The sequence below is a fragment of the Aureimonas sp. AU4 genome (assembly GCF_001463765.1).
In the GTDB taxonomy this organism is placed as follows: Bacteria; Pseudomonadota; Alphaproteobacteria; order Rhizobiales; family Rhizobiaceae; genus Aureimonas.
On record NZ_BBWK01000004.1, the window covers coordinates 1 to 55,822 of the forward strand.

The following is a 55,822-nucleotide window of genomic DNA, read 5'->3' on the forward strand; positions in this document are numbered from 1 at the left end:
GGGTCGGGTATCGGAACCGCCGCGATCCAGCTCGCGAAGCGGCACGGCGCGACCGTGATCACGACCGTCGGCTCCGACGAGAAGATCGAACCCGCACGCGCCCTCGGCGCCGATCATGTCATCAACTACCGCTCGGACCGATTCGAGGGCGCCGTACGCAAGCTGACCCGGAAGCGCGGCGTCGACGTCGTGTTCGAGCATGTCGGCGCCGATACGTTCGCCGGATCAATGCTCTGCATGCGGCGTGGCGGCCGGCTGGTCACCTGCGGTTCGACCTCGGGCGTCTCGACGCAAGTCAACCTCATGATGCTGTTCCAGCAGCAGCTCCGCCTCATCGGCTCGTTCGGCTGCCGGATGGAGAACATGGCCGACGCCATGGAGAAGATGGCGCGCGGCCTCGTTCGCCCGGTGGTCGACACCGAGGTCGGCTTCGACGAGATCGGCGTCGCGCTGGCCCGCATGGAGGGGCGGCAGGTCTTCGGCAAGATCCTGCTTCGCCTCGACCGGGAGGAGCTTCGGGCCGCCGCATGAACCAGCGGCTCGCGCGGGCCTGGAAGCTCCAGAAGAAGGCCCGTAACTACCTCGTCGCCCAGATCCTGTTCGCGATCCTCGCGCTTCTTCGCCGTTTTCCGGCAGAGCGCGGGCTGGCGTTTGCCGACCGTCTCGCGCGATGGATCGGCCCGTGGACGCCGCGCCATCGCCTCGCGGTCGAGAACCTGCGCGCGGCCTATCCGGAGAAGTCCGAGGAGTGGGTCCGCGAGACTGCCGTCGCGAACTGGGGTCAGATGGGCCGCGTCGCGGCCGAATACGTCTTTCTCGACGCCCTGTTCGATTTCGACCCGAGCCAGCCGCCCGGCACCGGCCGCGTCGAGGTGGACGGCATCGAGATCTTCGAGCAGTTGCGCGACAGCACCCGCCCGACCATCTTCTTCACGGCCCATGCGGGATGCTTCGAACTTCTTCCCATCTGTGCCGCGACGTTCGGGCTCGAAGTGACCGCCCTCTTTCGGCAACCCAACAACCGATACATCGCGCGCGAGGTTCAGCGCACGCGCAGAACGCACAGTGGGAAGCTCGTTCCCTCGAAGGCCGGCGCCGCCTGGGCCCTGGCCGGCGTGCTCCAGCGCGGCGGCCATGTCGGCATGCTGGTCGACCAGAAGTTCGCGAAGGGCCGGCTGGGAACGTTCTTCGGGCGCCCCTGTCGCACGAACCCTCTCCTCGCCAAGCTGGCCCGGCAGTTCGATTGCGACGTTCACCCCGCCCGGTCGATTAGGCTTCCGAACGGCCGCTATCGCCTCGAACTCCAGCCGAAGCTGGACCTGCCGCGCTCCGAAAACGGCGACATCGACATCGACGCCACCTGCCAGCTTCTGAACGACGTTGTGGAAGGCTGGGTTCGCGAGCATCCCGAGCAGTGGATGTGGTTCCACCGGCGGTGGCAGGTCGAGCCGAAGGCACGTCCGGCGGACTGACTTGTTAACGGTCCCATGCCTATGGTCGGCGCGAGGGGCCATATGCGATGAAACTCAAAGCAATTCGCTCGTACATGATGACGACGATGGGCGGCGCGATCGTCCTCGCGACCGTCGGCTGCGCGAGCGTCTTTCTAGCTCAACGATCCGTCGACAAGCTCATGGAAGCGGACGCGGAACGGGCCGCCACCCGGTTCGCCAGCTACCTGACGGGCAACCAGAGCGCATTGGACGCGCTTCTCACGGGCCTCTCGCGCGAGGTCGACATCGAGACCTCGGTGCGCGACATCTCCGCCGCCTCGGGCATTGCGAACTTCACCATCTTCGACGAGCAGGGCAGCGAGGTCTATTCGCCGCGATCCATCCGCTACGAATGGCTCCTGCGCAACCGCCCTGGCGGAACCGTGACGGGCGACCGGCTGGCCGCGGACTACGTCAATCGCGAGGGCGCCTGGGTTGCGCTCGAGAAGCGGGCGAGCGGCGACTACGTCGTCATCCTGCCGCTTGAACAGGATGGCCGACGCGTCGGCTTCCTCGGCCTCATGCCCGACAGCGGCAGCGCCTACGGCACCTATGCGCGAGTGCTCGGGGTCGCCGCCGCCGTACTCGTCGGCATCTTGATCACCGCGACCGGCATCCCCGCCCTCATCTACATCCAGCGCAAGCGGCGCATCGAGCAGGCCGACGAGCGCATCCAGTTCCTCGCGAACCACGATGCGCTGACCGGGCTCCTCAACCGCAAGCGAATGCAGGAAGAAGCCGATCGCATCCTCGCGACCGCTCGGGCAACGCGTGAACGGTTGACGGTCTTCTTCGTCGATCTTCAGAATCTCGGCGATACGAACAACGCGCTCGGCCAGCCGATCGGGGACGAACTGCTCCGCACGCTCGCCAACCGTCTCAAGACGATGCCCGACGTCGGCGATCTCGCCGCGCGCATCGGGCCGGACGACTTCGTGGTACTGCAGCGGCGCACGACCACGATCGCCGAGATCGAGGCCCTGGCGGTTCGTCTCAAGAATGCGCTGGAGCAGGATATCGTCATCGACGGCCACTGCCTGCAGCCGCGCATCTGCATCGGCGTCGCCTCGACCCCGGATCACGGCCGAACCTTCGACGAGATCGTGCGCCATGCCGAACTGGCGCTCACCGTTCACAAGAGCCACAAGCTCGGCAACTACGTCCTCTTCGATCCCGGCATGGACGAAGAGGCGCACCGGCGCCGGACGGTCGAGCGGATGGTGCGCGCGGCGCTCGCGCAAGACGGCTTCGAACTCTTCTACCAGCCGATCGTCTCGGCCAAGCAGGGCACCGCTCTCGGTTTCGAGGCGTTGATCCGCCTGCCCGACGGCGAGGGCGGCTACATCCCGCCTTCCGTCTTCATTCCGATCGCAGAGGCGCGGGGCCTCATCAAGGACATCGGAAACTGGGTCCTGCGCGAGGCGACCCGCCAGATCGCGCTTTGGCCCGAGCCCCTCTTCGTCTCGGTCAACCTTTCGGCCGTCCAGTTCGCCGAGGACGACCTTTTGCCCGTGATCACCGATGCGCTTGCCGACGCCGGCATTGCCGGCCACCGGCTGGAGATCGAGGTCGTCGAATCGCTACTCCTTGATCGGCGCGACAGCGTCCTGCGCCAGTTGCAGGAGATCAAGGCGCTGGGCATCTCGATCGCCATGGACGACTTCGGGACCGGTTACTCGTCGCTCGGCTACCTCTGGCGCTTCCCGTTCGACAAACTGAAGATCGACCAGTCGTTCATGGTCGCCTTGAACGAAGGCGAGCCCAATATCGAACGTATCCTCGAGACAATCATCGCCATGGGCCATCACATGGGCATGAAGGTCACCACGGAAGGCGTGGAGACACCCGAACAGGCCGAGATACTGTCGATGCTGGATTGCGACCAGTTGCAGGGCTACCACTTCGGAAAGCCGATGCCCGCCGATCGTGTCGCGGAGACCATGCTTCGCCACTTCGCGCGCAACGCGCAGCCCGAGTTGGTCGCCGACGATCAGTTCGCCACCGCTGTCTAGACCGCGACGTTCACGAAACGGAAACCATGACGTACGAGTTCTTTATTCGAATTCGGTGAAAATCGAACTCATCGCCCGCCGCGCCGTTGTCCTGCAGCGATTCGAGGGAGACGTCCGATGCGCGTTCTGATTGTCGAAGACGAACCGCTCATCGCGATGGATCTCGAGGACATCGTCACGGAAACGGCCAGCGTCGACTGTGTCTGGGCCCGCACCTTGACCGAAGGGTTGGCCCTTTCCGAAACCGTCGTCGATTTCGCGCTTCTCGACCTGGACTTGTATGGCGTGACGTCGCTTCCACTCGCGGACCGCCTTACCGACCGCCGCATTCCCTTCTGCTTCGTCACGGGCAATCGCCACGCCCTGCCCGCGCGCTTCCGCTCCGTGCGCCGCGTCAGCAAACCGTTCCATCGTGCGGAAATCGCTCAGCTTGTCGCTGCCGCAGGCTGAAGCGTTCCGGGAAGGAATTCGGCATCGCCACGTTTCCGGAGACGGGAAACGGCAGCCCGCACTTCGCGATCGAGGAGCCAGAACGAAATAAGGCGGCTGGGTGACCAGCCGCCTTTCAGACTTTGGCTTATGCGGTTGCGTTAGCGACGGGGAGCGATGTCTTGTGCCGCCTGCCCAGTTGCCTGAACCGTGTTGCCGACGTCGCGACCGACACCGCGAACGGTGTTGGCGCAAGCGGAAAGAGCCATGACGGCCGCGAGGGCAGCGACGACGGCGGGCATACGACGGATCATGACCAGAAACTCCGAAAGGTCGAGAATGCGGTCGAAGAATGGCAAGATGCCGCATTTGGTTCCGTTGGGGTCGATGAAAATCGATCGCCCCCGATCGATCATGGTGGACAGAACATGCGGGGAGACGTGAGACCGCATGCTGCGGCAAACGATTTCGTGTTCTTTTGTTCGCTACCTTCCATAGCTATGTGTGACGCAACCGGGGTGTGACCTCGGATCTGCGCCCCGAGCCCGATCGATGCGATCCCGTGAATGGGAAGGACGCCGCATGAAACTGAAGGACGCCATCTGGCCGGTGATCGGTGGCCTCGCCGTCATCGTTTCGTGCTGGCTCCTCTATCGCGAGGTTCGCGGACTCTCGCTGGAGGATATCTGGGCGAGCTTCACGGCCATTTCGGCGACGCAGTGGACCGGCTCGATTCTCTCGGCCGCCCTCGCCTACGTCATGCTGGCCTATTACGACCGGCTCGCGCTGCGGCACATCGGACGCCGGATCTCGATGCCGTTCGTGGCGGCGACGTCGTTCACGACCTACGCCCTGTCGCACAATATCGGCGCCTCCGTCTTTTCGGGTGCCGTGGTTCGCTACCGCGCCTATTCGTCGAAGGGTCTGCGCGGTTCCGAGATCGCCCTTCTGATCGCCTTCTGCTCCTTCACCTTCGGGCTCGGGGTGCTGATCGTCACGGCCGGCTCGCTTTTGATCAAGCCGTCGATCGTCCGACGCTATTTCGACTTGCCGCAGATGGTGCCGGTGGCCGTTGCGCTCGCGATCGTCGCGGCCCTCGCCCTCTACGTCTACGGAAGCCTGCGGGGCCTGCCGCCCCGCCATATCGGCAAGTTCCAGCTCCAGTATCCCAAGCGCGACGTCGTCCTGCGGCAGCTCATCGCCGCGCCCCTCGAGATCGTCGCCGCGGCCGCGATCATCTACTTCGCCCTCCCGGCGGCTGGAAATCCCGGGTTCGTCACGGTGCTCGCGATCTTCGTGATCTCCTTCTCGCTCGCGCTGATCTCGCATGCGCCAGGCGGTCTCGGCGTTCTCGAAGTGACCTTCCTTGCAGGTCTGTCGGACATGGCCGAAACGGACGTTCTGGCAGCCCTCCTCGTGTTCCGCATCCTCTACCTGCTGGTTCCCTTCGCCTTTGCGATCGTGATGGTTCTCGTGTTCGAGCAGGGCGCGATGCGACGTCGCGGCGCCGAGACGCGTTCCGCCTCGCGCTCGAAGATCTGACGGTCAGCGGTCATAGCGCCGCTGCCACATCGATTCCCCGATCATGCAGTCGGATGCACCGGGTGCGGCGATGCGAACGATGTCCATCGTCTCGGCGGATCTGCGCTCCGGCCAGAGGCTCGCCAGTTCCAGGACGAGTTTCCGGCGAACCGCCTCGGGGAACTGCGACCACGCATTCACCGGGATGACGAAGGCACCGGGTCCGCCGATCACGCAGTCGGCGTAGTAGCGGTCGAGATTGTCGATCGAGCCCCACCGTCCCATGGGATCGCCCTCTCCCGACGTCATGAGCGGCAGGCCGTTGATGGTGATCCCGCGTTCCGCCGCGGCGCTGCGCGCGGCTACGACCGGGCGTCCCTGATTGTTCGGCCCATCGCCGGAAATGTCGATAACCCTGCGCATTCCGGCAAATCCGTTGCCGTCGAACATGGGCACCACGAAGTCGATCGCGGCCGAGATGGACGTTCGACGTTCACGATCCGGTTCCTCCACCGAAAGGCGGTAGGCAAAAGCTTCCGCGCTCTCCTTCGAGTCGATCAGGGTCCAGGGGACCACGACGGTCTGCGTAAGATCCCCGGCCCATTCGACATAGGCTACCGCTATGCGGCCATAGCCCCCTTCGAGGATGGCCTTCTGCACCTCCGGACTGCGCAGCGCGGCGACGTAGCCGGCCCGCTGGATCTCTTGTTCGGCCCGGTCCATCGACCAGGAAACATCCACCGCGAGCACGAGCTCGACGTCGACCGGCATCTCTTCCGCGCGAGCGGGAAACAGGAAAGCCGCCGATAGGGCGAGGGCTGCGATCAGCATGCGCATGGGCGGGCTCTCCTGGCGGAGCCGCGCATCCGGTCGTCGAGCCGTCACGCGGGGGCGTCAGCGTCGGGACCACAACCCTCGCGCAACTTCGGGGCGCTAACAACCCCCGGACCCGAGGCAGCGCATGCGCTTCGCGGCCGCAGGCGACCGCCGCGCCGGTCGCCGGCGGTGCGGCCCCGGACGCACGGACGCGCCGGACGGAGGCTGGAGTTGAGCGAGATCAGCGGTTCGACGAAGGGCATGGCCGAGCGCGTCCCGGGGCGGCTGGCCGACACGATCCTGACGCCGCTCGGCGTGAGCCTCTGCGCGCTTCTCGCCTGCGCGGTGCTCTTGAGCCTGCGCGTCACGGTGCCGATCGGCGCCATGTACTGGGACCTCTACGTCGTCGTCGACGGAGCGACGCGCGTCCTCGACGGCCAGGTCCCGTCGGTCGACTTCTTCGCACCCGTCGGGCCGCTCGGATACTGGCTGCAGGCGCTCGGCATGCGCCTCTTCCCGGCGGGACAGCCGCTGCTCCTGACCCAGTGGTCCTATCTCCTCGTCACCCTGCCGCCGATCCTTCCGGTCCTGGCGCGCATCGACCGCTCGTCGCGAGGTCTTGCCCTCGCGCTGCTCCTGCCTCTGCTGCTCTTCGTGCTGTTCCCGATCAACGTCGAGCAGGCGTCGAGCTTCCCCAGCGTCGACGGATACGGCATCTACAACAGGCAAGGTGCGCAGGTTCTCTACCCGCTGGCGGTGGCGCTGGTCTTCGAGCGGCGCCAGCGAGTGCTGCTCTTTGCGATCGCCTGGTGCTGCCTTGCGCTCTTCCTGTCGAAGATCACCGGCTTCATCACGGGCGGTCTTCTCTGCGCCTTCGCCTTCGCGGCCGGCCGCGTTCGCCTCGCGACGGCACTGGGCGCGCTGGGCGCCTTCGCTCTCGGCCTCGGGCTCATCGAGGCCGCCGACGGTCTCGTTTCCGCCTACGTTGCGGACATCTCGACGCTCGTGACGATGAACGAAGGCGTTCTTGCGAGCCGTTTCATCCAGGCCGCCTCGATCCACTTCGGCATCTTCGGCTCCGGGCTCTGCCTCGTCGCCGCTCTGCTCTGGCTGGACAGACGGTCGGCGCGCGAGCTGGCGCTCTCGGCCCTGCGACGTCCGAGTTTGGCGACGCTCCACGCGCTGCTGGACCGGAACGCCGTCTGGCTGGCCGTCATGCTCTTCGCGGGGCTCTTCTACGAGACACAGAACACGGGCGGTCAGGCCTTCATCTTCATCTGGCCCGTCCTTCTCGCCATCCTGACGGCAGCGGGCCGGTATGCCGATCGCGGCACGGTGCTCGTCTTCGCCCTTGTCGCGGCGACCGCCGTACCGCCCGCGGTCAACGTCGCGCACAAGGGCATGCGGGCTCTGATCGGTCAGGCACGCTACGAGGTTCTTCCCGTGTCGAATCTCAAGGGTCTCGGCCAGGTCTCGCAGCGGCCCGAGGTGATCGAGCGCGGCTACGATCTCCTGCGCAGCTACATCGATCATCGCGACAGCTATCAGGCCTTCGCCGACGCCGATCTCCTGCCGACCTTCACCCTGTATTCCGAGTTGGACTTCCAGGTCGCATGGCTTCTCGCGGCCAGCGAGGCGGTCGACGCCGTGCGCGCCTACGAGACGGCGAACGGCGTGCGCTTCCGCACCGTGATGGACCTCAACTTCGTGAATCCCTTCGCATATCTTCTCGACAAGGAGGCGGTGCCGCAGATCGCGATCGGCGCCGACCCGTTCCGCGCCGTTCCGCCGCTGGACGCAGCGGCAAGGGCCGCCGTGGAAGCGGCCGATCTCGTCCTCTACCCGCGCTGCCCGGTCACCAACGCCAACATGTCGCTGCGCCGCCTGTACGAACCGGCGCTCAGTCGCCACCGTCTCGTCGACCTGTCGCCCTGCTGGCAGGCCTATGTCCGCGCCGATCTCGCACCCTCGTCCTGAACGAGCGAAGGGGTCAGGCGTCTCCGCCCGGCTCCTTCCCGCATCTCAGGTCGCTTCGGGCCTTCAGCCCATCTGCGTCTTCACGAAGTCCTTGACGATCGAGACGATGCCCCGGCCGAGCAGGTCGTCCAGCGCGTCGCAGAACTGGTCCACGTTGTCGTGGGTGCAGATCAGCGGCGGCTCGAGGCGAATGACGTTGCGGTTGTATTCCGTGAAGGCGACGAGGCAGTCGTAGTCCTTCAAGAGCAGGGCGCCGACGAAGCCCGAAAGCGAGCCCTTCAGCTTGTCGTCGAGAAGCGCCACCATCGGGCGAAGCGCGAAGGGCAGCGTCTTGGAGAAGTCCTGGAACTCGAGGCCCACCATCAGGCCGCGTCCGCGCACCTCCTTGACGAGCGACGGATACTTCTCGGCGATCGCCTGGAGGCGTTCCTTCAGGTAGGCTCCGACCACCTCGGCATTGCCGATCAGATCCTCGTCGTAGAGCGTGTTGAGCGCCTCGATCGAGGTGACGCAGCCCTCTCCGATGCCGCCGAAGGTCGCGTGTGCATGGATCATCGCGGTCTTCGGCGTGCCGTAGGCGCGCATGTAGACGTCGCGCCGTGCGATCATCGCCGCCATGGCCGCCTTTCCGCCGCCGAAGCTCTTGGCGAGCGCCGTCACGTCCGGCACGACGCCATGGTGCTCGAAGGCGTAGAAGCGCCCGGAGCGGCCGTAGCCGCACTGTACCTCGTCCGCGACCCAGATGACCTTATGCTGGTCGCATAGGGCGCGAACGCCCTGCCAGTACTCGGTCGGGGCCTCGATGATGCCGCCGCCGCCCTGAATGGTCTCCAGCACGACGACGCCGACGTCCGGGTCCGAGCGCACGACCGCCGTCAACGCGGCCAGATCGCCGAAGGGCACGCGGTAGGTGTTGTCGACGAGCTTGAACTCGCCCTTGTAGAGCGGCGAGTCGGTGATCGACAGAACGCCCTTGGTCTTGCCGTGGAAGGAGTTCTCGGCGTGGACGATCTTGCAGTTCTTGCGGCCCGAGGCGCGCTCGGCCACCTTGATGGCGGCCTCCATGGCCTCGGAGCCTGACGAGCCGAGGAACACCATGTCGAGTTCGCCGGGCGAGCAGGCCGCCACGTTCTTGGCCAGCGCCGAGGCGTATTGCGACAGGAAGGCGATCGCGATCTCGTGCCGCTTCTCGTCCTGGAAGCGCTGGCGCGCCTCCAGGATGCGCGGATGGTTGTGACCGAAGGCGAGCGAGCCGAAGCCGCCGAAGAAGTCGAGGATGCGCCGGCCGTTCTGGTCGACGTAGAACATGCCCTCGGCGCGTTCGACCTTCACCTTATGAAAGCCGAGCAGCTTCATGAAATGGAACTGGCCGGGGTTCACGTGATGCTTGAAGAGGTCGGCCATGGTGCCGACGTCCATGGCCTTCGCATCCTCGACCGTCAGGAGGTCGGGCTTGGGCGGGCCGACGCGCGGCGCGGCGTCGAGTCCGGGGGCGGCGGTGATGGGGCGATCCAGCATGGGTTCGGTTCCTTCCCTTACTCGGCGGCTTCTGCGAAGGCGCGGGCGGGCATGACCGTACCGTCCTTCTTGGCCCGATATTCCGTATAGGCGGCGATCAGCATGTCCTCATCACGGTACTGCGGCACCCAGCCGAGGTCGCGCGCGCCCTTCGACACGTCGAGCACGCATTCCTCGTCGGCGATCAGGTACTGCTCGGGATCCATGAGCGGCCGGTTCATGGCATCCAGCATGTCGAGCGTGCGCTTTACCGCCCAAGCCGGGGTCGGCAGCAGGATCGAGCGCGAGCCCGCATGGCGCACGAGGTCGCCCAGGAGCTTGCGCACCGGCGGCGGGTTGAGCGAGCCGAGATTGTAGGCCTCGTTCGGCACGCCCGCCTTCCACGCGAGGCGCGCGGCCTCGGCGCAGTCGAAGACCGAGATGAACTGATAGGGGTTGCGGCCTGAACCGATCATTGGAACCGGAAGGTTCGCGTCGATCAGCTTGAACAGCTTCTCCAGGATGCCGAGGCGGCCCGGGCCGATGATGAGGCGCGGGCGGAAAAGCGAGATGCGCATGCCGCGCTCGCGCCATTCGGCGGCAAGGTGCTCGGTCTCCAACTTCGACATGCCGTACTCGCCGAGCGGGGCGACCGGGTGGTCCTCGGTCATCGGCGTCGTGACCGTGTGGCCGTAGATCATGTCAGTGGTGAAGTGAACGAGGCGCATGGCGCCCGCCTCGTTCATCGCCTCCATGATGTGCTTCGTCCCGTCGTAGTTCACGGGATAGAAGAACTCGTGGCGCTTGGCCCGCACCTGCAGCGGCGACAGCATCTTGGCCGACAGGTTGTAGACCATGTCGTCGGCGGTCATCGGCACGGAGCGGACCGCCGCCGGATCGGTGACGTCCACCGTCATGTGCCGGCACCGGGCGTAGTGCGGCAGGTCGGACTTGACGATGTCGGCGACGATCACCTCCTCGCCGTCGGAGACGAGGCGTGCGGCCAGATGGCGGCCGACGAAGCCGTCGCCGCCGAAGATGATGTGCTTCATCGAACGATACCCTGCGTGGTGGTGGTGTTACGGGCGAGCGTCGCGGCGGCCCGGTCGTCGACCACGGTGCCACCGCCTCGGGCGATCAGGACCGTTCCCGCGCAGATCAGCGCGATGCCGCCGATGCGGGCGGCCGTCAGTTGCTCGCCGAAGAGCATCCAGGCCGCGAACGCGACCACGACATAGGCGAGCGACAGGAACGGATAGGCGTAGGACAGCTCGACCTTCGACAGGACGAAGAGGTGCGAGGCCATCGAGATCACGAAGGTCAGGAGCCCCAGGAAGACGAACGGGCTGAAGACGATCTGGAGCAGCTTCAGGATCGGGTTCACCCCGGCGAAGCTCAACGGGCCCAGCTGCATCATGCCGTATTTCAGCATCATCTGGGCCGCGGCGTTGGTGAACACCGTGAAGAGGATGAAGGGGATGTAGCGACTCATGTCGGCTCCTCGGGCGCCTCATGCGCCACTTCGGGATGCAATCTGTCCTGCGGCCTCTTGGGCTCCGCTTAACGGTGCCGCTTTGATCTTCCGCAGCGTCAACGAATGGTGTCAGGCCGCTTCGGCCCGAGTCGCCTGGGCGGGGAGACGAAGCGCCGTGCGCCGCCAGCTGTCTGAGACGATCGCGGGATCCCGCCAAGCCTCCAGACGTTTCCATTGCGGAAAGGAGGCCGCGAAGGTCTCCGGCGACATTGTCGCGTCCTTGTAGGGATTGACCGCCCCACCCGCATCGACGGCGATGCGGTCGAGCGCAGCCATCAGGTCGAGCGTTCGCCGCCCGCGGTTGGGAAAGTCGAGCGTCAGCGTCCAGCCGGGCCGTGGGAAGCTGATCAGTCCCGGGCTGGGACGCTCGCCGAAACGTTTCAGGACGGTGAGGAACGACCCCTGCCCGTGCGCGTGCGCGCATTCGATGAGGGCACGCACCGCCTTGGCCCCGCCCGCCTCCGGGACGACGCTCTGGTGCTGCAGCAGCCCCCCCGGTCCATAGAGGCGGTTCCAGTCCGCCACCCCGTCGAGCGGATAGAAGAAGGGCTCGAACGCCACGACGCGCTCGCTCCGCCCCTTCGGCGCACGCCGGTAGTAGAGCTCGTTGAAGGCGCGCAGCGCGAGCCCGCGCAACGGGCTGACCGGCGGTGTGAACGGCACCTTGAGCCGTGCCGGTCTCGCCTCGCCCGACAGCGACCCGTCCGGCTCGTGATCGCCGCAGATGAGGTGCCCGCGCCCAAGGTTCGGACCGGTCGCAAGCGAATCGATCCAGGCGACCGCGTATTCGTGGCGCGCGTCCGCCTCGGCGGCCTCGTCGAAATATTCCTCCAAGCGGCGGAAGCGATGCGTCACCTGGCGGATCGACGCCGAGGCCACGCGCATCATCCGCACGCGCAGCCGCGTGACGATGCCGGTCAGACCCATGCCCCCGATCGTGGCGGCGTAGAGTTCGGCATTCTCGTCGCGGGCACAGCGCATCGGCGAGCGGTCCGAACGCTGCAGCGTGAAGTCCTCGACCCAGGCGCCGAACGTGCCGCGCCTGTGGTGGTTCTTGCCGTGAACGTCGTTGGCGAGCGCTCCGCCGAGCGTCACGAACTGCGTGCCCGGCGTCACCGGCAGAAACCAGCCGAGCGGCGCCACCAGCCTCGTGACGTCGCGCAGGAGCACGCCCGGCTCGGCGTCCAGAAGCCCCGTCTCCGCATCGAAGCCGAGGATGCGGTCGCGCGCGGTCATGTCGACCAGAAGGCCACCATCGTTGAGACAGCTGTCGCCGTAGGAGCGCCCGTTGCCGCGTGGAAGGAGCCCGGCCGGCGAGCGGATCGCGGGGAAACCGCCCCCACCCTCGATCGCCCGTCGTCCGCCGGCGGGGCCTTCGAGCCGGCCCCAGCTGTCGTAGGTCTCAGACATAGGCGGCCCCGGCGAACATGATGGCGCCGATCGCGATCATGATCTGCGAGCGCCAGTCGCGCAGAATGAAGACGACCGGATCCTCGTTCATCTGGCGGCGGCGGGCGAGAACCCAGATGCGCACGATGATGTAGAGAACCAGCGGGCAGAGCGGCCAGATCATGTAGGGGTGGTTGTAGAGCGAGTTGACCTCGGCGCTGTCGATGTAGAGCGCGAGAACCAGCACCGAGGCGAAGCCGGAGGCCATGCCCGCCTGCCCGATCGTCTCGATGTCCTCGTCCACATAGCCGCGGCCGGTGACGGCGCGCGACGCGCCGCTGCCGAAGTCGGCAAGCTCGGTGTAGCGCTTCACAAGGGCCAGCGAGAGGAAGAAGAAGATCGAGAAGGCGAGGAGCCAGAAGGACTCCTGCGTCGTCGCGGCGGCCGAACCGCCGACGATGCGCATGGTGTAGAGCCCGGCCAGCGTCAGGACGTCGATCAGGAGCATTCGCTTGAGCGCGAAGGAATAGGCGGTCGTCGCCGCGAGGTAGACCGCGAGAACCAGCGCGAAGGTGGGTGGCAGGAAGGCCGCGATCCCGAACGACAGGACCAAGAGCCCCGCCGCCATCAGGAGCCCGGTCGGAATGGGCACGCGCCCCGAGGCGAAAGGCCTGTTTCGCTTCGTCCGGTGGCGCCGGTCGGCGCTGAGGTCGAGGAGGTCGTTGACGATGTAGACCGACGAGGCGGCGAAGGAAAAGGACAAAAAGGCGAGGAAGCCCGCGAAGAACAGGCCGAAGTTCAGGAACTCCTGCGTCAGCACGATCGGCACGAAGACAAGGACGTTCTTCATCCACTGATGCGGGCGGAGCGCCTTCACGAGCGCCCGGGCGGGATGCCCTTCGTCGCGGATCAGCCTCGTGTGGGGATCGGCGCCGGTATGCCAGTTGGTGGCGGCCCGGTCGGGCTGCACGACGGTCGCCTGCCGTGCCGCCTGGAAGAGGCAGACGTCGTCCTGCGAGTTTCCGAAGTAGTCGAAGCCCTGCGCGCCGCAGCCGGCCTGAATGCGCTCCAGCTTGCGGGACGAGGACAGGTTCGTGTCGCGATCGCTCGCCAGCACCTCGTCGAACAGGCCGAGATGGTCGGCAACGGCATGGGCGAGGCGCTCGTTCGAGGCCGTTGCCAGGACGACGCGCCGGCCCATCTCGCGTTCGGCCTGAAGGGCTGCGACGACTTCCTCGCGATACGGAAGGGTCGCCGCATCGAACTCGACGCGCGCGGCGAGCTCGTCCTTGAGCACCGCCTTCCCTTGCGCAAGCCAGCCGAAGACGCGGCAGAACTGGAGGGGGTTTTGCCGAGCGAAGAGGAACAGCGTCTCCCACAGGAGATCGCTGCGGATCAGCGTTCCGTCGAGGTCGACATACACGGGACACTCGGCGCGCGAGATCAGCGTGTCCATGAGGCTTTCCGTTCGATAGGTCCGGTTCGAGCCGGATCATTCGACGGTCAACCTTTCCGCGTCATGAAAGAAGCGCCCACTATCCTGTGAACGCGCAACGCGGTTAACTGCGGGTTCTCGAAGTCATTCTTGTTCGCGTGCTTCCATCAACATCGTGGAAACCGTTGTGGACGCGGCCGCGCCCAGCAATGGTCGGACGCCCACCGTCCTTCCCGTGGGGAACGACGGCGGGCGGAAGCCTCAGGCCTTCGGCGCGGCCGGGATCGCTCGAAGCCCCAGCTCGCGAAGCTGCGCGGGCGTCGCCTCGGCAGGCGCCCCCATCAGAAGGTCGTGGGCCTGCTGGTTCATCGGGAACAGCGCGATCTCGCGCAGGTTCTTGGCGCCGCACAGCAGCATGACGATGCGGTCCACGCCCGCCGCCATGCCGCCATGGGGCGGCGCGCCGTACTGGAAGGCGCGGTAGAGGCCTCCGAACCGCTCCTCGACATCGGCCCGCGAGTAGCCGGCGATCTCGAATGCCTTCACCATCGTCTCGGGAAGCTGGTTGCGGATGCCGCCCGACGCGATCTCGAAGCCGTTGCAGACGATGTCGTACTGGAACGCCTTGATGGTGAGCGGCTCCTGGCCCTCCAGCGCCTCGATGCCGCCCTGCGGCATGGAGAAGGGGTTGTGCGCGAAATCGACCTTCTTGTTGTCCTCGTCCCACTCGTAGAACGGAAAGTCGATGATCCAGGCGAGCTCGAACCGGTCGCGATCGACAAGGTTCAACTCCTCGCCGACGCGGGTGCGCGCCAAGCCGGCGAAGGCGTAGAACTTGGACGGCAGCCCCGCGACGAAGAAGCAGGCGTCGCCCGGCTCCAGGTCAAGCTGCGTGCGGATCGCCTCGGTGCGCTCCTCGCCGATGTTCTTGGCGAGCGGCCCCGCGCCCTCGATCTTGCCGCCCTCCTCGCGCCAGAAGATGTAGCCGAGGCCCGGCTGACCCTCGCCCTGCGCCCATGAGTTCATGCGGTCGCAGAAGGCGCGGCTGCCGCCGGTCTTGGCCGGGATGGCCCAGACCTCGACCGCCGGATCCTTGGCGATCATGCCGGCGAAGACCTTGAAGCCCGAGCCCGCGAAATGGTCGGTTACGGCCTGCATCTCGATCGGGTTGCGCAGATCCGGCTTGTCGGAGCCGTACTTGCGGATCGACTCGGCATAGGGAATGCGCCGGAACGTCTGCGACACCGGCTTGCCGTCCGCGAACTCCTCGAAGATGCCGCGGATCACGGGCTCCATGGTCTGGAACACGTCCTCCTGCTCGACGAAGCTCATCTCGAGGTCGAGCTGGTAGAACTCGCCGTAGAAGCGGTCGGCGCGCGGGTCCTCGTCGCGGAAACAGGGCGCGATCTGGAAGTAGCGGTCGAAGCCCGACATCATCAGGAGCTGCTTGTACTGCTGCGGAGCCTGGGGCAGCGCGTAGAACATGCCGTTGTGGAGGCGCGAGGGCACGAGGAAGTCGCGCGCGCCCTCCGGCGAGGAGGCTGTCAGGATCGGGGTCTGGAACTCGTTGAAGCCGGCCTCGGTCATGCGACGGCGCATGGCGGCGACAACCTGCGTGCGGCGCATGATGTTGCGATGAAGCGTGTCGCGCCGAAGGTCGAGGAAGCGGTAGCGAAGGCGCACGTCCTCCGGATATTCCGGCTCGCCGAAGACCGGCAGCGGCAGTTCCTTGGCCTGCGCCAGCACCTCGATCTCCCGCGCGAAGATCTCCACCTCGCCGGTCGGCAGCTTCGAGTTCACGGTCTCGGGCGTGCGGGCCTTCACCTCGCCGTCGACGCGGATCACCCATTCCGAGCGCACCGCCTCGGCCGTCCTGAAGGCGGGGCTTTCCGGGTCCACCACGATCTGGGTGAGGCCGTAGTGATCGCGTAGGTCGATGAAGAGCAGGCCCCCGTGGTCGCGAACCCGGTGAACCCAACCCGAGAGGCGGACGGTCTCGCCGACATGGGCGGGGCGAAGCGCGGCACAGGTATGGCTGCGGTAGCGATGCATGGTTCTTCTTTCGACTGAACTCGGCTGGACGCGCGCCTTGCGCCGCGCCCCGGTCTAGTGGGCGGAAAACGCATGGCCGTTAACGGCTGTCAAGGTTTCGCCCCGGCGGTCTAATCCGGTGAATAGATGGCCTCATCTCACGCGCGCGACGTGCAAGCGGCGGTCCAAGGCGCTAAGGAGACGGGATGGAGCCCATCACCACGACCACCGCCCTTCAGGATGCCTGCCAGACGCTCGCTCGCGCTGAGTTCGTGACCGTCGACACGGAGTTCATCCGGGAGACGACCTTCTGGCCGGAGCTGTGCCTCGTTCAGATGGCCTCCGACGACCTCGCCGTTCTGGTGGACCCGCTGGCGCCCGGCATCGATCTGTCGCCGTTCTTCGAGCTGATGGCGGACCGAGGCGTCCTCAAGGTGTTCCACGCCGCCCGGCAGGACGTCGAGATCATCCACAAGCTCGGCGGCCTCATTCCGGCGCCCCTCTTCGACACGCAGGTCGCCGCCATGGTGTGCGGCTTCGGCGAATCGATCGCCTACGACCAGCTCGTCGCGCGCACGAGCTCGGGCCGCATCGACAAGACCTCGCGCTTCACCGACTGGCGGCACCGGCCGTTGTCGGAGGACCAGCTCACCTACGCTCTGGCCGACGTGACCTACCTGCGCGACGCCTACCGGTTCCTGCGCTCGGCGCTGGAGGTGGAAGGGCGAACGGACTGGTTGCAGGACGAGATGGCGGTTCTCACCGACCCCCGCACCTACGACATCCATCCCGACGACGCCTGGCGCCGCCTGAAGCTGCGGATCCGCAAGCCGATCGAGCTGCAGGTCCTCAAGGAGGTCGCCGCATGGCGCGAGCGTGAGGCCCGAGCCCGCGACCAGCCGCGCAGCCGCATCCTCAAAGATGACGCGATCTACGAGATCGCGCAGCAGCAGCCGAAGGACGAAGGCGCGCTGGGTCGCCTGCGCTCGGTCTCGAAGGGTTTCGAGCGCTCCTCGGCGGGACGAGAAATCGTGGCCGCCGTCGGCCGTGCCCTGGCCGTGCCGCGCGGCGAGCTGCCGCCCATTCCGCGCCCGCCCAACCTGCCCGAAGGCACGGCGGCCGCCGTTGAGTTCCTGCGCGTGCTTCTGAAGATCGTGGTGGAGGAGCGGGGCGTCGCGGGCCGGATGATCGCGTCCGGCGACGATCTCGAGAAGCTGGCGGTCGAGGGCGAGAAGGCCGACGTGCCGGCGCTCCAGGGCTGGCGGCGCGAGCTCTTCGGCGCACGCGCGCTCGATCTTCTGGCCGGGCGCACGGCCCTCGTCTATCGCAACCGCAAGGTCGAGGTCGTCGCGCTCTGACGCGGCGGCCTCAGCGCACCTCCATCCGCAGCGTCCGCTCCACGATGCGCGAAAAGGCCTGAAGGCGAGCCTCCGGTCGCTCGCCCACCAGACCGGCTAGATCGCGCGGGATTGCGAGCGTGAAACCGCCGCGCGGGTCGTGGACCCAGCGCAGGCGGCCGAGCACACCCGGCATCGCAGCGGTGAGGAGGTAGGTCACGCGGAAGAGCGAGGCCAGGACGCGCGCCAGATGCAGCGAGCGCGTGTCGATCGCCTGACCCAGAATGTTCAGCGCCACCGGATCGAACTCGCCCTCGTATCGATAGTAGTTGGCGAGCCCGAGATAGGCGCGGCCCGCATGATCGACGGCGGGAAAGTTCGCGTTGACGATGATCGACATGCTCTGGCGACCGCGATAGTCTGGGTGCGCGCGCCAGGAGATGTCCGTGAGAAGGCAGGCCGCGCGCCTGAGGCGCGCCTCGTCCAGCGTCTCTGCGATGCCCAGGGTCGTGAACGTCCGGTTCGTCCACTCCACCAGTTCCTCATTGTGACGCGGCGAGCGCGAGCGCAGGATCGAAAGCTCGTGCGCCGCCTCGATCAGCGGGTCCTTGGCCTTCTCCTCGTCCGACAGGCGCGAGTGGAGGTAACCCTCCCGCACGCCGTAGGCCGACAGGACGATCTCGGACGGCTTGAGATGCTGGATGACCGCCTGCATGGCGACGGCACCGAAGGCCAAAAGCTGCCGGCGGGAACGCGAGACCGCAGAGATGCCCGGCAGCTTGTCGGGGTCGCTCTTCACGACCGCCGCCAGAAAGTCCGACGCTTCCGCCGCCTTCACCGTATAGCCGTGCATCACGTGGAGCGGGTATCCCGTCTGCTCCATGTGCAATCGGAAGAGGTTGCGCCAGGTTCCTCCCACGGCGAAGAAGGGGCGGCCGGCGGCGAGCGGGCCGAAGCCCGAGGCGACCACGTGGCTGTCGGCGATGGCCCGGGCCTTGGCCGGATCGTTGCCGGACAGGTCCTGCAGCCGCAGCCCGCCGAGCGGCATGGTGATGCCCTGCCCGATTGCGCCGTTGCTGATCTCGACAATCTCGAGGCTGCCGCCGCCGAGATCTCCCGCAAAGCCGCTCGGCGCATGGAAGCCCGCCATCACGCCCTCGGCCGCAAAGCGCGCCTCGTCGGCGCCGGACAGGATCGTGATCGGGCAGCCGATCGCCTCTTCCGCCGCCCGGATGAAGTCGGGACCGTTGGTCGCCTCGCGGGCGGCGGCGGTCGCGATCGGATGCACCTCGCCGACGCCCGACTGGCGACACAGGACGCGAAAACGCGTCAGCGCGCCGATGGCGCTCGCCACCGCCTTGTCGTCGAGGCGATTGGTCTGCGCGAGGCCCCGGCCGAGGCCGCTCAGCACCTTTTCGTTGAAGAGGATGGTGGGCGCCCGGCTGTTGCCCTCGTAGATGACGAGGCGCACCGAGTTCGAGCCGATATCCACCACCGCGACCGGAACCCGGTCGCGGATTCGCCCCTGGGCGTCTGCGTCAATCGAAGCGGGAATGCTCGGCACGCTGTCGGGCGATGAGCTTTGGTGCATTCGATTTCAGGGCCTTCCCTCGTCCCGAGAGGCTCGGGTTGGTCATGAAGTAGCGCTGAGCGTTGAACGGCATCTCCCCTTCCGAGGGGGTGATGCGGCGCGAGGTGCCGTCCGACAGCAACGACCAGCTCTGCTGATTGTCGAGAATGTTGGCGAGCATGATCTGCGAGAGCACCTGGCTGTGAACCGTCGGGGTCGTGATGGGCACCATCGTCTCCACCCGGCGATCGAGGTTCCGCGGCATCATGTCGGCCGAGCCCATGTAGACGAGAGCCTTTTCCGAAGGCAACCCGTGCCCGGCGCCGAAGCAGAAGATGCGGCTATGCTCGAGGAAGCGGCCGATGATCGACTTGACGCGGATGTTGTCGGACAGGCCCGGCACGCGCGGCTTCAGGCAGCAGATGCCACGCACCACAAGGTCGATCTCGACCCCCGCCTGGCTCGCCCGGTACAGCGCGTCGATGATCTCGCTGTCGACCAGCGAGTTCATCTTCATCCAGATCTGGCCGGGACGCCCCGCCTTCTCGTGGGCGATCTCCTCCTCGATGTGCTGGAGGATGCGTCGGCGCAGCGTCAGCGGCGAGACCGCCAGCTTGCGCAGCGTCGAGGGCTCGGCGTAGCCGGTGATGTAGTTGAAGATGATCGAGACGTCGTGCGCGATGTCGGGATCGGCCGTGAAGTAGCTGAGGTCCGTGTAGATCTTGGCGGTGATCGGGTGGTAGTTGCCCGTGCCCAGGTGCACGAACGAGACGAGCTTGCCCTCCTCGCGCCGCACCACGAGGCTCATCTTGGAATGGGTCTTCTTCTCGATGAAGCCGAAGACGACCTGAACGCCGGCGCGCTCCAGGTCGCGCGCCCACTTGATGTTGGCCTCTTCGTCGAAACGGGCCTTGAGTTCCACCAGCGCCGTCACCGACTTGCCGGCCTCGGCGGCGTCGACGAGCGCTCGCACGATCGGCGAGTCATTCGAGGTGCGGTAGAGCGTCTGCTTGATGGCGACGACGTTGGGGTCGAGCGCCGCCTGCCGCAGGAACTGCACCACCACGTCGAAGCTCTCGTAAGGGTGGTGGATGACGATGTCCTTCTCGCGGATCGCGGCGAAGCAGTCGCCGTTATGCTCGCGGATGCGCTCGGGAAAGCGCGGGATGTAGGACGAGAACTTCAGGTCGTCGCGCGGCACGCGGACGATCTGCGAGACGGAATCGAGCGCCAGCATCCCGTCCATGACAGAGACGCGGTTCTCCGACACGTTGAGTTCGCCGGCCACGAAGTTGCGCAGGCCCTCAGGCATGACGTGGTCGAACTCGATCCGGATGACGCGTCCCCGGCGCCGCCGCTTCAGAGCCGTCTCGAACAGGCGGACGAGATCCTCCGCCTCCTCCTCGACCTCGATGTCCGAGTCGCGGATGATGCGGAACGTGCCCTGCCCGCGCACGCGGTAGCCGGGGAAGAGGCGCGAGATGAAGAGCGCGACGACGCTCTCCAGCGGCACGAAGCGAGCCTGGCCCGAATCCGTCACGGGCATCTCGATGAAGCGCTGCAGCGCGGTCGGCAGGCGCAGAAGCGCGTTCATGCGCTGCGAGTCGCGCTCGCGCTCCAGCGCGAAGGCCATCGAGAAGCCGAGGTTCGGAATGAACGGGAACGGGTGCGCCGGGTCCACCGAAAGCGGGGTCAGGACCGGGAAGATGGCGTCGTCGAAGTGCTTCTCGAGCCAGGCGCGGTCGTGCTTCTTGAGCTCGCCCGCGCCCACGATCAGGATGTTCTCGGCCTTCAATGCCTTCACGAGCTCGGCCAGCGAAGCCTGCTGGGCGACCTGCAGCGCCTCCACCTCGGCGAGGATGAGGTTCAGTTGCTCCTGCGGCAGGAGGCCGTCGTCGGACCGAATTTCCAGCTTCGCGCGCACCTGGCCCGCAAGGCCAGCGACACGCACCATGAAGAACTCGTCGAGATTCCCGGCCGAGATCGAAAGGAAGCGAACGCGCTCGAGCAGCGGATGCGCGGTGTTCTCGGATTCCTCCAGGACGCGTCGGTTGAACTGCAGCCAGGAGATCTCGCGGTTGACGTAGCGGTCCGGCGGAAGGTCGGGCGCGGCGGGCGGCGCGACCTCCGGCGCAGGCGCGGCCGGCACGGCGCCGATCGCCTCCATCAGCGGCTGGTCGAGATCGGGCACGGCCTCCGGCAGATCGATGCGGACCGCGAGCTCTCCGTCCGGGGCGATGGTCGCGGGGGCGTCCGCGGCCGGGGTTTCGGCAGCGCGGCGGCGGCTCGCGGAACGGGCGGGCTTCTTTTCTTCGCTGACGGTCTCGCTCACGATCGCATCGCCTCCTGTCTGTCGTGGTCGCGCGGGACTAGACGACGGACGCGATCCTTTCATGACGGCCGGGGACTTTCCACGGACATCTCGTCGAGAACTCGCTTCAGAAGCGGTCGCGACGGCCGCTCGCGGGCCGCAAGGGTCGCCAGGTCGAGCCGGCGCACAAGTTCGGCGGCGCCGTCCAGCGAGCGATCCATGCGCCGCAGCGCGAAGTCGAGAAGGCGCGGGTCGAGTTCGAGCTGCCGGTCCGCCGCCAGCTTCATGAGAACGCCGACGAGAAGGTCGTCGTCGGGCGCCGTCATCTCGAGGACGGTCGCCGCCCGCAGGCGCGACAGGAGATCGGGCGTGCGCAGGCGCAGGGCGGCCGGGCGAACGCGCGAGGTAAGCATGACGAAGCCGTTGCCGAGCCGGGCCGCGTTCACGAGCGCGAAGAGGTCCTCCTCGGCATAGGGCAGCCGATCGACATCCTCGATCACCACCCCAAAGGGCGGCTCGGGCAGCGCCTCCCCGGGGAGGAAGGGCGCGGCGCCCGACTGATCCTGCCAGGCGCAGGCGAGGTGCGTCTTGCCGGAGCCCTTGGGTCCGACCACCATCACGACGGGATGGGGCCATTCCGGCCAGGCGTCCACGGCGCCGACCGCGAAGGCGTTGGCCTCGGACACGACGAGATCGTCGCGGGCGAGCGAGGGCCGGGAGCCGAGATCGAGCGGCAGCTGCTGGGCGCGGGCTTGGGTCAATCGCGTCGGGGCCCCGGTTCGAGCTGGTTACGCAGGGCGGTCTCGGACCGCTCGCTTTCCAGCGCCCGTCCGGCCGGGGTCACCTCGAGAGGTCGCCCGTAGTACATTTCGCTACCCATGTATTGATGAATTGCAAACCGTACGAGAACACCCACAGCCGCGGCGGCCGGCACCGCGATCAGAAGGCCGACGAATCCGAAGATCGCGCCGAAGGCGAAGAGCGCGAACATCAGCCAGACCGGGTGCAGGCCGACCGAGGCGCCGACGAGCTTGGGCTGCAGGATGTTCCCTTCCACGAACTGCCCCGTGAAGAAGACGCCGAGCGTCGCCGCGACCCAGACCCAGTCGGGCGAGAACTGGACCAGCGCGACGCCGAGCGCGATCACGAGGCCCACCGCCGAGCCGACATAGGGAATGAAGGAGATGAGCCCCGCGAAGAAGCCGATCAGCAGCCCGAAGTTCAGTCCCACCAGCGTCAGCCCGACGGCATAGTAGGTGCCGAGGATGAGGCAGACCGACCCCTGCCCGCGCACGAAACCCGCGACCGAGCGGTCGATGTCGCGCGCGAGCCGCCGCACCGTCGTCACGTACTGGCGCGGCACCATCGCATCGACCGACGCGATCATCCGGTCCCAGTCGAGCAGGAGATAGAAGGCGACGACCGGCGTGACGACGAAGAGCGACACGAAGTTCACGAGCGCGAGGCTCGAGGTCCAGAGCGAGGCGACAAAGCCCGTCACGAATCCCGAGAGCTGGCGCACGACGGCCTGGAAATCCTGCTGCAGGGTCTGCTCGCTTCCCTCCACGAAGCGCGAGAGCGGACCGTTGCGCAGGTCGATCGCGAGCTCCTGCAACCGCCCGAGATACTGTGGCAAGCGCTCGACGAAACTAGAGATCTGCCCGCTGATCACGGGTACCAGGATCAGGAGCACAAGGATGAAGATGACGATGAAGGCGACGAGGATCACGATGCTGGCGAGCAGCCGCGAGAGGCCTCGCCGCTCCAGCCAGTCGGCGATCGGGTCGAGGAAGTAGGCCATCACCATGCCCAGCACGAAGGGCAGGAGGATGCCGCGGAAGATCCAGAGGCAGACGACCAGAAGTCCGGCCGACAGGCTCCAGAACAGGATCTGGCGCTGGAGGAGTCGGCTGCGGTCTCGGCTCGTCATGCGGGTGCTCCAGCCGCGACGCCGCCCGTTCGTCGGGCGCGGGCGTTGCAGCATGCGAGATAGGCAGGGGGGTGCGGGCTGGTCAAGCGCGCGCCCGGATAAGGCTTGCGAGGGGTGAGCGATCATGCGAACTCGCGATTTCCCTTCGAACCGCGGCGGAGCCGACATGAGCGCTAGCGACACCAACGGGCTCACCTATGCCGATGCGGGCGTCGATATCGATGCCGGAAACGAACTGGTGCGCCGCATCAAGCCGCTTGTGCGCTCGACGCGGCGAGCCGGCGCCGACGGCGAGATCGGGGGGTTCGGCGGGTTGTTCGACCTGAAGGCCGCCGGCTTCCGGGACCCGGTCCTCGTCGCCGCCAACGACGGCGTCGGCACGAAGCTGCGCGTCGCGATCGATGCGGGGCGGCACGACACGATCGGTATCGACCTCGTCGCCATGTGCGTCAACGACCTCGTGGTCCAGGGCGCCGAGCCCCTGTTCTTCCTCGACTACTTCGCGACCGGAAAGCTCGATCCGGCGGAGGGCGAGGCGATCGTGTCGGGCATCGCGGAAGGGTGCCGGCAGGCCGGCTGCGCGCTGATCGGCGGCGAAACGGCCGAGATGCCGGGCCTCTACGCCGGTCGCGACTACGATCTGGCGGGCTTCGCGGTGGGCGCGGCCGAGCGCGGCGCCTTGCTGCCGTCCGGCGACATCGCATCGGGCGACGTGCTCCTCGGCCTCGCCTCCTCGGGCCTTCACTCCAACGGCTACTCGCTGGTTCGTCGCATCGTCGAGGCGAGCGGCGCCGCACTGGACGGGCTCGCGCCCTTCGACGCGGACGGCACGCTCGGGCAGGTGCTCCTCACGCCGACACGGATCTATGTGCGCTCGCTTCTGCGGGCGATCCGCGAGGAGGCTGGCATCAAGGCGCTCGCCCACATCACGGGCGGCGGCTTCACCGAGAACATTCCGCGCGTCCTGCCCGAGACGCTGCGCGCCGACATCGATCTGCCGGCGGTGCCGGTCCCGCCGGTCTTCGGCTGGCTGGCTCGGCAGGGCGGCGTCGCTGAGCGCGAGATGCTGCGCACCTTCAACTGCGGCATTGGCATGGTGGTGGTGGTGAGCGAGGCGAATGCCGCGGCGCTCGCTGCCCTCCTCGCGGAAGAAGGCGAGCGGGTCGTGTCGCTCGGCCGCCTCCTGCCTCGCGAGGGCGAGGCGGCGGTCACCTTCAACGGCTCCCTCGCGCTGTGAGCGCGCGCAAGCGCGTCGCGGTCCTGATCTCGGGTCGCGGCTCCAACATGCGGGCGCTGATCGACGCGGCCGCCGACCCCGCCTATCCGGCGGAGATCGTGGGCGTCCTGTCGAACCGGCCCGATGCGGGCGGTCTCGCGATGGCGGCAGAGCACGGCATCGGCACGGCGACCGTCAACCACCGCGACTTCGGCTCGCGCGAGGCCCACGAGGCGGCGCTGGTCGAGGCGATCGAGCGGTTCCAGCCGGACATCGTATGCCTTGCCGGCTACATGCGTCTTCTGACAGCCGACTTCACGGAGCGCTACGCCGGGCGGATGATCAACATCCACCCGTCCCTTCTGCCGCTCTTTCCCGGCCTGCACACGCACGAGCGCGCGCTGGAGGCGGGCATGCGCGTCCACGGCTGCACGGTGCATTTCGTCACGGCCGGCATGGACGAGGGACCTATCATCGCCCAGGCCGCGATCGCGATCGCGCCGGGCGATACGCCCGAAACGCTGTCGCAGCGGCTTCTCGCCGCCGAGCATCGCCTTTACCCGCACGCCCTGGCGCTCGTCGCGAGCGGCGCGGTTCGCTGGGCCGAAGGGCGGGCCATCGTGTCCGGCGATGCCGGCGCGAGCATCGCCGAGCCGACCATCCTCGTCTCGCCGCTCCCCGCCTGACCGCTCAGGCCGGACGCAGCCAGACCCGGTTGTCGTGAAAGGCCGCGCCGCCGAACGGCGCGGTGGGGTCCGCACCGGTCAGGACGTTGATCCCCTCCCCGTTCTCGAACGCGCCGTTCGGCCAGAGCCCCTCGTGAACGAGGACGCCTGGCTTCATGCCGTCGTCGATCCGCAGCGGGAGCACGACGTCGCCGCGTTGGTTTCCGACGCGGACGCGCTGATCCGCCGACAGACCCAGCCTTGCGGCATCGTCTGGGTGGCTGCGCAGTTCGGGCCGGCCCTCGCGCTGACGCGATCCGCTCGTCTCGGCGAAGGTCGAGTTGAGGAACTGGCGCGCCGGCGGGGTGGCGAGGCGGAAGGGGTGGCTTTCGTCGGCCTCCTCGATCAGCGGCGCATGGTCGGGAAAGCTTGGCAGGTCCACGACCGGGCCGAGCAGTCCCATCGAGAGCGGCGGCCGGTTCGGCGCCGCCATGCCGACCCAGTCCGCACGAAAGCGGAAGCGACCGTCTTTCGTGCCGAAGCCCTCGAGATAGTGCGCCTCCGGGAAGGGCGGCTGGCGGTCCTCCCAGCGTTCGCGTTCCAGCGCCTCCAGCCCGCGATAGCCCGAGCGCTTGAGCATGTCGTCGATCAGCTCGCGCTCGGTCAGGCCGAAACCGGGACGATCGGCGACGCCGAGCCGCTTCGCAAGCTGCTCGATCACGAAATGGTTCGTGCGCACGGTCTCGGGATGGTCGATGACCTTGGGCCCAAGCAGGACATGGCTCTGCCCGCCGCCCCGGTAGATGTCGTCGTACTCCATCGAGGTGGCGGCCGGCAGAACGAGGTCGGCAAGCTTTGCCGTGTCGGTCATGAACTGCTCGTGGACGCAGACGAAGAGGTCCTCGCGCATCAGGCCCCGGCGCACGAGGCGCTGCTCAGGCGCGACGTTGGCGGGGTTGGTGTTCTGCACGAGCATGGCCGTCACCGGCGGACCGCCGGCGAGCGCGCCCGGATCGCCCGTCAGCACCGCGCCGATGCGCGACTGGTCGAGGTGGCGGATCGTGGGATCTCGATAGGCGTGCCCCTCGATCAGGCTCTTGTCGAAGCCCCAGATGCCGGAGTTCGAGTGGAAGGCGCCGCCGCCCTCATGCTGCCAGTGGCCGAAGACGGTAGGAACGCTCAGGGCCGCGTGCATGGCGACCGCGCCGTTGCGCTGGCGCGAGAAGCCGTAGCCGAGGCGGAAGTAACTGCGCGGCGTGCGGCCGAGAAGAGTCGCGAAGCTCTCGATCTCGGCGATGGTGAGACCGGTGATATCAGCCGCCCATTCGGGCCCGCGCGTCGCGAGGTGCGCCTCGAGCCCCGCCGCGTCGTCGGCGAAGCGCGCGAGATAGGCGCGGTCAGCCGTCCCGTCGCGGAAGGCGACGTGCATGAGCGCGCAGGCCAGAGCGCCGTCCGTGCCCGGCCGCAGCTTCAGCGCGACATCGGCCTGACGCATCGTCGGATTGTCGTAGATGTCGATCACGACGATCGGCGCACCGCGCTCCTTTCGGGCGCGCACGGCGTGGGTCATGACGTTGACCTGCGTCGCCACCGCGTTGGTGCCCCAGATGACGACGCAGTCGGACACCGCCATCTCGCGCGGATCGACCCCGGCAAGCTTGCCGGTGCCCGCCACGAAGCCCGTCCAGGCAAGGTTCGTGCAGATCGAGTCGAACTGATTGGAGTAGCGCTTGGCGTGCCGCAGACGATGGATGCCGTCGCGCTGCACGAGGCCCATCGTACCGGCGTAGTAGTAGGGCCAGACGGTCTCGGATCCATGCCGTGCCTCGGCTTGAACGAAGCGCTCCGCCACGAGGTCCAGCGCCTCGTCCCAGGAGATCGGGCGCCATTCGCCGCCGCCCTTCTCGCCGACCCGCTGCAACGGGTGCATCAGGCGGTCGGGATGGTGGACCCGCTCGGCATAGCGCGCGACCTTCGCGCAAATGACGCCGGCGGTGTAGCTGTTCTCCTCGGCGCCGCGCACGCGTCCGATGCGCGAGGGGCCGAGCACCTCGACCTCCAGCGCGCAGGTCGACGGGCAGTCGTGCGGACAGGCCGTGAAGGCCTTGGCGGGGGCGATCTGGTTCATGCTCCGCCTATAGCGAAGCCGGCCATCCGCCGCCCATTCTTTTTGGCGATGCGATCCATCAACGCGGCGGGCGGAAGCGCGAAGCTCCCGCCCGCCGCAGGCTCAAGGGTATCAGGCTGCCTGGCCGTAGCGCGTACGCTCCTCGGGCGAGAGCGCCGGATAGTCCGTGTAGCCGTGCTCGTCGCCGCCGTAGAACGTGTCGTTGTCCCACTCGTTAAGGGGGGCTCCGAGCTGCAGACGCGCCGGGAGATCGGGGTTCGAGATGAAGAGCTTGCCGAAGCAGACGAGATCGATCTCGCCCTCGTTGAGACGCTTCAGGGCGAGTTCGTAGTCGTACTCGTTGTTGCCCATGTAGGTGCCGCCGAAGCGGGTCCGCAGCGCGTGATAGTCGAAGTGGTCCTTGTCGCGGTCGCCGCCGGTCTGCCCCTCGATCACGTGCATATAGACGATGCCGCGCTTGGCGATCTCGTCGACATAGGCGTTGAAGAGGCCCTGCTGGTCGCTTTCCGAGGAACCGCCCATCACCGTGACGGGCGAGATGCGGATGCCGACATGGCCCGCGTCCCATTCCGCGATCACGGCGTCCAGGACTTCGAGCGGGAAGCGCAGGCGGTTCTCGACCGATCCGCCGTAGCGGTCCGTGCGCTTGTTGGTGCCGTCGCGCAGGAACTGGTCGAGAAGGTAGCCATTCGCCGAGTGGACCTCGACGCCGTCGAAACCGGCGGCCCGCGCGTTGCGGGTGGCGTGGCGGTAGTCTTCGACGACGCGCGGCAGCTCGCTCTCGTCCAGCGCGCGCGGCTCGACATGCTCCTTGAAGCCCTCCTCGGTAAAGGCCTTCCCGGACGGCTTCACCGCGGACGGGGCGACCGGCAGGCCGCCGTTCGGCTGGAGGTCGGGATGCGAGATGCGCCCCACGTGCCAGAGCTGGAGGAAGATCTTGCCGCCTTCCTCGTGCACAGCGTCGGTCACGCGCTTCCAGGCGGCGACCTGCTCGTCGCTGTAGATGCCGGGCGTCCAGGCGTAGCCGCGACCCTCGACCGAGATGTTGGTCGCCTCGGAGATGATGAGGCCGGCGCCGGCGCGCTGGCGATAGTAGGTGACGTGCATGTCCTTGGGCACGCCGTCGGAGGTGGCGCGCGAGCGCGTGAGCGGTGCCATCACGGTACGGTTGGAGAGGCGGGTCGGACCCAGGTCGAACGGTTCGAAGAGCTTCGAGTCGGCCATATGGAGACGTTTCCTTCGTGATCCTGCTTCGCGGCGACGCGGGAGACGTCGCTCGCGACACGAGACGCGGGATATGGGATGGGGTTCCGGTTCCCAAAGGGGACAGGACGATTGAACGCTGCGTCGACCGAACGGGTGACGTTTCGAGGACAAGCCTTGTGAACTACCGCCACGCCTTCCATGCCGGGAACTTCGCGGATGTCGTGAAGCACGCGCTGCTCGCACGCCTGATCGAATATCTGAAGCTCAAGCCCAAGGCCTTCCGGATTCTCGACACGCATGCCGGCATCGGACGCTACGACCTGTCCGGCGACGAGGCGCGCCGCACCGGCGAGCGGGTCGAAGGCATCGACCGGCTCGTCGCTTCGCCGGTCTGGGTCGATCCGTTGCTGCGGCCTTATCGGGAGGCGGTCGAGGCGGTGCGCGCGGCGCATGGCGCCGACAGCTATCCGGGCTCGCCGCTCGTCGCACGGACCCTCATGCGACCGCAGGACCGCCTTTCGCTCTACGAATTGCACCCGGCCGATGCGCAAATCCTCCACGACGAGTTCGCGGGCGACTATCAGGTGCGCGCGACCCATCTCGACGGCTGGCTGGCGCTCGGCGCGCACCTGCCACCCAAGGAGAAGCGCGGCGTCGTCCTCATCGACCCGCCCTTCGAGGAGACGGGCGAGCACGAACGGATCGTCGAGCGCGTCGCCGCTGCCTGGCGCCGCTGGCCGGGCGGCATCTACGCGGTCTGGTATCCGGTCAAGCAGCGCGAGCGGCGCTCGGCCCTCCTATCCGGCATCCGGGAAAGCGGCCTGCGCAACGTCGTGGCGGCGGAGCTCCTCCGCGAGCCGATGGGCGCCGACGACCGCCTCGTCGGCACCGGCTTTCTCGTGGTGAATCCGCCCTGGACCTTCGCGCCGGAGGCCGAGCGCATCCTCGCCCTTCTGCGACCATTGCTCGAAACTGACCGCGGCGGATCATTCAGCGTGGAAATGCTGGTTCCCGAGTGACGCGAGTGCGATATGTTGTCGAAAAAGAGGCGGCGCCCGGGTCGTGACCGGCGCGGCCAGACGCACCGAAGGATCTCACCATGCGCCGCAGCCTCGCCGCCATTCTGGCCCTGTCGTCCCTGATGGGCAGCGCGACGATGGCGCCCGCCGCCGACTACGTGGCGGCCCCTGCCCCGGCGGTCGTCTACACGGCGCTCGTCCCGTCCTGCGAGGATCCCCGGGTCCTGGCGCAGGTCGAGGACCAGTTCGAATACGGCGTTCAGCGCACGGTGCCGGCGCAGATCGCCGTGGTGGAGTTCAGCGAGCTCTTCGAGAAGAGCTACCAGCCGCGCACCGAGCGCAAGAGGATCGAGCGCCGCTACTGCCAGGGTACCGCTCTGGTCTCGACCGGCGAGCGCCGGACGCTCTACTACGTCGTGGAGTATCCGATGGGCTTCGCCGGCGTCAGCTGGCGTGCGGAGGGCTGCATCCTCGGCTTCGACCCTTGGCGCGTCTACGGCGCGAACTGCGAATCGCTGCGCCGGTTCTGACGTCCGATGCGTCTGCTCGGCTCCCGCCCCTCGCCCTTCACGTCGAAGGTCCGCATGGCCGCCGCGATCTGCGGCATCGACCTGGAACTCGTGCCGACCGACACGGCGGAGGAAGGATCGACGCTGATCGGCAGCAATCCGATCGGCAAGATTCCCGCGCTGATCCTCGACGACGGCTCGACGCTCTATGACAGCCGAGTCATCTGCGAGTGGCTGGACCGCTCAAGCGGCAACCTCCTCATTCCCCAGGGTCTGGCGGAATGGTCGCACGCCAAGCGCATCGAGGCGCTGGCGGACGGCATGGCGGAAGCCGCGATGATGACACTCTACGAAGTGCGCTACCGTCCCGAGGAGAAGCGGCACCAGCCCTGGGTGGACAAGCAGTGGCGACGTGCGCACCGCTCGCTCGACGCGCTGGGCCGGGAGGTCGAAACGCTCGGCGATATGCCGAACCTCGCGCATATCGCGGTGGCATCCGATCTCGGCTGGCTCGACCTTCGCTATTCCAGCGTGTTTCGCGACCGTCACGCCGCGCTCGCGCAATGGATGGACGACTTCTACGCGACCCATCCGCACCTTGCGGCACGCCGCCCGGCCGCCTGACGCCCGGCCGCGCCGGGCCAGCGCTCAGAACTTGAGGGCGAGGCCGGCGCGGATGGAGTGCTCGTCGAAGCCGGACGACACCGAGACGTTTCCGAGATCGTAGTTCTTGGAGTCGAAGTCGGAGTATCGATACTCGACGCGGGACGTCACGCCCTTGGCGACCTGCGCCTCGACGCCGGCGCCCACCGTGAAGCCGACATGGGTGTTGTCGTCCTCGAAGCCGCCGAGGCTCATCTTCTGGTTGGACAGAGCGACGCCGCCGGTGGCGAACAGAAGGATCGGGTCCATCGCGATGCCGACCCGCGCCCGCAGCGAACCAAAGGCCGTCGAGTTGGCGGAGATCGGAACGCCGGTCGCGTAGTTGAAACCACCGGCATCGACATCGGACGCGCCGGCATCGATCTCCGCGCCGTAGACGAGGCGGTCCGTCTGAAGGTTGTAGCCGGCATAGACGCCGCCGACGGCACCCTCGCCGTCGATCGAAGCAGCGCCCTTGGTATCGAAGTTCGCGAAGTTGTAGCCGACGAAGCCGCCGGCATAGGGGCCGGACCACGTGTAGACGTCCGGAGCGATCGGCGCCGACGGGTCGGGAAGCACGGCGTCGGCCGACAGCGCCGCGGTCGCCGCAAGCGGCACCAGAGCCATCGCAACCATCATGACGCGCCGAACGCTCATCGGATCCTCGATCTCGGGGCCGGCCTGTGCCCGCCCATTCGTTTCGCGAACGCCCGGTACCCTGCCCGGTTCCCGCCATACCGGCACGGACCCGGCGGACGGTGCGAAGGGATCGTCGCTCGCCCCTCCAGCTAAGATCGCACCCCGCATTTTGCCAATTGCAGCGGGGTGACACTCACGGGATTCTTCCCATATGTGACCGACTGCCCCGGTCGGCCCGCCCGCCTTTCTCATGCCCCATTCGCTCCCGCTTTCGCGGCGGCATGAAGCATGAAGAAAGAATGAACGGCGCGACGGTTTCCCTGGCCGAGGCTTGGCGTCTGCGCCGCCGGCCTCGCGGCCGCTCGGCGCGGGCGCTCGCACCCCGCATGCCCCGTCAGGACGAGATGACCGACGAAACCGCCATCGATTTCGAGGACGAGCCGGAGGACCTGGATGGCGAGGAAGCCGAAGCGGCCGCCGAGCCCAGTCCCCTCCTGGCCGCGATCGAGTGGGACAATGGCGGTCGCGACGTCGACCAGACGCTGGTCGGCGCAGAGCTGATCCTCGCCTTCCAGCGCCAGTTGCCCAACAGCCCCGGCGTCTATCGCATGTTCGACGAGGCGAACGAGGTCCTCTACGTCGGCAAGGCGAAGTCGCTGAAGAAGCGCGTGGCGAGCTACACGCGCATGGCCGGGCACACGAACCGCATCGCGCGCATGATCCGCGCGACGCGCCACATGGAGTTCGTCACCACCCGCACCGAGACCGAGGCGCTCCTTCTGGAAGCCAACCTCATCAAGCGTCTGCGGCCCCGCTTCAACGTCCTGATGCGGGACGACAAGTCGTTTCCCTACATCCTCGTCTCGGACGACCACGAGGCGCCGGCGGTCTTCAAGCACCGCGGAGCGCGCTCGCGGAAGGGCAGCTACTTCGGCCCCTTCGCCTCGGGCGGAGCCGTGGGCCGAACGGTCGCCTCGCTACAGCGCGCCTTTCTTCTGCGCACCTGCACCGACAGCGTCTACGAGACGCGCACGCGTCCCTGCCTCCTCTACCAGATCAAGCGATGCTCGGGCCCCTGCACGCGCGAAATCAGTCTGGAGGACTACGCGGGCCTCGTCTCGGACGCGAAGGCCTTCCTGTCCGGTAAGTCGGCGCAAGTGAAGCGCGCGATCGCCGAGGCGATGCAGGAAGCCTCGATGGACCTCGACTTCGAGCGCGCGGCCGTGTTCCGCGACCGGCTCTCGGCGCTCGCCCATATCCAGGGGCACCAGGGCATCAACCCGCACGGGGTCGAGGAGGCGGACGTCTTCGCGATTCATCAGGAAGGCGGGTTGACCTGCATCCAGGTCTTCTTCTTCCGCACCAACCAGAACTGGGGCAACCGGGCCTACTTCCCCAAGGCCGACCCGTCGCTGGAGCCCGGCGAGGTGCTGGGCGCCTTCCTCGCGCAGTTCTACGAGGACAAGCCGGCGGCCAGCCTCGTGCTGCTGCCGGTGGAGATCGAGGACGCCGCGATCCTCGCCGAACTCCTGTCGACGCGCGCCGAGCGGCGCGTCGAGATCGCGGTGCCCAAGCGGGGCGAAAAGCGCGATCTGGTCGACCACGCGACGTCGAACGCGCGCGAGGCCCTCGGCCGTCGCCTGGCCGAGACGTCGTCGCAGGCGCGCCTGCTGGCCGGCCTCAAGGAAACCTTCGCGCTGGAGCGCGTGCCGCGCCGCATCGAGGTCTTCGACAACTCGCACATCATGGGCACGGCCGCCGTCGGCGCGATGATCGTCGCGGGTCCTCAAGGGTTTGCGAAGAGCCAGTACCGCAAGTTCAACATCAAGGGTCAGGACATCACGCCGGGTGACGACTTCGGCATGATGCGCGAGGTCATGACCCGCCGCTTCTCGCGTCTCATCAAGGAGGAAGGCGCGACCGGCCCTGCCCCGGATCGGCCGCCGGCCGACCCCGAGGCGCCGGAAGAGGTCGCAGACGAGGCGGACATGCCGGCCTGGCCCGACCTCGTCCTCGTGGACGGCGGCAAGGGGCAGATCTCGGCCGTTCGCAAGATTCTCGGCGACCTCGGCATCGCCGACAAGGTGACGACGATCGGCGTCGCGAAGGGCGTCGACCGCGACGCGGGCCGCGAGCGCTTCATCGTCGAGGGACGCGAGCCCTTCTCGCTGCCGCCGCGCGACCCCGTGCTCTATTTCGTCCAGCGACTGCGGGACGAGGCCCACCGCTTCGCGATCGGCACGCACCGCGCCAAGCGCAAGAAGGAACTCGTCAAGAACCCGCTCGACGAGATCGGCGGGATCGGCCCCTCGCGCAAGCGCGCGCTCCTGCACCATTTCGGAACGGCCAAGGCCGTGTCGCGCGCGGCGATGGACGATCTTCTCAAGGTCGAGGGGATCTCCGCCGCGATGGCGCGGACGATCTACGATCATTTCCACGAGCGCCAGTAACGGCAATCCCCGCTTTCGCACCGCTCTTGCCGGTCCCGCTGTTGACGCGGGCGCGGCGGGCGCGTTTGAACAGCGGATCAACTGATCGTTCCGTTACGCGGTTCGGTCGCCGGCCTTCTCAAGAACCGGACCCACCGCATGGCCACCAGACGGGCGCTGAACATCCCGAACCTTCTCACCTACGCGCGCATCGTGGCCGTGCCGCTGGTGGTTCTCTGCTTCTTCGTGGAAGGGAAGCTGCACGGCTCCGAGACCGCCCGCTGGTGGGCTCTCGGCCTGTTCGTGGTGGCCAGCGTCACGGACTGGCTCGACGGCTACCTCGCCCGCGCCTGGCAGCAGACATCGACGATCGGGCGCATGCTCGACCCCATCGCCGACAAGTTGCTGGTGGCCGCCGTGCTTCTTCTTTTGGCCGCCGACGGCACGATCGCAGGATGGTCGATCTGGGCGGCGATCGTCATCCTGTGCCGCGAGATACTCGTGTCGGGCCTGCGCGAGTACCTGGCCGAGCTGAAGGTGTCGGTGCCCGTCACCCGGCTCGCCAAGTGGAAGACCGCGACGCAGATGGTGGCGCTCAGCTTCCTGCTCGCCGGCCCGGCCGGAGACCGCGTCTTCGACTTCGTGACCGAGACCGGGATCGCGCTCCTGTGGATCGCGGCCCTCATCACGCTTTACACGGGATACGATTACTTCCGTGCAGGCCTGCGCCATATCGGTGACTGAAGGGGCGCGCGATCGCCCGAACCCAACCGGAGGCGTGGCATGAAGATCGTCTATTTCGCCTGGATCCGCGAGCGGATCGGCATGGCGGAGGAGGAGGTCGTCCTTCCCGCGGGCGTCGTGACCGTCGGGGATCTCCTGCTCTGGCTGAAGGCGCAGTCCGACAACCACGCGGCGGCCCTCCAGGCGCCCGAGGTCGTGCGCGTCGCGATCGACCAGGAGCATGTCGAGCATTCCCAGCCGCTGGAGGGCGCAAAGGAAGTCGCGATCTTCCCGCCCATGACCGGGGGCTGACGTGACGGTTCTTAGCGCGGCCGTGACCGGCGGGCGAATCGACATCGCCGAGGAAACGCGCCTTGCCACTCCGCGCGGCGAGGCCGGCGCGGTCGTGACCTTTCTCGGCTTCTGCCGCGACGAGGGCGGACGTTTGGCCGCGCTGGAACTCGAGCACTATCCCGGCATGGCGGAACGCGAGATCGAGCGCATCCTGCGCGAGGCGGCCGAGCGCTGGCCGCTTCTGGCCGCGCGATGCGTCCACCGGCACGGTCGCGTGCGCCCGGGCGAGGAGATCGTGTTTCTGGCCTGCGCCTCGACGCACCGCCAAGCCGCCTTCGAGGCGGCCGAGTTCGTGATGGACTTCATGAAGACCCGCGCCCCCTTCTGGAAGCGCGAGCACCTGATCGACGGCACAGTCGGCGAATGGGTGACGGCCAAGGACACGGACGACCATTCCGCGAGCCGCTGGCACCGTCTCTAGACACGAAAACGCCGGCCCGAGGGCCGGCGTCGCGTCAGTCCGGTCGGGCTGAGATCAGCCGACGATCTCGGTCTCGGAGAACCAGTAGGCGATCTCCTGCTGCGCGGTCTCCGGCGCGTCCGAACCGTGGACCGAGTTCTCGCCGATCGACAGCGCATGCACCTTGCGGATCGTACCGTCGGCGGCCTGCGAGGGGTTGGTCGCGCCCATCAGCTCGCGGTTGCGCGAGATGGCGTTCTCGCCTTCCAGCACCTGGACGATCGTCGGGCCGGCCGACATGGACTCGACGAGTTCGCCGAAGAAGGGGCGCTCCTTGTGGACCGCGTAGAAGCCCTCGGCCTCGCGGCGGCTCATCCACACGCGCTTGGAAGCGACGACGCGCAGGCCACCCTCTTCCAGCATCTTGGTGATCGCGCCCGTCAGGTTGCGACGGGTCGCGTCGGGCTTGATCATGGAGAAGGTGCGCTCGATGGCCATGGGCTCTGTTTCCTCGTTGGAATCGTTTGGGAAGCGGGGCCGCTCTATAGCGGCGCCCCGGAGGACCGGCAAGTTCAGGCAGCGGCCGGCGTGCGACGGCCGAGGCCTTGGTGCAGGTCGAGGCACCGCTCGAACCAGTCCCGGATCGGATCGCCGGCCTCCGGCATGACGCGATAGCGCGATGCGACACGCGCCCACTGGAAGCCGCCGAATACGACGTAGTCGGCAAAGCGCGGCGTCTCGCCACCAAGGAACGGCTGCCGCTTCAGGGTGACGCGCAGCGGCTCGAGCGTCCTGTCGAAGGCGCCCGCCGCTTCGGGCGTGCGCCCCGACTGGACCTCCTCCAGCGGCTTGCCGAAGAGCGCCTCACGCCGAGCCCGGAACCAGGCCTGCCCCGCCTCGTCCTGCAGGGCGTGGATGTCGAGCACGGCGACCGAGACGAGATAGGGATGGATCGTCCGCTGCATCCAGCTCTCGACGAAGCGGGTGAGAGCCCGCCCACTCGCGCCCTCGAAGAGCATCGGCCGGTCGGGATAGCGATCGTCGAGATATTCCGCGATCGCGAAGCTGTCCTGGACCACGGTGTCGCCGTCGCGGATCAGCGGCACGGTGCGCCCCTCCCCGCCTTCCAGCGTCGCGACCTCGGGGAAGCGGACCGGCACCGCCTCGAACGGCAGCCCCTTGTGCGCCAGCGCCATGCGCGCCTTCCAGCAGTGAGGCGAGAAGGGACGCGCCGGGTCGGCGCCGACGAGATCGTAGAGCTGGATCGTCATGGCAGGCATTCCTCCGGTTTGGGCGCCCGGCCCATAGCGTTGCGCGGCCCGATCGACCAGCGCCTCGCGCCCTTGTCCCGGTGCGCGCGATCATGCGAAAAGCCGCCCATGCTGCAGATCACCGACCTTTCGGCCCGCGTTGCCGGGCGCCTTCTGATCGACCATGCCACGCTCTCGATCCCGAGCGGTACGAAGGCCGGTCTCGTGGGCCGCAACGGGGCGGGCAAGTCGACCCTCTTCCGCGTCATCACGGGCGACCTCGGCTCGGAAAGCGGCAGCGTGTCGATCCCGAAGGGCACCCGCATCGGACAGGTGGCGCAGGAGGCGCCCGGCACCGAGCAGTCGTTGCTGGAGGTCGTCCTTGCGGCGGATCTCGAGCGCGTCGCGCTGCTGGACGAGGCCGAAACCGCGAGGGACCCGGACCGCATCTCCGAGATCCACCTGCGGCTCGCGGACATCGAGAGCCACTCCGCCGAGGCGCGCGCGGCCGCGATCCTCGACGGCCTCGGCTTCGACGCTCGGGCACAGGCGCGCCCCGTATCGTCCTTCTCGGGCGGGTGGCGCATGCGCGTCGCGCTCGCGGCGGTTCTGTTCTCGCGGCCCGACCTCCTGCTTCTGGACGAGCCGACGAACTACCTCGACCTCGAGGGCACGCTTTGGCTCGAGAACTTCGTCGCGCGATACCCCTATACGGTTCTCATCATCAGCCACGACCGCGACGTCCTGAACAACGCCGTGAACGCGATCGTGCATCTCGATCAGAAGAAGCTCGTCTTCTATCGCGGCGACTACGACAGCTTCGAGCGCCAGCGCGCCGAGAAGCTGGAGCTCCTGCAGAAAGCGATCGTCAAGCAGGATGCCGCGCGCAAGCACATGGAAGCCTTCGTCGAGCGCTTCCGCGCCAAGGCCTCTAAGGCCCGGCAGGCGCAGTCTCGGCTCAAGGCGCTGGAGCGCATGAAGCCGCTCCAGGCGATCGTCGAAGAGCATGTCACGCCCTTCGTCTTTCCCGAGCCGGCCAAGGTCCTGGCCTCCCCGATCATCCGGATGGAGAACGTGTCGGTCGGCTACACGCCCGAGCGCTCGATCCTGCGCAACCTGAACCTGCGCATCGACGCCGACGACCGCATCGCGCTGCTCGGCGCCAACGGCAACGGCAAGTCGACCTTCGCCAAGCTCCTGGCCGAGCGTCTGACGGCCCAGTCGGGACAGGTGACGCGCGCACCGGGCCTCAAGATCGCGATGTTCGCGCAGCACCAGATCGACGACCTTCGGCCCTCCGAGACCGCGGTCCAGCACGTTCGACGCTTCGTGCCGGACGCGCCGGAAGCGAAGGTGCGCGCGCGCGTCGCGCGGATGGGCCTGCCGACGCAGAAGATGGACACGGTGGCAGACTCACTGTCGGGAGGCGAGAAGGCGCGCCTCCTCATGGGCCTCGCGACCATCGATTCGCCCAACGTCCTCATCCTCGACGAGCCGACGAACCACCTCGACATCGAGGCGCGCGAGAGTCTGGTCCACGCGCTCAACGACTATTCGGGCGCCGTGATCCTGATCAGCCACGACCGGCACATGGTCGAGGCGACGATGGACCGCCTCTGGATCGTGGGCGAGGGAACGGTGTCGCGCTACGACGGCGACCTGGAGGACTACAAGAAGCTCATCCTGTCGGGCGCCCGGGCGGGCGGCGGAAACCAGGGCGAGTCCGTCGAGGTCGTGGCGGCCCCGGTGATCGTTTCCAAGCAGGACCAGCGGCGCCTTGCCGCCGAGCGACGCGAGACCTTGAAGCCCCTTCGTCAAAAGATCTCGGGCCTTGAGATTCAGCTGACGCGGCTCCAGAAGACGATCGCCGATCTCGACGCGAAGCTGGCGGACCCGTCGCTCTACACCAAGGATCCGTCCAAGGCGTCGGCTCTCGCCAAGCAGAAGAGCGATGCCGAGCGCACGCTCGAAAAGGTCGAGGGCGAGTGGCTGGAGCTGACCACCGAGCATGACGCGGCGATGGCCGCCGAATAATCACGTCCGCGTTATATTGTGTGGCAACGAATCGGCTTCTACCGTCGTTCTGAAGGGCGGCGGGATCGGTCCGCCAGATCGGTCGGGAAGGATCCTGTCATGGCGCGTCGGCTCCTCGCGTCCCTGGTCTTGGCGTGTGTGGCCAGCGCCGTCGTCATGCCTCTCCACAGGCAGGCGGAGGCGAGCGGACCGCTCGTCTCGAACCAGGTCGGCTATGCCAGCGTCAACGGAATCGAGCTTTTCTTCCGCGTCTACGGCGAGGGATCTCCGCTTCTGCTGATTCACGGGGGATTGTCCGACTCCAGCGTCTGGCGCGACCAGATCGCGGCGCTGGCCGAGAACCATCAGGTGATCGTCGCCGACAGTCGCGGCCAGGGCCGCTCGACGCGCACGGCCGACCCGATCACCTACGACCTGATGGCCGACGACTACCTCAAGCTCCTCGACACGCTGGGCATCCAGAAGGCGGCTCTCGTGGGATGGAGCGACGGGGGCATCATCGGCCTGGACATCGCGATCCACCATCCCGAGCGCCTGACGCGCCTTTTCGTCCAGGCGGCCAACGCCACGCCGGACGGCGTCAAGCACTATGTCGCACCCGAGACGGTGCCCGAGCTGCGCCATTACGACGATGTGGCGGAGGAAATTCACGCGCTCTGGGCCAACGAGCCGAACTTCACGGCCGACGAGCTGGCCTCGATCACCGTGCCGACCGAGATCGTGATCGGCGACCACGACGAGGCGATCAGCCGGAAGCACACGGAATACATGGCCGAGACGATCCCCGGCGCCTCGTTGGTGATCCTGCCGGATGTCGGGCATTCGGCGCCGATCGAGGACCCGGCGGGCTACGCCACCGCCGTCCTCGAATTCCTCGATCGGGACCTCAGCTGAGGTTCAAGCCCGTTTCACCCAGCGCCGATCCTCGGTCTGCTGCCAGTAGGTGATGTCGTGGCCGGCGGCCTTCTCGGCCCGCCACCGCTCCCGGGCGATGCGAAGCTGGTGGTCGTCGTGCCCATCGAAAAGGTAGACGCCGCGCAGCGCCTCCCCCCAGCCGCTGTCGGGACTCGCCCCCTCCACTATGAAGCGCACCTGCGGCTCGTTGGCGCGCTGCATCGGATCGGTGGTGAGGAGGATCGGCTGCATCGCGGCGGCCGAAGCCGCCGCGTCGGTCGCGTGGGGAAGGAAGCTGTCCTCCCGAAAGGTCCAGAGGTGCTGATCCAAAGCGTCGCGCCGCTCGGTCGTCGCGCACTGCACGACGACCCGCCAGCCGCGCGCGAGAGAGCGCTCGAGGAGGTCGGGCAGCGCCTCCTCGAGCCGGCTTTCCGTCAGGTGGTAGAACAGGACCTCCGGCACGCCGGTCAGCGCGCCTCGTAGTGCTCGCGCACGAGACGGTCGAGGAGCCGGACGCCGAAGCCCGACGCCCAGGACTGGTTGTACTCGTTGGAGGGCGAGCCCATGGCGGTGCCCGCCACGTCGAGATGGGCCCAGGGCACGTCGTTGACGAAGCGCTGGAGGAACTGCGCCGCCGTGATCGAGCCGCCGGCCCGGCCGTTGCCGATGTTCTTGATATCGGCGAACTTGCCCTCGATCTGCTTGTCGTACTCCTTGCCGAGCGGCATGCGCCACACCTTCTCGCCCGTCGAGAGGCCGGCCGAGAGAAGCCGGTCGGCCAGCTCGTCGTTGTTGGAGAAGAGCCCGGCGTGATGGTTGCCGAGCGCCACGATGATGGCGCCCGTCAGGGTCGCGAGGTTGATCATGAAGCGCGGCTTGTAGCGCTCCTGCGTGTACCAGAGCGCATCCGCCAGAACGAGGCGGCCTTCCGCGTCGGTGTTGAGGACCTCGATCGTCGTGCCGGACATGGCCGTCACGATGTCGCCGGGCCGCTGCGCCTTGCCGTCGACGGCGTTCTCGACGAGGCCGACGACGCCGACCGCGTTGATCTTCGCCTTGCGGCCCGCCAGCGCGCGCATCAGACCGACCACGGCGGCCGAGCCGCCCATGTCGCCCTTCATGTCCTCCATGCCGGCGGCCGGCTTGATGGAGATGCCGCCGGTGTCGAAGATGACGCCCTTGCCAACGAAGGCGAGCGGCGCCTCGTCGTTGCCGGCACCGTTCCAGCGCATGATGCACAGGCGCGGCGGCATGGGCGAGCCCTGCGCGACGCCCAGCAGCGCGTGCATCTTCAGCTCGCGCATCCGGTTCTCGTCGAGAATCTCGACCTCGAGCCCGCTGTCGCGCAGAGCGGCGATGCGCGAGGCGTATTCCGTGGTCGTCAGGACGTTGGCCGGCTCGTTCACGAGGTCGCGCGCGAGGATCACGCCGGCTGACACCTCCTGCGCGATCGCGAAGGCCTTCTCCGCGCCCTCCGGGTCGCCGGTCAGGAAGGTGATCGTCGCCGCGACGTCGCCGTTCTCCTCGTCCTCACCCGGCTTGGTCTTGCGCGACTTGTAGCGATCAAAGCGGTAGCTGCGCAGGAGGACGCCGAGGCCGATGTCGGCGATCGCCTCCGCGTCGATGCCGTCCGCCCAGACAGTCGCCGTCTCGACGCCCTTGAGCTTGGCGGCGATCGTGCCGCCGAGCTTGAGGCGGTCTTCCTCGCCGGGAGCGCCCTCGCCCTTCGTGCCGAGGAGGAGAATGCGGTCGAGCCCCGATCCCGATGGAGCGACCAGTTCAGCCGCCGACAGGCTCTTGCCCTTGAACTTCGCGAGCCGCGCCGCCTTCGCGAGCCCGTCGCGCAGTTCACCCGGCAGGGCCTGCGGCAGAGTCTCGGCGCTCTCGGTCAGGACGACGAGCACGCCGCCCTGGGGCAGGTCGGGGCGCGCGAAGCGAAGGACGGGTTGCTGGGACATGTCGACTCCGAGGTCATGATGAGGCGGCGTCGACCGGAACGGAGGCGCCGATTCGAACGAGCCCGATGCGACAATGCCGAGCCCGCGAGGCCCTCATTGTCGTGTCCCGTATGCGCATTGCAAGAGTGGTGCGGCGGTTCAGAAAGCGCTAACCATGCGCGTTCGCCCTTCTTTAGCCAAGCTGACCCAGTGTAGGGAGGCGAAGGCCGAGCGTCGGCGGCTCAGGAACGGATTTGCGACACGAACGACGCATGAAGATTTTGGAACGCTACATCTTCCGCCGGGCGCTGACCTTCAGCGCGGGGGCGCTCGCCGCCCTGGTGCTGGTGGTGTGGATCGTGCAGGTCCTGCAGCGGCTCGACATCGTGCGCACGACGGCAACGGCGGCAGGCGACATCTTCTGGATCGCCCTGATGCTCATGCCCGATCTGGCGGCGGGCGTCGTGCCCTTCGCGCTCCTGATCGGCGCGATCCAGACGCTCAACACCCTGAACGCCGATTCGGAACGCGCCGTGATCGCGGCATCGGGCGGATCGCGCAAGGTGATCGCCAATCCGATCCTGCTGCTCGGAGCGCTCGCGGCGCTGATCGTCTTCGTGAACTCCAACTTCGTCGGGCCGCTCGCCTCCAGCGCCTTCCAGAACGGGGTGCGCGCGATCAACGCCGACGCAATCAGCCTCTTTCTCCAGCCCGGACGCTTCGAGCGCGTGCAGGACGGCCTGATCATGAGCATCAAGGAGGCGCGCGGACCCAACGTTCGCGGCCTCTTCCTGTCCGATACGCGCGATCCGGCGCTCGATCTCACCTACTTCGCACGCGAGGCGACGGTCGTGGAGCGCCTCGGCCAATCCTATCTCGTTCTCGACGACGGGCAGCTGCACCGTCGCGACAACAAGGACGGCGCGGTCTCGATCATCGAGTTCCAGACCTACGCGTTCGATTTGGCGAACCTGCGCCCCGTGGACGCGGGCGACTGGATCCGCATGTCGGAGCGCTCGACGCGCGAACTCCTGAACCCGGACCCGAACGATCGCGTCTACCAGCTCCACCCCAACCAGTTCACCGAGGAACTGGCACAGCGCCGCACCGACTTCCTGTATCCGATCGCCTTCGCGCTCTGGGCGCTGATCGTGGCGGGACACCCGAGGACGAACCGCCAGGGCCCGGGCGCCGCCATGATGCTGGGCCTCAGCGGCGCGCTCGTCCTCAAGGCGCTCGGCTTCGTCGCCCTGTCGATGGTCCAGGACGAGGTGCAGACGGTGTGGCTCGTCTACGCCCTTCCGATCTCGGCCATCGTCTTCGACCTGTGGCTCTACCTGCGCAACGTGAATGTCAGCGAGCTGCGCTGGGTCCGCCGGTCGAATGACGCCGTGCGCCGCTTCGGCACGTGGCTCGTGCGCTCCCTGCCGCTCGCCCCCTTCGAGGGCCGGACGCCCGGCACATGAGGCAGCGCACGCTCAGCCTCTACTTCCTTCGGCGATATCTCGTCAGCTTCGTCTCGACGCTGATCGCGGTCTACGCGCTGACCTACCTGATCGACATGATCGAGGTCAGCCGTCGGGGTTCGTCCGCGCAGATCGACTTCTCGACCATCGCGACGATCTCGGCGCTGCGCGTTCCCGCCTTCATCGAGCAGGCCTTCCCGTTCATCATCCTCTTCTCGTCGATCTTCACGCTGGTTTCCCTGAACCGGAAGATGGAGCTCGTGGTGGCACGTGCAGCGGGTGTTTCGGTCTGGCAGATCCTTGCGCCCTTCATGGCGGGTTCGATCCTCATCGGCGCGCTGGCGGTATTCGCCTACAATCCCGTCGCCTCGCTCGCCCGGGCCAAGTCTGCCGACATCGAAACGTCGATCGGCGGCGTGACCGTCGCGCCGAACGCCCGCGCTCCTTGGTTGCGACAGACGGGCAACGGGGTCGAATCGATCATCGGCGGTCGTTCCGTCTCGGACGGTGGAGCGGTGATGGGCGGCGTCACCGCCTTCATCCTCAACACTGACGGAATCGTGTCCGAGCGCATCGACGCCGCGCAGGCGCGCCTCGTGGACAGCACCTGGCGCATCGAGAACCCGACGATCACCCGCATCGGCTTTCCACCGGAGCGCCGCGACGCGGTTTCCATTCCCACGACCCTGTTGCCCGAATACATCGAGCAGCGCCTCGCCGACCCCGAAGCCATCTCGATCTGGGGCCTTTGGAGCAAAATCGGTGTCGCGCGCGCACTCGGATACAATGCCGACGCCTTCTCCATGCGCCTGCAGACCCTGATCGCCCGCCCTGCCCTTTTCGTCGCCATGACGTTGCTCGCGGGCACCGTCGCGGTGAGATATGCCCGCACGGGCCAGTCGGGCGGCCTGATCGTCAGTGGCGTCGCAGCCGGCTTCGTGCTTTACGTGATCACCTTCCTGGCCCAGGCGCTGGGAAGCAATGCCGTGATTCCGACCGTCGTTGCGGCTTGGTTTCCGGTCGTGGCGGCAGGGTTGTTCGGGACGACGATCCTGCTCCATCAAGAGGACGGGTAGTATGACAGCGAGGGGGATCTCGCGCCGGACGATCGCCGGGGGGCGATCGGCGTTCCGGAGCGCACTTCTGGCGGGCGCGGCGCTCTCGGCGCTGGCGCTTGCGCCCTCGGTGGCGCACGCCCAGGCATCGCTTGGGGAACTGGGCGCCAACGTCAGCGTGCCGGCCGGCTCCCAGCTCTTCCTGGAAGCCGACACCGTCACCTATGACAGCGACCGGTCCGTCGTCACGGCCGCCGGCGGCGTGCAGATCAACTACGGCGGCTACAAGCTCGTCGCGCGCAACATCGTCTACGATCAGGCCTCCCGCCGTCTCGTCGCCTCGGGCGACGTCGAACTGGTGGAGCCGGGCGGCAACCGCATCTACGCCGACTCGATCGACGTGACGGACGACTTCGCGAACGGCTTCGTCGAGGCGCTGCGCATCGAGACGCCCGACAACACCCGCTTCGCAGCCGGGCAGGCGGTGCGCGGCCCCGGCCAGCGCACGACGTTCGAGCAGGGCGTCTACACGGCCTGCGAGGCGTGCAAGCAGCATCCCGAGCGTCCCCCCACCTGGCAGGTCAAGGCCCGGCGAATCGTCTGGGATCAGGACCGCAAGGTGATCCGGTATTATGGCGCGAGGCTGGAGCTCTTCGGGGCACCGCTCGCCTACCTGCCCTACTTCGCGACGCCCGATCCCACCGTGAAGCGCCAGTCCGGCCTTCTCGCGCCCTCGTTCAAGTCGTCGAGCAAGACCGGCTTCGGCGTGCGCATTCCATACTACTTCGCGCTCGACGACAGCTCCGACCTGACGATCGCGGGAACGCCCTACTCCAAGCAGGGCTTCCTCGCCGAGGCCGAGTACCGCAAGGCGTTCGAGAACGGCTACTTCACGCTCCAAACGGCGGGCATCTCGCAGCGCGATCCGACCGCCTTCGACGACTTCCGCTACGACGGCGTGTCGATCAACCAGGACTTCCCCGGCGAGAACCGGGGCATGGTCGGAACGACCGGCCGGTTCGCGCTCAGCGATCGCTGGACCTTCGGCTGGGATGTTCTCGCGCAGAGCGACAACAATTTCTCGAACAACTACGAGATCGAGAACTTCAATCGCGTCTACCACACGTCGGAGATCTACCTGACGGGTCTGGGCGACCAGAGCTTCTTCGACCTGCGCGCCCAGAAGTTCGACGTTCAGACGCAGAACCGCCTGACGCAGGACGTCCAGCCCTACGTCCTGCCGACGCTCGACTACCAGTACATCGACGAGAACCCCGTTCTCGGCGGCCAGGTCACCTACGACGTCAACGTCACGAACCTGCGCCGCGACGCGACGAGCCCGGGCTACCTCCTGCTCTGCCAGTCCGCCTTCATCGAGAACGGCGTCTGCAGCACGGCGAACGGCTTCCCCTACCGGACCGACGTCTTCCGCCGCAACTCGCTGGAAGGCGACTACTCGCGCGCCACCACGCAGGCGGAGTGGCGCCGCACCTTCACGACCTCCGGCGGCCTCCTACTGACGCCGTCGCTCTCGGCGCGGGCCGACGTCTACCGCGCGGACATGAGCGCGGTCGGCTACCCCTACGGCAACCTTCCGCTCGGCCTCGGCGGCGTCGACGTGGACGAAGCCGGGCTTCGCGGGATGGCGACGGCCGGGCTCGAAGCGCGATATCCCTGGCTGATCGAGACGAGCAACTCGAGCCATGTCATCACGCCGATCGCGCAGCTTCTGGTGCGCCCCGACGAGACCGCCGCCGGCAGGCTGCCGAACGAGGATGCGCAGAGCCTCGTCTTCAACGCGGGCAACCTCTTCTCGGAAGACAAGTTCTCCGGCTACGACCGGATCGAGGGCGGCACGCGGGCCAATGTCGGCGTGCAGTATTCCGGCGTCTTCGGTGCCGGCTACGCGATCGACGCGCTGATCGGCCAGTCCTTCCATCTTGCGGGCGAGAACCCCTACGCGCAGGTCGACTACGCCTTGGTCGGCTTCGAGTCGGGGCTGCAGAACGACCGGTCCGACTACGTCTCGGCGATCACGCTCGCGACACCGATCGGCGTCAGCCTCGGGGCGCAGGGACGCTTCGACAAGGACTCGCTCGACGTGAACCGCGCGGATCTCATGGGCGGGGTGTCCTACAAGCGCCTCGACACGTCGGTGGTCTACTCCCTCATCGGAGCGCAGCCGACCTACGGGTTCCCCGTGGACCGGCATCAGGTCACGACCGCTGCGACGCTGCGCGTCACCGACCAGATCAAGACCTTCGGTTCGCTGTCCTACGACATCGAGAACGCGCAGATCATCGACCGCTCGTTCGGCGTCGGCTACGCGGATGAGTGTTTCAGCCTCATCGCCGAGTACAAGAACACGAGCGACCGCTACAACCTGACCTCGGCCCAGACCAAGGTCATGTTCAAGCTGTCGCTTCGCACGCTGGCGGACGCCGACTTCGGCTACGGCCTCGGTTCGAACTGACGCAGGCGCGAGGCTTGCCGGATCGGCTCTCGCGATCTTCCGGTCGCGGGACGCTTGGGCTAGAACCACCATGGTTTCGCCAAGAGCCCGTGCCACGAGTGCGCCAGCCGTCGACCGTCCGCCATCCGAGAATCGGAGCCGAACCCATCATGATCCGCCGATTTGCCGTCCGCATGTTGCTGTGCTCCGCGTTGGCGGCAACGGTTCTGACGTCCGGAATGCCGCTTGCGCAGGCCGCCTCCGAGATCAAGGTCGTCGTCAACAAGCAGCCGATCACGACCTTCCAGATCAACCAGCGTCTCGCCTTCATGAAGCTTCGGCGTGCCCCCGGCGGGGCCGATGCGGCGACCAACGAGCTGATCGACGAGGCGTTGAAGGTTCAGGAAGCCCGCCGCCGCGGCATCCAGATCCCCGATCCCATGGTGGACGAGGCCTTCGGGCGCTTCGCCAAGGACAACAAGCTGACCGAGGCGCAGCTCGGTGAGGTTCTGTCCCGCGCCGGCTTCTCGACCAAGGGCTTCAAGGACTACATCCGCGTCCAGATGGCGTGGGGACAGGCCGTCCAGGCCAACATGCGCCAGAGCGAGCGGCTGACGGAGTCCGAGGTCGTTCAGCGCATGCTCCAGCAGGGCGGGCAGAAGCCGTCCACGACCGAGTACACGCTGCAGCAGGTGATCTTCGTGGTTCCGCCCGCGCAGCGCGGCTCGCTGCTGGCGCGCCGTATGCAGGAAGCCAACGCCATGCGCCAGCGCTTCAATTCATGCGCCTCGACCTACGATCTCGCCAAGGGTCTGAAGGACGTGACGGTGCGCGATCTGGGCCGCGTCGCGCAGCCCGAGCTTCCCCCGCGCTGGAAGAGCGACATCGTCGCCGCCTCGCGCGGCAAGACGACCAAGGCGATCGAGACCGAGCGCGGCGTCGAGTTCGTCGTGGTCTGCGACACGCGCTCCATCAGCGACGACCAAGCCGCCGCCATGGTGTTCCAGGCGCGCGACATGGAGGCGATGGGCAAGCAGGAGCCCGATCAGGCCCTTCTCAAGAAGCTGAAGGACCGCGCCACGATCGTTCGGCGCTGATAATGGGCGAGGCCCCCTCGCCGCTTCTTGCGGTCACGATCGGCGAACCGTCCGGCGTCGGCGCCGACGTGACTCTCATGGCCCACCGGGATCGCGAGCGTCTCGGCCTTCCCCGCTTCGTGCTGCTGGCAGATCCCGAAATGGTCGCGCAGCGCACCGAGCGGCTCGGGATCGACGTATCGATCCGCACGGTCGGCGCGCCGGCCGAGGCGCTGGAGGGCAACAACGACGATCTGGCGGTCCTGCCGCTCGTGAACCGCCATCTGGAGGAACCGGGTCGTCCGGATCCGGCGAACGGCGCGGGAACGGTCGAGGCGATCGACCGCGCGACGCGGCTGTGCCTTTCGGGCGACGTGGCGGCCCTCGTGACCAACCCGATCGACAAGAAGGCGCTCTACGACGTCGGCTTCGCCCATCCGGGCCATACGGAGTATCTAGCGGAGCTTTGCGGCTCACTCACGGGCCGGACGCTACAGCCGGTGATGCTGCTGACGGGACCGGACCTTTCCTGCGTCCCCGTGACCATTCACATCCCCCTCTCCGAGGTTCCGGCGGCTTTGACGACGGACCTCATCGTCTCCACCGCGCGGATCGTATCGGACGACCTGCGCACGCGTTTCGCGCTCGACGCGCCCCGGCTGGCCATCGCCGGTCTCAACCCGCACGCCGGCGAACGGGGCGCGATCGGCCGCGAGGACGAGGAGATCGTGCGGCCGGCGGTCGAGATCCTCCGTGCGGCCGGCGTCGAGGCGTTCGGGCCGCTTCCCGGCGACACGCTTTTCCATCCGGAGGCGCGGGCGACCTATGACGTCGCGCTCTGCATGTATCACGACCAGGCCCTGATCCCGGCCAAGACGCTCGCCTTCGACGAAACGGTCAACGTCACGCTGGGCCTGCCGGTCATCCGCACCTCGCCCGATCACGGGACCGCCGCCGATCGCGCGGGCAAGGGAACGGCGCGACCCAACAGCTTCATTGCAGCTCTCAGGCTCGCCGGCCGCATGGCCGCCATCCGCGCCGAGGCGCCGGTCGCCGCGTGAGCCTCGCCTTCGACGGGCTGCCGCCGCTGCGCGAGGTGATGGAGGCCAACGGCCTCGACCCGCGTCGGGCCCTCGGCCAGAACTTCCTCCTCGACCTGAACCTGACCGGCCGCATCGCGCGCCAGGCCATGCCGCTCGAGGGCGAGACCGTCGTCGAGGTGGGTCCGGGTCCCGGCGGTTTGACGCGCGCCCTGCTCGCGCACGGAGCGGGACGCGTGATCGCGATCGAAAAGGATCCGCGTTGCCTTCCCGCCCTGCAGGCGATCGCCGCGCACTATCCCGGACGCCTCACGGTCGTCGAGGGCGACGCGTTGGAGATCGACCCGGCAAGCCTCTGCGAGGGTCCCTATAAGATCGTCGCGAACCTACCCTACAACGTCGGAACCCAGCTCCTGCTCAACTGGGTCACCGTCGAGCCGTGGCCGCCGCGCTGGACCAGCCTCACGCTCATGTTCCAGCGCGAGGTCGCGCTCCGCATCGTGGCGGGGCCGGACGACGACCACTACGGGCGGCTCGGCGTCCTGTGCGGCTGGCGCACGCGAGCCTCGATCCTCTTCGACGTGTCGCGCGAGGCCTTCACGCCGCCGCCCAAGGTCACGTCCTCCATCGTCCAGATCGAGCCGGTCGCCGCGCCCCTGCCTGCTCGCCTATCCGATCTCGAACGCGTCACGCAGGCCGCGTTCGGACAGCGTCGCAAGATGCTGCGGCAAAGCCTGAAACCTGTCGGCGGTGAGGCGCTTCTCCGGTCGGTGGAGATCGACCCGCAGCGTCGCGCCGAGACGCTCTCGGTCGCCGAATTCGTCGATCTCGCGAACGCGCTGACCCGCTAGAGGTCGAGCGCCTCCTCCAGCAGCGACTGGGTGAAGTCGAAGAGGCCCGGCCGCCGGTCCCGGCGCAGACGCTCGGCGTTCACGATCGAGAGGACGGCGGAGAAGGCGCGGTCCAGATCGTCGTTCACGACGACATACTCGTAGTCGCGCCAGCGCTCGATCTCGACGCTCGCATTGCGCAGCCGCATGGCGATGGTGTCGCCGGAGTCCTCGGCGCGCCGCATGAGGCGCATCTTCAGCTCCTTCATCGACGGCGGCAGGATGAAGATCGACACGATGTCGGACTTCGCCTGCTCCTGAAGCTGGCGCGCGCCCTGCCAGTCGATGTCGAAGAGCATGTCACGGCCTTCGCGCATCGCCTTTTCGGCGGCGTCACGAGGCGTTCCGTACAGGTTGCCGTGGACCTCCGCCCATTCGAGCAACGCATCGGTCGCCCGCAGGCGCTCGAATGTCGGCACGTCGATGAAGTGGTAGTGAACGCCGTCGATTTCGCTCGGCCGTCGCTTGCGGGTCGTCACGCTGATGGAAAGCGAGAAGCGGGGATCGAGTTCAAGGAGGTTCCGCGCGATCGTCGACTTGCCCGCGCCCGACGGCGACGAGATGACCAGCATCAGGCCGCGCCGCGCGATGGAGATGGTCGATTCGATATCGGTCAACGACTTCATTCTATATTCTGCACCTGTTCGCGGAACTGGTCGACCGAAAGCTTGAGATCAAGCCCTATGGCCGTCAGCCCGGTTGCGTTCGATTTGGCGCAGAGCGTATTCGCCTCGCGGTTAAATTCTTGCGACAGGAAGTCGAGACGACGGCCAACGGGTTCGTCGAGCGACAGGAGTTCGCGGGCCGCCGCGACATGAGCCGTCAGGCGGTCCAGTTCCTCGCGGATGTCGGCACGGGTCGCGAGCAGCGTCGCCTCTTGGTGGAGGCGGGCTTCGTCCAGCCCATCGGCAGCCCCGCGCAGCAGCGCGACCTGATCGGCGAGACGCAAACGAATCGCCTCGACGCTGCGCGCCGGATGCGCCTCCGCCATGGCCGTCAGTTCCTCGATCCGGTCGAGGCGGGCGTTGAGAACGTCGGCGAGCGCCTGCCCCTCGATCTCTCGCGAACGGCGCAGCGCCAAGAGGGCTTCGGACAGCGCAGCCAGCACCTCGGCGCGATGCTCCGCCAGCGCGCCGGCGGCCGACCCCACCTCCGCCACCTCAATCACACCGCGCAGCGCCAGGAGACCGTCGGCGCTCGGGGGCGCGGCACGCCCCTCGCTGACCAGCGCATCGGACAGCCGCAGCAGTTCCGCGAGAAGTATCTCGTTGACGCGGAAGCCCGCCGCCTCCTCCATCGTCTCGCGACGGAGCGAGAGCGTAGCTTGGACGTTGCCGCGCCCAAGAGCCGACCCCACAAGGCGACGGATGTCAGCTTCCAGATCCTCCAGTCCTGGGGGCAACCGGAGCCGCAGGTCGAGCCCCTTGCCGTTCACGGAGCGCAACTCCCACGAGAAGCCCGTGGGCTCAGCGTCGCGTTCCACGCGCGCGAAGCCGGTCATGCTGCGAAGGCTCATCGCGCGGTCCTTGAAGGTCGGTTAGGCGGGCTGGAAATCAGGGTGCGATCGCCCGGACGCCGGTGCCCGTGGCGTTCTGGTCGTTCGCCGTCTGGCGCTCGATCGCGCGGTAGCGGCGCACATTCGCGTTGTGCTGGTCGAGCGTCGAGGCGAAGGCATGCCCGCCCGTCCCGTCCGCTACGAAGTAGAGGTCGTCGGTGTCCAGCGGATGGGCCACCGCCTCGAGGGCCGCGCGCCCGGGATTGGCGATCGGTCCCGGCGGCAGGCCCCGAATGACGTAGGTGTTGTAGGGCGTCTCGCCCTGGATGTGGGACTGCCGGATCGGCTCGTTCAGCGGCTTACCGGCACCGCCCCATATGCCGTAGATGATGGTCGGATCCGATTGCAGGCGCATGTTCTTGCGCAGGCGATTGATGAAGACCGAGGCGACGTGCGGACGCTCCGCCGCGATGCCCGTCTCCTTCTCGACGATCGAGGCCAGCGTCACGAACTGGCCGATGTCCGAGATCGGCAGGTTCGACGCGCGGTCCGACCACAGTTCCTTCACGAGCTTGGCCTGCGCCGCGCTCATCTGCTGGACGATCTCGGCGCGGCTCTGCCCGCGCGTGAAGCGGTAGGTCTCCGGCAGGAGCGTTCCCTCCGGCACCATCGGAGGCAGGTCGCCCGCCAGCGCCTCCTCGGCCGCCAGCCGCGCGAAGATCTGGGTGACCGTCCATCCCTCCGGCACCGTCACGGCATGCAGGATGGCGTTGCCGTCGCGCAGCGTTTCCATGACGTCGCGCATGCTCGCACCCGGCGCGAAGGCGTATTCGCCCGCCTTGAGCTTGCCGCCGGCCCCTTCGAGGCGAACGCCGTATTCGAAGATCGTGGCGCTGGAGATGATGCCTGCCCGCTCCAGCCCGCTCGCGATGCCATCCAGACCACCGCCCTTCGGGACGAGATAGGTCGCCTCGGCGGCGAGCGGTCCTTGTCCGTCGAACTCCCCCTTGCCCCACCAGAGAAGCGCGCCGGCGCAGAGCGCCAGAAAAAGGGCGATCGTGAACAGGAAGTTCATCGCGATCACGAGACCGTTGCGGGCACCTCGCGAGCGACGGTTGCGCCGCGCCGCGCGAATCTCCTCGACGGTCGGAGGAATCGGGGTGTCGTTGGGCTGGGGGCCGGACGTCACGCTCTTCTCCCGGGCCTGGTTCCGCCGTGCGGCGGCTTGAAAACAAACGGCGGGGGCGGTCCGGAGATCATCCGGCCGCCCCCTCCTGCTGAATCAGCTGCGAATATGGCGAAACGCCGTCCGGTCAGCCCACGTAGCGGCGCAGGACCAGCGACGCGTTCGTTCCGCCGAAGCCGAAGGAGTTGGACACCGCGACATTCACGTCCCGCTGCCGCGCCTTGTGCGGCACGAGATCGATCGCCGTCTCCCGTTCGGGATTGTCGAGGTTGAGGGTCGGTGGGACGATGTTGTCACGGATCGAGAGGGTCGCGAAGATCGCCTCGATGGCGCCCGCCGCGCCGAGAAGATGGCCCGTTGCGGATTTCGTCGACGACATGGAGATGCGCGGCGCGGCATCGCCCGCCAAACGCTCGACGGCGCCAAGCTCGATCGTGTCGGCCATGGTGGAGGTGCCGTGGGCGTTGACGTAGTCGATGTCGTTCGCCGTCAGTCCGGCGCGCTTCAGCGCCATGCCCATGCAGCGGTAGGCGCCGTCGCCGTCCTCGGACGGGGCGGTGATGTGATAGGCGTCGCCCGACAGGCCGTAGCCGACCACTTCGGCGTAGATCTTCGCGCCGCGCGCGAGAGCGTGGTCCAGATCCTCCAGAACGACGATGCCCGCGCCTTCGCCCATGACGAAGCCGTCGCGATCCTTGTCGTAGGGGCGCGAGGCTCGCTGCGGATCGTCGTTGTGCTGCGTCGAGAGCGCCTTGCAGGCGGCGAAGCCCGCCAGCGAGATGCGGCAGATCGGCGACTCGGCGCCGCCGGCCACCATCACGTCCGCATCGCCGAGAGCGATCATCCGCGCGGCGTCGCCGATGGCGTGCGCGCCGGTGGAGCAGGCCGTCACGACGGCATGGTTGGGTCCGCGCAGCTTGTGCCGGATCGAGACCTGGCCCGACACGAGGTTGATCAGACGGCCGGGAATGAAGAAGGGCGAGATGCGCCGGGGGCCCTTGTCGCGTAGCGTGTAGCCGGCGTCGACGATGCCCTCCAGGCCGCCGATGCCCGACCCGATCAGGACGCCGGTGGCGATCTGGTCCTCGTCGGTTTCGGGATGCCAGTTCGCGTCGGCCAGCGCCATGTCGGCGGCAGCCATGCCGTAGACGATAAAGGGATCGACCTTCCGCTGGTCCTTGGGCTCCATCCAGTTGTCGGCATTGTAAGTGCCGTCGGTGCCGTCGCCAACCGGAATGCGGCAGGCGATCTTGGCGGGAAGGTCGTCGACCTCGAACTCCGTGACGCGGCGGGCACCGTTCTGTCCAGCCAGCAAGCGCGACCAGGTCACCTCCGTTCCGCATCCCAAAGGAGATACCATCCCGGTACCGGTGATCACGACGCGTCTCATGGTCTGGTAGCCCAACCCTTCGTCTCGGTTCGTTTTCTCACGGAAGAGAGGCCCGGTCATCCGGGCGAACTGGGCGAACCGTCAAGGGTTCGCCCAAGGGGATCGAGGCGATCCCCGAAAGTAGGGTCAGGCCATCAGGCCTGGTTCTTCTCGATGAACTTCACCGCGTCGCCGACGGTCAGGATCGTCTCGGCCGCATCGTCGGGGATCTCGACGCCGAACTCCTCCTCGAACGCCATGACGAGCTCGACCGTGTCCAAGCTGTCCGCGCCCAGGTCGTCGATGAACGAAGCGTTCTCCGTCACCTTCTCCTGCTCGACGCCCAGATGCTCGACGACGATCTTCTTCACCCGTTCAGCGGTATCGCTCATGGTCAGTCCTTGTGTTGAAGTGGCTTCCGCCGTTTTCGTTAGACGCCGGAGGGGGGATTATCAAGCGGCCCTCCAGCCGGCGCGAGCCAGCGGAGCGGCACGATACGGGACGGCTGCAATGCCGGTTCGCCGCTTGCGAAGCCCGGCAGACCGGGGATTAGCACGGCCCCGGCAAGGGGCCAACCCGCAAGGGTGCCAAGCGCAGCCGGCTTCAGATCATCGCCATGCCGCCGTTGACGTGCAAAGTCTGGCCAGTGACGTAGCCGGCCTCGGCCGAGGCGAGGTAGAGCGCGGCCGCCGCGATGTCGTCGCCCGCACCCATGCGCTTCATGGGAATGGCGCCGAGAATGGCTTCCTGCTGCTTCTCGTTCAGCTTGTCGGTCATCGCGCTCGCGATGAAACCGGGGGCGATGCAGTTCACCGTGACGTTGCGCGAGGCGATCTCCTGGGCGAGCGACTTCGAGAAGCCGATCATGCCGGCCTTGGCCGCGCAGTAGTTCGCCTGTCCGGGGTTGCCGGTGACGGCGACGACCGAGGTGATGTTGATGATACGGCCAAAGCGGCGGCGCATCATCGGGTGCGTCAGGCCGCGCGTCAGGCGGAAGGCCGAGGTGAGGTCGACCTCGATGATGCGGTCCCAGTCCTCGTCCGACATGCGCACGAAGAGCCCGTCCTTCGTGATGCCGGCGTTGTTGACGAGGATGTCGACACCGCCGAGTTCGGCCTCGGCCGTTTCAGCCAGGGCCGACTGCGCCGTCCGGTCGCCGAGGTCGGCCGGAAACACGTGGACACGCTCGCCGAATTCGCCTGCCAGCGCCTCGAGCTTTTCGCGCCGCGTGCCGTGCAGGCCGACCACGGCGCCCGCCGCGTGGAGCTTGCGCGCGATCGCCTCGCCGATCCCGCCGCTGGCACCTGTGACAAGGGCCTTGCGGCCGGAAAGGTCGAACATGGGGCTGGTCCTTGAAGAAAAAAGTCAGGCGAGACGCGCGATCGCGGCGTCGACGTCGGCGGGCGTGCCGACGCTCGAGGCGGCAAGGCGCTTGTCAATGCGCTTGGCAAGTCCGGCGAGCACCTTGCCGGCGCCCACCTCGAACAAGGTGTCGACCTCGGCATCGGCCAGATAGGCCATGCTCTCGCGCCAGCGCACCTGCCCCGTTACCTGCTCCACCAGCCGCTCGCGGATCTCGCTCGGGTCGGAGATGGCGGACGCCAGGACGTTGGCGACCAGCGGGGCGCGCGGCGCCTCGATCCGTGCCGCCGCGAGCGCTTCGGCCATGCGGTCGGCGGCCGGCTGCATCAGCATGCAATGGAAGGGTGCCGAGACAGGCAGCGGGATGGCGCGCTTGGCACCGCGCTCCAGCGCCGCCGCCATGGCGCGCTCGACCGCCGCGCGCGTGCCGGAAATCACGATCTGGCCACCGCCATTGTCGTTGGCGATCTGGCACACGCCGCCCTGGCCGGCCTCGGCGCAGACCCTGGCGAGGTCGCCGTCGTCGAGACCGAGGATCGCGGCCATCGCGCCCTCGCCTTCGGGCACCGCCGCCTGCATGGCGTCGCCGCGAATGCGCAACAAACGCGCGGCGTCGGCGACGTCCAGCGCGCCGGCCGCGGCCAGCGCCGAGTATTCGCCGAGCGAGTGGCCCGCCACGAACTCGACGCGCCCCCAGTCGAAGCCGCGCGCCTCCAGCGCGCGCATCGCCGCAAGCGACACGGCCATCAGGGCAGGCTGCGCGTTGCGCGTCAGGCGGAGCGCATCCTCCGGGCCGTTCCAGATCGTGTCGCTCAGGCGCTCGCCCAGAGCCTCGTCGACAGCCTCGAAGACGGCGCGGCTCTCGGGAAAGGCGTCGGCCAGTTCGCGGCCCATGCCGACCGCCTGGCTGCCCTGTCCCGGAAAGATCAGCGCTAGCGTCATGTCGTCCTGTCCTCCCGGTCCATCGTTGGGGCGGTGAATGGGCAGCGTCCGGTTGCATGTCAAGGTCGCCAAGGCACCGAAACGGGCCGAAGACTTGCCACGCAGGGAAGATTGGGCTAAGCGCACCCCGTCGTCGCCGGATGCCACAGCCGGGGGCTGAAC

50 protein-coding genes are annotated in these 55,822 nt (G+C 67.5%); 24 read left to right on the forward strand and 26 right to left on the reverse strand.

Annotated features, from left to right (window positions below; all coding sequences use genetic code 11):
- From AUL35_RS02180 to AUL35_RS02195, 4 genes are all read left to right on the forward strand, one after another.
- Positions 1 to 531, forward strand: a 531-nt coding sequence (locus tag AUL35_RS02180) for a zinc-binding dehydrogenase (RefSeq protein WP_156417799.1), incomplete at its 5' end; no start/stop codon positions are given.
- The gene (locus AUL35_RS02185; RefSeq protein WP_062011574.1) at positions 528 to 1,472 is read left to right on the forward strand and encodes a lipid A biosynthesis lauroyl acyltransferase; all 945 of its coding nucleotides are present in this window, start codon (positions 528 to 530) and stop codon (positions 1,470 to 1,472) included. The genes AUL35_RS02180 and AUL35_RS02185, both read left to right, overlap by 4 nt.
- A gap of 74 nt (positions 1,473 to 1,546) precedes the next feature.
- Positions 1,547 to 3,505 carry a bifunctional diguanylate cyclase/phosphodiesterase gene (locus tag AUL35_RS02190; RefSeq protein ID WP_192847025.1) on the forward strand — a complete coding sequence of 653 codons (1,959 nt, stop codon included), beginning with the start codon at positions 1,547 to 1,549 and terminating at the stop codon, positions 3,503 to 3,505.
- Between the two features lie 117 nt (positions 3,506 to 3,622).
- A complete protein-coding gene (locus AUL35_RS02195; RefSeq protein WP_062011576.1) occupies positions 3,623 to 3,955 on the forward strand; it encodes a response regulator in 333 nt (110 codons plus the stop codon).
- A gap of 140 nt (positions 3,956 to 4,095) precedes the next feature.
- Here the strand turns inward: AUL35_RS02195 and AUL35_RS02200 are convergent, their stop codons facing one another.
- On the reverse strand, positions 4,096 to 4,350 hold the full coding sequence (locus AUL35_RS02200; protein WP_156417801.1) for a hypothetical protein: 255 nt from the start codon (positions 4,348 to 4,350) through the stop codon (positions 4,096 to 4,098).
- Between the two features lie 166 nt (positions 4,351 to 4,516).
- On the opposite strand from AUL35_RS02200, the gene AUL35_RS02205 reads away from it, so the two are divergent.
- On the forward strand, positions 4,517 to 5,476 hold the full coding sequence (locus tag AUL35_RS02205; RefSeq protein ID WP_062011580.1) for a lysylphosphatidylglycerol synthase domain-containing protein: 960 nt from the start codon (positions 4,517 to 4,519) through the stop codon (positions 5,474 to 5,476).
- Positions 5,477 to 5,479: 3 nt separating this feature from the next.
- Here the strand turns inward: AUL35_RS02205 and AUL35_RS02210 are convergent, their stop codons facing one another.
- The gene (locus AUL35_RS02210; RefSeq protein WP_062011582.1) at positions 5,480 to 6,292 is read right to left on the reverse strand and encodes a DUF1194 domain-containing protein; all 813 of its coding nucleotides are present in this window, start codon (positions 6,290 to 6,292) and stop codon (positions 5,480 to 5,482) included.
- Positions 6,293 to 6,502: 210 nt separating this feature from the next.
- Here AUL35_RS02210 and AUL35_RS02215 point away from each other — a divergent pair, with 210 nt between their 5' ends.
- Entirely contained in the window at positions 6,503 to 8,248 is a 1,746-nt protein-coding gene (locus AUL35_RS02215) for a hypothetical protein (RefSeq protein WP_062011584.1), read from the forward strand.
- A gap of 63 nt (positions 8,249 to 8,311) precedes the next feature.
- On the opposite strand, the gene AUL35_RS02220 is transcribed toward AUL35_RS02215, so the two are convergent.
- From AUL35_RS02220 to aspS, 6 genes are all read right to left on the reverse strand, one after another.
- On the reverse strand, positions 8,312 to 9,766 hold the full coding sequence (locus AUL35_RS02220) for an aspartate aminotransferase family protein (RefSeq protein WP_156417802.1): 1,455 nt from the start codon (positions 9,764 to 9,766) through the stop codon (positions 8,312 to 8,314).
- A 17-nt stretch (positions 9,767 to 9,783) separates the two neighbouring features.
- Positions 9,784 to 10,797: an NAD(P)-dependent oxidoreductase gene (locus tag AUL35_RS02225; protein WP_062011586.1), complete on the reverse strand. Its 1,014-nt coding sequence runs from the start codon at positions 10,795 to 10,797 to the stop codon at positions 9,784 to 9,786.
- A complete protein-coding gene (locus tag AUL35_RS02230) occupies positions 10,794 to 11,237 on the reverse strand; it encodes a transporter (RefSeq protein ID WP_062011588.1) in 444 nt (147 codons plus the stop codon). The genes AUL35_RS02225 and AUL35_RS02230 overlap by 4 nt, the downstream gene beginning before the upstream one ends.
- Positions 11,238 to 11,348: 111 nt before the next feature.
- Complete coding sequence (locus AUL35_RS02235) at positions 11,349 to 12,689, reverse strand: FAD-binding oxidoreductase (protein WP_062011590.1); 1,341 nt, start codon at positions 12,687 to 12,689, stop codon at positions 11,349 to 11,351.
- The gene (locus tag AUL35_RS02240; protein ID WP_062011592.1) at positions 12,682 to 14,124 is read right to left on the reverse strand and encodes a UbiA family prenyltransferase; all 1,443 of its coding nucleotides are present in this window, start codon (positions 14,122 to 14,124) and stop codon (positions 12,682 to 12,684) included. The genes AUL35_RS02235 and AUL35_RS02240 overlap by 8 nt, the downstream gene beginning before the upstream one ends.
- A 240-nt stretch (positions 14,125 to 14,364) precedes the next feature.
- Positions 14,365 to 16,155 (reverse strand): aspartate--tRNA ligase, encoded by a 1,791-nt coding sequence (gene aspS / locus AUL35_RS02245; RefSeq protein WP_062011594.1) that lies wholly within the window; start codon positions 16,153 to 16,155, stop codon positions 14,365 to 14,367.
- A gap of 185 nt (positions 16,156 to 16,340) precedes the next feature.
- On the opposite strand from aspS, the gene rnd reads away from it, so the two are divergent.
- Positions 16,341 to 17,492 carry a ribonuclease D gene (rnd, locus tag AUL35_RS02250; RefSeq protein ID WP_062011596.1) on the forward strand — a complete coding sequence of 384 codons (1,152 nt, stop codon included), beginning with the start codon at positions 16,341 to 16,343 and terminating at the stop codon, positions 17,490 to 17,492.
- 10 nt (positions 17,493 to 17,502) lie between these two features.
- Here rnd and AUL35_RS02255 read toward each other — a convergent pair whose 3' ends face one another.
- The 4 genes from AUL35_RS02255 to AUL35_RS02270 all read right to left on the reverse strand — a co-directional run bounded on the left by AUL35_RS02255 (position 17,503) and on the right by AUL35_RS02270 (position 23,282).
- Positions 17,503 to 19,062, reverse strand: coding sequence for a Ppx/GppA family phosphatase (locus AUL35_RS02255; RefSeq protein ID WP_156417803.1), 1,560 nt, complete (start codon positions 19,060 to 19,062; stop codon positions 17,503 to 17,505).
- A complete protein-coding gene (locus AUL35_RS02260; protein WP_082666051.1) occupies positions 19,010 to 21,208 on the reverse strand; it encodes an RNA degradosome polyphosphate kinase in 2,199 nt (732 codons plus the stop codon). The genes AUL35_RS02255 and AUL35_RS02260 overlap by 53 nt, the downstream gene beginning before the upstream one ends.
- A gap of 224 nt (positions 21,209 to 21,432) precedes the next feature.
- Positions 21,433 to 22,113 carry a DnaA/Hda family protein gene (locus AUL35_RS02265; protein WP_062011597.1) on the reverse strand — a complete coding sequence of 227 codons (681 nt, stop codon included), beginning with the start codon at positions 22,111 to 22,113 and terminating at the stop codon, positions 21,433 to 21,435.
- On the reverse strand, positions 22,110 to 23,282 hold the full coding sequence (locus AUL35_RS02270) for an AI-2E family transporter (protein ID WP_062011598.1): 1,173 nt from the start codon (positions 23,280 to 23,282) through the stop codon (positions 22,110 to 22,112). The genes AUL35_RS02265 and AUL35_RS02270 overlap by 4 nt, the downstream gene beginning before the upstream one ends.
- A gap of 166 nt (positions 23,283 to 23,448) precedes the next feature.
- On the opposite strand from AUL35_RS02270, the gene purM reads away from it, so the two are divergent.
- Both purM and purN read left to right on the forward strand, forming a co-directional pair.
- On the forward strand, positions 23,449 to 24,519 hold the full coding sequence (gene purM, locus AUL35_RS02275) for a phosphoribosylformylglycinamidine cyclo-ligase (RefSeq protein ID WP_062011599.1): 1,071 nt from the start codon (positions 23,449 to 23,451) through the stop codon (positions 24,517 to 24,519).
- The gene (gene purN / locus AUL35_RS02280; protein ID WP_082666044.1) at positions 24,516 to 25,184 is read left to right on the forward strand and encodes a phosphoribosylglycinamide formyltransferase; all 669 of its coding nucleotides are present in this window, start codon (positions 24,516 to 24,518) and stop codon (positions 25,182 to 25,184) included. Before purM ends, purN begins: the two co-directional genes overlap by 4 nt.
- Before the next feature lie 4 nt (positions 25,185 to 25,188).
- Here the strand turns inward: purN and AUL35_RS02285 are convergent, their stop codons facing one another.
- Both AUL35_RS02285 and AUL35_RS02290 read right to left on the reverse strand, forming a co-directional pair.
- Positions 25,189 to 27,291: a molybdopterin-dependent oxidoreductase gene (locus tag AUL35_RS02285; RefSeq protein ID WP_062011600.1), complete on the reverse strand. Its 2,103-nt coding sequence runs from the start codon at positions 27,289 to 27,291 to the stop codon at positions 25,189 to 25,191.
- Between the two features lie 111 nt (positions 27,292 to 27,402).
- Entirely contained in the window at positions 27,403 to 28,515 is a 1,113-nt protein-coding gene (locus AUL35_RS02290; RefSeq protein ID WP_062011601.1) for an alkene reductase, read from the reverse strand.
- A gap of 158 nt (positions 28,516 to 28,673) precedes the next feature.
- On the opposite strand from AUL35_RS02290, the gene AUL35_RS02295 reads away from it, so the two are divergent.
- From AUL35_RS02295 to AUL35_RS02305, 3 genes are all read left to right on the forward strand, one after another.
- Complete coding sequence (locus tag AUL35_RS02295) at positions 28,674 to 29,516, forward strand: 23S rRNA (adenine(2030)-N(6))-methyltransferase RlmJ (RefSeq protein ID WP_062011604.1); 843 nt, start codon at positions 28,674 to 28,676, stop codon at positions 29,514 to 29,516.
- Positions 29,517 to 29,596: 80 nt separating this feature from the next.
- Positions 29,597 to 30,046, forward strand: a complete 450-nt coding sequence (locus AUL35_RS02300; RefSeq protein WP_062011605.1) for a hypothetical protein — start codon at positions 29,597 to 29,599, stop codon at positions 30,044 to 30,046.
- A gap of 6 nt (positions 30,047 to 30,052) precedes the next feature.
- Positions 30,053 to 30,649, forward strand: a complete 597-nt coding sequence (locus AUL35_RS02305) for a glutathione S-transferase N-terminal domain-containing protein (protein ID WP_062011607.1) — start codon at positions 30,053 to 30,055, stop codon at positions 30,647 to 30,649.
- Positions 30,650 to 30,673: 24 nt separating this feature from the next.
- Here the strand turns inward: AUL35_RS02305 and AUL35_RS02310 are convergent, their stop codons facing one another.
- The gene (locus tag AUL35_RS02310; protein ID WP_062011609.1) at positions 30,674 to 31,324 is read right to left on the reverse strand and encodes an outer membrane protein; all 651 of its coding nucleotides are present in this window, start codon (positions 31,322 to 31,324) and stop codon (positions 30,674 to 30,676) included.
- A gap of 368 nt (positions 31,325 to 31,692) precedes the next feature.
- Here AUL35_RS02310 and uvrC point away from each other — a divergent pair, with 368 nt between their 5' ends.
- The 4 genes from uvrC to AUL35_RS02330 all read left to right on the forward strand — a co-directional run bounded on the left by uvrC (position 31,693) and on the right by AUL35_RS02330 (position 35,233).
- Positions 31,693 to 33,756, forward strand: coding sequence for an excinuclease ABC subunit UvrC (uvrC, locus tag AUL35_RS02315; protein ID WP_062011703.1), 2,064 nt, complete (start codon positions 31,693 to 31,695; stop codon positions 33,754 to 33,756).
- Between the two features lie 138 nt (positions 33,757 to 33,894).
- A complete protein-coding gene (gene pgsA / locus AUL35_RS02320; protein ID WP_062011611.1) occupies positions 33,895 to 34,479 on the forward strand; it encodes a CDP-diacylglycerol--glycerol-3-phosphate 3-phosphatidyltransferase in 585 nt (194 codons plus the stop codon).
- Between the two features lie 39 nt (positions 34,480 to 34,518).
- Complete coding sequence (gene moaD / locus AUL35_RS02325; protein WP_062011613.1) at positions 34,519 to 34,770, forward strand: molybdopterin converting factor subunit 1; 252 nt, start codon at positions 34,519 to 34,521, stop codon at positions 34,768 to 34,770.
- A gap of 1 nt (position 34,771) precedes the next feature.
- A complete protein-coding gene (locus tag AUL35_RS02330; RefSeq protein WP_082666045.1) occupies positions 34,772 to 35,233 on the forward strand; it encodes a molybdenum cofactor biosynthesis protein MoaE in 462 nt (153 codons plus the stop codon).
- A gap of 54 nt (positions 35,234 to 35,287) precedes the next feature.
- Here AUL35_RS02330 and ndk read toward each other — a convergent pair whose 3' ends face one another.
- Positions 35,288 to 35,710, reverse strand: coding sequence for a nucleoside-diphosphate kinase (gene ndk / locus AUL35_RS02335; protein ID WP_062011615.1), 423 nt, complete (start codon positions 35,708 to 35,710; stop codon positions 35,288 to 35,290).
- Positions 35,711 to 35,784: 74 nt separating this feature from the next.
- Positions 35,785 to 36,483: a glutathione S-transferase family protein gene (locus AUL35_RS02340; RefSeq protein ID WP_062011616.1), complete on the reverse strand. Its 699-nt coding sequence runs from the start codon at positions 36,481 to 36,483 to the stop codon at positions 35,785 to 35,787.
- Between the two features lie 108 nt (positions 36,484 to 36,591).
- On the opposite strand from AUL35_RS02340, the gene AUL35_RS02345 reads away from it, so the two are divergent.
- Together AUL35_RS02345 and AUL35_RS02350 are read left to right on the forward strand one after the other, a co-directional pair.
- Positions 36,592 to 38,496 (forward strand): ABC-F family ATP-binding cassette domain-containing protein, encoded by a 1,905-nt coding sequence (locus AUL35_RS02345; protein WP_062011618.1) that lies wholly within the window; start codon positions 36,592 to 36,594, stop codon positions 38,494 to 38,496.
- 99 nt (positions 38,497 to 38,595) lie between these two features.
- Positions 38,596 to 39,390, forward strand: a complete 795-nt coding sequence (locus AUL35_RS02350; protein WP_062011620.1) for an alpha/beta fold hydrolase — start codon at positions 38,596 to 38,598, stop codon at positions 39,388 to 39,390.
- A gap of 3 nt (positions 39,391 to 39,393) precedes the next feature.
- Here AUL35_RS02350 and AUL35_RS02355 read toward each other — a convergent pair whose 3' ends face one another.
- Positions 39,394 to 39,852, reverse strand: coding sequence for a DNA polymerase III subunit chi (locus AUL35_RS02355; RefSeq protein WP_062011622.1), 459 nt, complete (start codon positions 39,850 to 39,852; stop codon positions 39,394 to 39,396).
- Between the two features lie 5 nt (positions 39,853 to 39,857).
- Positions 39,858 to 41,348 (reverse strand): leucyl aminopeptidase, encoded by a 1,491-nt coding sequence (locus AUL35_RS02360; RefSeq protein ID WP_062011624.1) that lies wholly within the window; start codon positions 41,346 to 41,348, stop codon positions 39,858 to 39,860.
- A gap of 251 nt (positions 41,349 to 41,599) precedes the next feature.
- Between AUL35_RS02360 and AUL35_RS02365 the strand changes: the two genes are divergently transcribed.
- The 6 genes from AUL35_RS02365 to rsmA all read left to right on the forward strand — a co-directional run bounded on the left by AUL35_RS02365 (position 41,600) and on the right by rsmA (position 49,267).
- Entirely contained in the window at positions 41,600 to 42,793 is a 1,194-nt protein-coding gene (locus AUL35_RS02365; RefSeq protein ID WP_062011626.1) for an LptF/LptG family permease, read from the forward strand.
- Positions 42,790 to 43,869 (forward strand): LPS export ABC transporter permease LptG, encoded by a 1,080-nt coding sequence (gene lptG / locus AUL35_RS02370; RefSeq protein WP_062011627.1) that lies wholly within the window; start codon positions 42,790 to 42,792, stop codon positions 43,867 to 43,869. The genes AUL35_RS02365 and lptG overlap by 4 nt, the downstream gene beginning before the upstream one ends.
- A gap of 1 nt (position 43,870) precedes the next feature.
- On the forward strand, positions 43,871 to 46,321 hold the full coding sequence (locus AUL35_RS02375) for an LPS-assembly protein LptD (RefSeq protein WP_062011629.1): 2,451 nt from the start codon (positions 43,871 to 43,873) through the stop codon (positions 46,319 to 46,321).
- A gap of 218 nt (positions 46,322 to 46,539) precedes the next feature.
- Positions 46,540 to 47,397, forward strand: a complete 858-nt coding sequence (locus AUL35_RS02380) for a peptidylprolyl isomerase (RefSeq protein ID WP_244493644.1) — start codon at positions 46,540 to 46,542, stop codon at positions 47,395 to 47,397.
- Positions 47,398 to 47,399: 2 nt separating this feature from the next.
- The gene (gene pdxA, locus AUL35_RS02385) at positions 47,400 to 48,437 is read left to right on the forward strand and encodes a 4-hydroxythreonine-4-phosphate dehydrogenase PdxA (protein ID WP_062011631.1); all 1,038 of its coding nucleotides are present in this window, start codon (positions 47,400 to 47,402) and stop codon (positions 48,435 to 48,437) included.
- Between the two features lie 38 nt (positions 48,438 to 48,475).
- Positions 48,476 to 49,267, forward strand: coding sequence for a 16S rRNA (adenine(1518)-N(6)/adenine(1519)-N(6))-dimethyltransferase RsmA (rsmA, locus tag AUL35_RS02390; protein WP_062011708.1), 792 nt, complete (start codon positions 48,476 to 48,478; stop codon positions 49,265 to 49,267).
- Here the strand turns inward: rsmA and gmk are convergent.
- The 7 genes from gmk to fabD form a co-directional block, all read right to left on the reverse strand.
- Positions 49,264 to 49,932, reverse strand: coding sequence for a guanylate kinase (gene gmk, locus AUL35_RS02395; protein ID WP_062011633.1), 669 nt, complete (start codon positions 49,930 to 49,932; stop codon positions 49,264 to 49,266). The genes rsmA and gmk overlap by 4 nt on opposite strands.
- On the reverse strand, positions 49,929 to 50,822 hold the full coding sequence (locus AUL35_RS02400) for a YicC/YloC family endoribonuclease (RefSeq protein WP_062011634.1): 894 nt from the start codon (positions 50,820 to 50,822) through the stop codon (positions 49,929 to 49,931). The genes gmk and AUL35_RS02400 overlap by 4 nt, the downstream gene beginning before the upstream one ends.
- Before the next feature lie 37 nt (positions 50,823 to 50,859).
- A complete protein-coding gene (mltG, locus tag AUL35_RS02405; protein WP_244493645.1) occupies positions 50,860 to 51,990 on the reverse strand; it encodes an endolytic transglycosylase MltG in 1,131 nt (376 codons plus the stop codon).
- 124 nt (positions 51,991 to 52,114) lie between these two features.
- Positions 52,115 to 53,377, reverse strand: a complete 1,263-nt coding sequence (gene fabF / locus AUL35_RS02410) for a beta-ketoacyl-ACP synthase II (protein WP_062011712.1) — start codon at positions 53,375 to 53,377, stop codon at positions 52,115 to 52,117.
- Between the two features lie 134 nt (positions 53,378 to 53,511).
- Positions 53,512 to 53,748 (reverse strand): acyl carrier protein, encoded by a 237-nt coding sequence (locus tag AUL35_RS02415; protein WP_026358398.1) that lies wholly within the window; start codon positions 53,746 to 53,748, stop codon positions 53,512 to 53,514.
- A gap of 211 nt (positions 53,749 to 53,959) precedes the next feature.
- Positions 53,960 to 54,697, reverse strand: coding sequence for a 3-oxoacyl-[acyl-carrier-protein] reductase (gene fabG / locus AUL35_RS02420; protein WP_062011636.1), 738 nt, complete (start codon positions 54,695 to 54,697; stop codon positions 53,960 to 53,962).
- Positions 54,698 to 54,721: 24 nt separating this feature from the next.
- Complete coding sequence (gene fabD, locus AUL35_RS02425; RefSeq protein ID WP_062011638.1) at positions 54,722 to 55,660, reverse strand: ACP S-malonyltransferase; 939 nt, start codon at positions 55,658 to 55,660, stop codon at positions 54,722 to 54,724.
- Between the last annotated feature and the right edge of the window lie 162 nt (positions 55,661 to 55,822).

Excerpts from the sequence above, each read along its gene's own strand:
- pdxA (WP_062011631.1), top strand. The coding sequence starts at position 47,400 with ATGGGCGAGGCCCCCTCGCCGCTTCTTGCGGTCACGATCGGCGAACCG.
- ndk (WP_062011615.1), bottom strand. The coding sequence starts at position 35,710 with ATGGCCATCGAGCGCACCTTCTCCATGATCAAGCCCGACGCGACCCGT.
- AUL35_RS02415 (WP_026358398.1), bottom strand. The coding sequence starts at position 53,748 with ATGAGCGATACCGCTGAACGGGTGAAGAAGATCGTCGTCGAGCATCTG.
- AUL35_RS02195 (WP_062011576.1), top strand. The coding sequence starts at position 3,623 with ATGCGCGTTCTGATTGTCGAAGACGAACCGCTCATCGCGATGGATCTC.
- AUL35_RS02350 (WP_062011620.1), top strand. The coding sequence starts at position 38,596 with ATGGCGCGTCGGCTCCTCGCGTCCCTGGTCTTGGCGTGTGTGGCCAGC.
- AUL35_RS02380 (WP_244493644.1), top strand. The coding sequence starts at position 46,540 with ATGCCGCTTGCGCAGGCCGCCTCCGAGATCAAGGTCGTCGTCAACAAG.
- purM (WP_062011599.1), top strand. The coding sequence starts at position 23,449 with ATGAGCGCTAGCGACACCAACGGGCTCACCTATGCCGATGCGGGCGTC.
- AUL35_RS02225 (WP_062011586.1), bottom strand. The coding sequence starts at position 10,797 with ATGAAGCACATCATCTTCGGCGGCGACGGCTTCGTCGGCCGCCATCTG.
- aspS (WP_062011594.1), bottom strand. The coding sequence starts at position 16,155 with ATGCATCGCTACCGCAGCCATACCTGTGCCGCGCTTCGCCCCGCCCAT.
- fabD (WP_062011638.1), bottom strand. The coding sequence starts at position 55,660 with ATGACGCTAGCGCTGATCTTTCCGGGACAGGGCAGCCAGGCGGTCGGC.
- rsmA (WP_062011708.1), top strand. The coding sequence starts at position 48,476 with ATGGAGGCCAACGGCCTCGACCCGCGTCGGGCCCTCGGCCAGAACTTC.
- AUL35_RS02340 (WP_062011616.1), bottom strand. The coding sequence starts at position 36,483 with ATGACGATCCAGCTCTACGATCTCGTCGGCGCCGACCCGGCGCGTCCC.
- AUL35_RS02375 (WP_062011629.1), top strand. The coding sequence starts at position 43,871 with ATGACAGCGAGGGGGATCTCGCGCCGGACGATCGCCGGGGGGCGATCG.
- gmk (WP_062011633.1), bottom strand. The coding sequence starts at position 49,932 with ATGAAGTCGTTGACCGATATCGAATCGACCATCTCCATCGCGCGGCGC.
- pgsA (WP_062011611.1), top strand. The coding sequence starts at position 33,895 with ATGGCCACCAGACGGGCGCTGAACATCCCGAACCTTCTCACCTACGCG.
- AUL35_RS02255 (WP_156417803.1), bottom strand. The coding sequence starts at position 19,062 with ATGCACCAAAGCTCATCGCCCGACAGCGTGCCGAGCATTCCCGCTTCG.
- AUL35_RS02185 (WP_062011574.1), top strand. The coding sequence starts at position 528 with ATGAACCAGCGGCTCGCGCGGGCCTGGAAGCTCCAGAAGAAGGCCCGT.
- AUL35_RS02360 (WP_062011624.1), bottom strand. The coding sequence starts at position 41,348 with ATGTCCCAGCAACCCGTCCTTCGCTTCGCGCGCCCCGACCTGCCCCAG.
- moaD (WP_062011613.1), top strand. The coding sequence starts at position 34,519 with ATGAAGATCGTCTATTTCGCCTGGATCCGCGAGCGGATCGGCATGGCG.
- AUL35_RS02205 (WP_062011580.1), top strand. The coding sequence starts at position 4,517 with ATGAAACTGAAGGACGCCATCTGGCCGGTGATCGGTGGCCTCGCCGTC.
- AUL35_RS02260 (WP_082666051.1), bottom strand. The coding sequence starts at position 21,208 with ATGGAGGCGATCGGCGCCGTGCCGGCCGCGCCTGCGCCGGAGGTCGCG.
- AUL35_RS02400 (WP_062011634.1), bottom strand. The coding sequence starts at position 50,822 with ATGAGCCTTCGCAGCATGACCGGCTTCGCGCGCGTGGAACGCGACGCT.
- AUL35_RS02235 (WP_062011590.1), bottom strand. The coding sequence starts at position 12,689 with ATGTCTGAGACCTACGACAGCTGGGGCCGGCTCGAAGGCCCCGCCGGC.
- AUL35_RS02220 (WP_156417802.1), bottom strand. The coding sequence starts at position 9,766 with ATGCTGGATCGCCCCATCACCGCCGCCCCCGGACTCGACGCCGCGCCG.
- uvrC (WP_062011703.1), top strand. The coding sequence starts at position 31,693 with ATGCCCCGTCAGGACGAGATGACCGACGAAACCGCCATCGATTTCGAG.
- AUL35_RS02365 (WP_062011626.1), top strand. The coding sequence starts at position 41,600 with ATGAAGATTTTGGAACGCTACATCTTCCGCCGGGCGCTGACCTTCAGC.
- lptG (WP_062011627.1), top strand. The coding sequence starts at position 42,790 with ATGAGGCAGCGCACGCTCAGCCTCTACTTCCTTCGGCGATATCTCGTC.
- AUL35_RS02210 (WP_062011582.1), bottom strand. The coding sequence starts at position 6,292 with ATGCGCATGCTGATCGCAGCCCTCGCCCTATCGGCGGCTTTCCTGTTT.
- AUL35_RS02300 (WP_062011605.1), top strand. The coding sequence starts at position 29,597 with ATGCGCCGCAGCCTCGCCGCCATTCTGGCCCTGTCGTCCCTGATGGGC.
- AUL35_RS02270 (WP_062011598.1), bottom strand. The coding sequence starts at position 23,282 with ATGACGAGCCGAGACCGCAGCCGACTCCTCCAGCGCCAGATCCTGTTC.
- AUL35_RS02230 (WP_062011588.1), bottom strand. The coding sequence starts at position 11,237 with ATGAGTCGCTACATCCCCTTCATCCTCTTCACGGTGTTCACCAACGCC.
- AUL35_RS02290 (WP_062011601.1), bottom strand. The coding sequence starts at position 28,515 with ATGGCCGACTCGAAGCTCTTCGAACCGTTCGACCTGGGTCCGACCCGC.
- rnd (WP_062011596.1), top strand. The coding sequence starts at position 16,341 with ATGGAGCCCATCACCACGACCACCGCCCTTCAGGATGCCTGCCAGACG.
- AUL35_RS02190 (WP_192847025.1), top strand. The coding sequence starts at position 1,547 with ATGATGACGACGATGGGCGGCGCGATCGTCCTCGCGACCGTCGGCTGC.
- AUL35_RS02200 (WP_156417801.1), bottom strand. The coding sequence starts at position 4,350 with ATGATCGATCGGGGGCGATCGATTTTCATCGACCCCAACGGAACCAAA.
- AUL35_RS02310 (WP_062011609.1), bottom strand. The coding sequence starts at position 31,324 with ATGAGCGTTCGGCGCGTCATGATGGTTGCGATGGCTCTGGTGCCGCTT.
- AUL35_RS02285 (WP_062011600.1), bottom strand. The coding sequence starts at position 27,291 with ATGAACCAGATCGCCCCCGCCAAGGCCTTCACGGCCTGTCCGCACGAC.
- fabG (WP_062011636.1), bottom strand. The coding sequence starts at position 54,697 with ATGTTCGACCTTTCCGGCCGCAAGGCCCTTGTCACAGGTGCCAGCGGC.
- AUL35_RS02345 (WP_062011618.1), top strand. The coding sequence starts at position 36,592 with ATGCTGCAGATCACCGACCTTTCGGCCCGCGTTGCCGGGCGCCTTCTG.
- fabF (WP_062011712.1), bottom strand. The coding sequence starts at position 53,377 with ATGAGACGCGTCGTGATCACCGGTACCGGGATGGTATCTCCTTTGGGA.
- AUL35_RS02305 (WP_062011607.1), top strand. The coding sequence starts at position 30,053 with ATGCGTCTGCTCGGCTCCCGCCCCTCGCCCTTCACGTCGAAGGTCCGC.
- AUL35_RS02240 (WP_062011592.1), bottom strand. The coding sequence starts at position 14,124 with ATGGACACGCTGATCTCGCGCGCCGAGTGTCCCGTGTATGTCGACCTC.